This window comes from Streptomyces sp. NPDC006997 (assembly GCF_040635175.1).
GTDB lineage: Bacteria > Actinomycetota > Actinomycetes > Streptomycetales > Streptomycetaceae > Streptomyces.
In genome coordinates, this window is sequence record NZ_JBEYHH010000004.1 from 223,699 (window position 1) to 281,369 (window position 57,671).

At 71.1% G+C, this 57,671-nt stretch carries 51 protein-coding genes, 1 tRNA gene and 1 pseudogene (2 of these 53 only partly in view); 20 read left to right on the top strand and 33 right to left on the bottom strand.

From position 1 onward, the window contains the following. Together ABZ659_RS05700 and ABZ659_RS05705 are read right to left on the bottom strand one after the other, a co-directional pair. Window positions 1–152, bottom strand: partial view of an FUSC family protein gene (locus ABZ659_RS05700; protein ID WP_360213981.1) — the beginning only. The gene continues 1,729 nt to the left of window position 1, outside the view; the window shows 152 of its 1,881 coding nt (coding positions 1–152); it begins with the start codon at window positions 150–152; its stop codon lies beyond the left edge, outside the window. Window positions 153–319: 167 nt separating this feature from the next. After that, window positions 320–1,087, bottom strand: a complete 768-nt coding sequence (locus ABZ659_RS05705) for a nucleotidyltransferase domain-containing protein (protein ID WP_360213806.1) — start codon at window positions 1,085–1,087, stop codon at window positions 320–322. Window positions 1,088–1,170: 83 nt separating this feature from the next. Here ABZ659_RS05705 and ABZ659_RS05710 point away from each other — a divergent pair, with 83 nt between their 5' ends. Further along, a complete protein-coding gene (locus tag ABZ659_RS05710) occupies window positions 1,171–1,584 on the top strand; it encodes a RidA family protein (protein WP_360213808.1) in 414 nt (137 codons plus the stop codon). Continuing rightward, window positions 1,581–2,045 (top strand): GNAT family N-acetyltransferase, encoded by a 465-nt coding sequence (locus tag ABZ659_RS05715; RefSeq protein WP_360213810.1) that lies wholly within the window; start codon window positions 1,581–1,583, stop codon window positions 2,043–2,045. The genes ABZ659_RS05710 and ABZ659_RS05715 overlap by 4 nt, the downstream gene beginning before the upstream one ends. A 138-nt stretch (window positions 2,046–2,183) precedes the next feature. On the opposite strand, the gene pip is transcribed toward ABZ659_RS05715, so the two are convergent. Both pip and ABZ659_RS05725 read right to left on the bottom strand, forming a co-directional pair. Then, entirely contained in the window at window positions 2,184–3,149 is a 966-nt protein-coding gene (gene pip, locus ABZ659_RS05720) for a prolyl aminopeptidase (protein ID WP_360213812.1), read from the bottom strand. Window positions 3,150–3,158: 9 nt separating this feature from the next. After that, entirely contained in the window at window positions 3,159–3,932 is a 774-nt protein-coding gene (locus tag ABZ659_RS05725) for a uracil-DNA glycosylase (RefSeq protein ID WP_360213814.1), read from the bottom strand. 290 nt (window positions 3,933–4,222) lie between these two features. Here ABZ659_RS05725 and ABZ659_RS05730 point away from each other — a divergent pair, with 290 nt between their 5' ends. Continuing rightward, window positions 4,223–4,792 (top strand): RNA-binding S4 domain-containing protein, encoded by a 570-nt coding sequence (locus ABZ659_RS05730; protein WP_360213983.1) that lies wholly within the window; start codon window positions 4,223–4,225, stop codon window positions 4,790–4,792. 3 nt (window positions 4,793–4,795) lie between these two features. On the opposite strand, the gene ABZ659_RS05735 is transcribed toward ABZ659_RS05730, so the two are convergent. The 6 genes from ABZ659_RS05735 to rpsA all read right to left on the bottom strand — a co-directional run bounded on the left by ABZ659_RS05735 (window position 4,796) and on the right by rpsA (window position 9,890). After that, window positions 4,796–5,269, bottom strand: coding sequence for a DoxX family protein (locus tag ABZ659_RS05735; protein ID WP_360213816.1), 474 nt, complete (start codon window positions 5,267–5,269; stop codon window positions 4,796–4,798). 61 nt (window positions 5,270–5,330) lie between these two features. Beyond that, window positions 5,331–6,020, bottom strand: coding sequence for a class I SAM-dependent methyltransferase (locus ABZ659_RS05740; protein ID WP_360213818.1), 690 nt, complete (start codon window positions 6,018–6,020; stop codon window positions 5,331–5,333). A gap of 93 nt (window positions 6,021–6,113) precedes the next feature. Continuing rightward, window positions 6,114–6,494 (bottom strand): tetratricopeptide repeat protein, encoded by a 381-nt coding sequence (locus ABZ659_RS05745; RefSeq protein WP_360213820.1) that lies wholly within the window; start codon window positions 6,492–6,494, stop codon window positions 6,114–6,116. Between the two features lie 50 nt (window positions 6,495–6,544). Continuing rightward, entirely contained in the window at window positions 6,545–7,165 is a 621-nt protein-coding gene (gene coaE, locus ABZ659_RS05750) for a dephospho-CoA kinase (RefSeq protein ID WP_360213822.1), read from the bottom strand. A gap of 83 nt (window positions 7,166–7,248) precedes the next feature. Next, window positions 7,249–8,187 (bottom strand): PAC2 family protein, encoded by a 939-nt coding sequence (locus ABZ659_RS05755; RefSeq protein WP_360213824.1) that lies wholly within the window; start codon window positions 8,185–8,187, stop codon window positions 7,249–7,251. Between the two features lie 203 nt (window positions 8,188–8,390). Next, entirely contained in the window at window positions 8,391–9,890 is a 1,500-nt protein-coding gene (gene rpsA, locus ABZ659_RS05760; protein WP_360213826.1) for a 30S ribosomal protein S1, read from the bottom strand. Window positions 9,891–10,210: 320 nt separating this feature from the next. On the opposite strand from rpsA, the gene ABZ659_RS05765 reads away from it, so the two are divergent. Continuing rightward, a complete protein-coding gene (locus ABZ659_RS05765; RefSeq protein ID WP_360213828.1) occupies window positions 10,211–11,107 on the top strand; it encodes a class I SAM-dependent methyltransferase in 897 nt (298 codons plus the stop codon). A 4-nt stretch (window positions 11,108–11,111) separates the two neighbouring features. Then, window positions 11,112–13,658, top strand: a complete 2,547-nt coding sequence (gene hrpB, locus ABZ659_RS05770; RefSeq protein ID WP_360213830.1) for an ATP-dependent helicase HrpB — start codon at window positions 11,112–11,114, stop codon at window positions 13,656–13,658. A gap of 432 nt (window positions 13,659–14,090) precedes the next feature. Here the strand turns inward: hrpB and ABZ659_RS05775 are convergent, their stop codons facing one another. After that, window positions 14,091–15,911, bottom strand: a complete 1,821-nt coding sequence (locus ABZ659_RS05775) for a lytic murein transglycosylase (RefSeq protein WP_360213832.1) — start codon at window positions 15,909–15,911, stop codon at window positions 14,091–14,093. Window positions 15,912–16,173: 262 nt separating this feature from the next. Beyond that, complete coding sequence (polA, locus tag ABZ659_RS05780; RefSeq protein WP_360213834.1) at window positions 16,174–18,900, bottom strand: DNA polymerase I; 2,727 nt, start codon at window positions 18,898–18,900, stop codon at window positions 16,174–16,176. Window positions 18,901–19,114: 214 nt separating this feature from the next. Here polA and ABZ659_RS05785 point away from each other — a divergent pair, with 214 nt between their 5' ends. The 9 genes from ABZ659_RS05785 (at window position 19,115) to ABZ659_RS05825 (ending at window position 29,142) form a co-directional block, all read left to right on the top strand. Continuing rightward, window positions 19,115–21,394, top strand: coding sequence for an FdhF/YdeP family oxidoreductase (locus tag ABZ659_RS05785; RefSeq protein ID WP_360213836.1), 2,280 nt, complete (start codon window positions 19,115–19,117; stop codon window positions 21,392–21,394). 66 nt (window positions 21,395–21,460) lie between these two features. Then, window positions 21,461–21,958 carry a hotdog fold thioesterase gene (locus ABZ659_RS05790; protein ID WP_360213838.1) on the top strand — a complete coding sequence of 166 codons (498 nt, stop codon included), beginning with the start codon at window positions 21,461–21,463 and terminating at the stop codon, window positions 21,956–21,958. 140 nt (window positions 21,959–22,098) lie between these two features. Further along, window positions 22,099–22,491, top strand: a complete 393-nt coding sequence (locus ABZ659_RS05795) for a hypothetical protein (protein ID WP_360213840.1) — start codon at window positions 22,099–22,101, stop codon at window positions 22,489–22,491. Further along, window positions 22,488–23,120 carry a Tat pathway signal sequence domain protein gene (locus ABZ659_RS05800; protein ID WP_360213842.1) on the top strand — a complete coding sequence of 211 codons (633 nt, stop codon included), beginning with the start codon at window positions 22,488–22,490 and terminating at the stop codon, window positions 23,118–23,120. Before ABZ659_RS05795 ends, ABZ659_RS05800 begins: the two co-directional genes overlap by 4 nt. A gap of 286 nt (window positions 23,121–23,406) precedes the next feature. Further along, window positions 23,407–24,636 (top strand): branched-chain amino acid ABC transporter substrate-binding protein, encoded by a 1,230-nt coding sequence (locus ABZ659_RS05805; RefSeq protein ID WP_360213844.1) that lies wholly within the window; start codon window positions 23,407–23,409, stop codon window positions 24,634–24,636. Between the two features lie 114 nt (window positions 24,637–24,750). After that, window positions 24,751–25,683: a branched-chain amino acid ABC transporter permease gene (locus ABZ659_RS05810; protein WP_360213846.1), complete on the top strand. Its 933-nt coding sequence runs from the start codon at window positions 24,751–24,753 to the stop codon at window positions 25,681–25,683. Between the two features lie 5 nt (window positions 25,684–25,688). After that, window positions 25,689–27,515 carry a branched-chain amino acid ABC transporter permease gene (locus tag ABZ659_RS05815; protein WP_360213848.1) on the top strand — a complete coding sequence of 609 codons (1,827 nt, stop codon included), beginning with the start codon at window positions 25,689–25,691 and terminating at the stop codon, window positions 27,513–27,515. Between the two features lie 5 nt (window positions 27,516–27,520). Then, window positions 27,521–28,429, top strand: coding sequence for an ABC transporter ATP-binding protein (locus tag ABZ659_RS05820; RefSeq protein ID WP_360213850.1), 909 nt, complete (start codon window positions 27,521–27,523; stop codon window positions 28,427–28,429). Continuing rightward, window positions 28,426–29,142, top strand: a complete 717-nt coding sequence (locus ABZ659_RS05825; protein WP_360213852.1) for an ABC transporter ATP-binding protein — start codon at window positions 28,426–28,428, stop codon at window positions 29,140–29,142. Before ABZ659_RS05820 ends, ABZ659_RS05825 begins: the two co-directional genes overlap by 4 nt. A 72-nt stretch (window positions 29,143–29,214) precedes the next feature. Here ABZ659_RS05825 and ABZ659_RS05830 read toward each other — a convergent pair whose 3' ends face one another. Next, complete coding sequence (locus ABZ659_RS05830) at window positions 29,215–29,871, bottom strand: response regulator (protein WP_360213854.1); 657 nt, start codon at window positions 29,869–29,871, stop codon at window positions 29,215–29,217. 99 nt (window positions 29,872–29,970) lie between these two features. Here ABZ659_RS05830 and ABZ659_RS05835 point away from each other — a divergent pair. Continuing rightward, window positions 29,971–30,054, top strand: a tRNA-Leu gene (locus ABZ659_RS05835). An 82-nt stretch (window positions 30,055–30,136) separates the two neighbouring features. Further along, window positions 30,137–30,922 carry a helix-turn-helix domain-containing protein gene (locus tag ABZ659_RS05840; protein WP_360213856.1) on the top strand — a complete coding sequence of 262 codons (786 nt, stop codon included), beginning with the start codon at window positions 30,137–30,139 and terminating at the stop codon, window positions 30,920–30,922. Window positions 30,923–30,926: 4 nt separating this feature from the next. Here the strand turns inward: ABZ659_RS05840 and pyk are convergent, their stop codons facing one another. Together pyk and ABZ659_RS05850 are read right to left on the bottom strand one after the other, a co-directional pair. Then, the gene (pyk, locus tag ABZ659_RS05845) at window positions 30,927–32,357 is read right to left on the bottom strand and encodes a pyruvate kinase (RefSeq protein ID WP_360213858.1); all 1,431 of its coding nucleotides are present in this window, start codon (window positions 32,355–32,357) and stop codon (window positions 30,927–30,929) included. Between the two features lie 189 nt (window positions 32,358–32,546). Continuing rightward, window positions 32,547–33,251 carry an SIMPL domain-containing protein gene (locus ABZ659_RS05850; RefSeq protein WP_360213860.1) on the bottom strand — a complete coding sequence of 235 codons (705 nt, stop codon included), beginning with the start codon at window positions 33,249–33,251 and terminating at the stop codon, window positions 32,547–32,549. Between the two features lie 133 nt (window positions 33,252–33,384). Here ABZ659_RS05850 and ABZ659_RS05855 point away from each other — a divergent pair, with 133 nt between their 5' ends. Then, window positions 33,385–35,181 carry a 5'-nucleotidase C-terminal domain-containing protein gene (locus ABZ659_RS05855; protein ID WP_360213862.1) on the top strand — a complete coding sequence of 599 codons (1,797 nt, stop codon included), beginning with the start codon at window positions 33,385–33,387 and terminating at the stop codon, window positions 35,179–35,181. A 64-nt stretch (window positions 35,182–35,245) separates the two neighbouring features. On the opposite strand, the gene pepN is transcribed toward ABZ659_RS05855, so the two are convergent. The 3 genes from pepN to ABZ659_RS05870 all read right to left on the bottom strand — a co-directional run bounded on the left by pepN (window position 35,246) and on the right by ABZ659_RS05870 (window position 38,912). Further along, the gene (pepN, locus tag ABZ659_RS05860; RefSeq protein ID WP_360213864.1) at window positions 35,246–37,759 is read right to left on the bottom strand and encodes an aminopeptidase N; all 2,514 of its coding nucleotides are present in this window, start codon (window positions 37,757–37,759) and stop codon (window positions 35,246–35,248) included. Between the two features lie 66 nt (window positions 37,760–37,825). After that, window positions 37,826–38,425, bottom strand: coding sequence for a response regulator (locus ABZ659_RS05865; protein ID WP_360213866.1), 600 nt, complete (start codon window positions 38,423–38,425; stop codon window positions 37,826–37,828). Window positions 38,426–38,561: 136 nt separating this feature from the next. Beyond that, complete coding sequence (locus ABZ659_RS05870) at window positions 38,562–38,912, bottom strand: chorismate mutase (RefSeq protein ID WP_360213868.1); 351 nt, start codon at window positions 38,910–38,912, stop codon at window positions 38,562–38,564. A gap of 102 nt (window positions 38,913–39,014) precedes the next feature. On the opposite strand from ABZ659_RS05870, the gene ABZ659_RS05875 reads away from it, so the two are divergent. Next, entirely contained in the window at window positions 39,015–39,926 is a 912-nt protein-coding gene (locus tag ABZ659_RS05875) for a hypothetical protein (protein ID WP_360213870.1), read from the top strand. 182 nt (window positions 39,927–40,108) lie between these two features. Here the strand turns inward: ABZ659_RS05875 and ABZ659_RS05880 are convergent, their stop codons facing one another. Both ABZ659_RS05880 and ABZ659_RS05885 read right to left on the bottom strand, forming a co-directional pair. Next, entirely contained in the window at window positions 40,109–40,723 is a 615-nt protein-coding gene (locus ABZ659_RS05880) for a TetR/AcrR family transcriptional regulator (protein ID WP_360213872.1), read from the bottom strand. Between the two features lie 214 nt (window positions 40,724–40,937). Beyond that, window positions 40,938–41,657 (bottom strand): VWA domain-containing protein, encoded by a 720-nt coding sequence (locus ABZ659_RS05885; RefSeq protein ID WP_360213874.1) that lies wholly within the window; start codon window positions 41,655–41,657, stop codon window positions 40,938–40,940. A gap of 211 nt (window positions 41,658–41,868) precedes the next feature. Here ABZ659_RS05885 and ABZ659_RS05890 point away from each other — a divergent pair, with 211 nt between their 5' ends. Then, a complete protein-coding gene (locus ABZ659_RS05890; protein ID WP_360213876.1) occupies window positions 41,869–42,792 on the top strand; it encodes a rhomboid family intramembrane serine protease in 924 nt (307 codons plus the stop codon). A 211-nt stretch (window positions 42,793–43,003) separates the two neighbouring features. Continuing rightward, a pseudogene (locus ABZ659_RS05895) lies at window positions 43,004–43,120 on the top strand (chitosanase); the annotation flags it as partial. 126 nt (window positions 43,121–43,246) lie between these two features. Here ABZ659_RS05895 and ABZ659_RS05900 read toward each other — a convergent pair. From ABZ659_RS05900 to ABZ659_RS05960, 13 genes are all read right to left on the bottom strand, one after another. Continuing rightward, window positions 43,247–44,710, bottom strand: a complete 1,464-nt coding sequence (locus ABZ659_RS05900) for a glutamate synthase subunit beta (protein ID WP_360213878.1) — start codon at window positions 44,708–44,710, stop codon at window positions 43,247–43,249. Continuing rightward, window positions 44,703–49,298, bottom strand: a complete 4,596-nt coding sequence (gene gltB / locus ABZ659_RS05905) for a glutamate synthase large subunit (protein ID WP_360213880.1) — start codon at window positions 49,296–49,298, stop codon at window positions 44,703–44,705. The genes ABZ659_RS05900 and gltB overlap by 8 nt, the downstream gene beginning before the upstream one ends. A 399-nt stretch (window positions 49,299–49,697) precedes the next feature. After that, on the bottom strand, window positions 49,698–50,429 hold the full coding sequence (locus ABZ659_RS05910) for a VIT1/CCC1 transporter family protein (protein ID WP_360213882.1): 732 nt from the start codon (window positions 50,427–50,429) through the stop codon (window positions 49,698–49,700). A gap of 168 nt (window positions 50,430–50,597) precedes the next feature. After that, on the bottom strand, window positions 50,598–51,620 hold the full coding sequence (gene lgt / locus ABZ659_RS05915; protein WP_360213884.1) for a prolipoprotein diacylglyceryl transferase: 1,023 nt from the start codon (window positions 51,618–51,620) through the stop codon (window positions 50,598–50,600). Window positions 51,621–51,715: 95 nt separating this feature from the next. After that, on the bottom strand, window positions 51,716–52,495 hold the full coding sequence (locus tag ABZ659_RS05920) for a thioredoxin domain-containing protein (RefSeq protein ID WP_360213886.1): 780 nt from the start codon (window positions 52,493–52,495) through the stop codon (window positions 51,716–51,718). Between the two features lie 89 nt (window positions 52,496–52,584). After that, complete coding sequence (gene trpA / locus ABZ659_RS05925) at window positions 52,585–53,403, bottom strand: tryptophan synthase subunit alpha (protein WP_360213888.1); 819 nt, start codon at window positions 53,401–53,403, stop codon at window positions 52,585–52,587. Then, entirely contained in the window at window positions 53,400–54,683 is a 1,284-nt protein-coding gene (gene trpB, locus ABZ659_RS05930; RefSeq protein ID WP_360213890.1) for a tryptophan synthase subunit beta, read from the bottom strand. Before trpB ends, trpA begins: the two co-directional genes overlap by 4 nt. A 110-nt stretch (window positions 54,684–54,793) precedes the next feature. Further along, a complete protein-coding gene (locus ABZ659_RS05935) occupies window positions 54,794–54,964 on the bottom strand; it encodes a hypothetical protein (RefSeq protein ID WP_360213892.1) in 171 nt (56 codons plus the stop codon). 34 nt (window positions 54,965–54,998) lie between these two features. Beyond that, window positions 54,999–55,808 (bottom strand): indole-3-glycerol phosphate synthase TrpC, encoded by an 810-nt coding sequence (gene trpC / locus ABZ659_RS05940; RefSeq protein WP_360213894.1) that lies wholly within the window; start codon window positions 55,806–55,808, stop codon window positions 54,999–55,001. 131 nt (window positions 55,809–55,939) lie between these two features. Next, on the bottom strand, window positions 55,940–56,386 hold the full coding sequence (locus ABZ659_RS05945; RefSeq protein ID WP_360213896.1) for a DUF2752 domain-containing protein: 447 nt from the start codon (window positions 56,384–56,386) through the stop codon (window positions 55,940–55,942). A gap of 107 nt (window positions 56,387–56,493) precedes the next feature. Continuing rightward, window positions 56,494–56,742, bottom strand: coding sequence for an HGxxPAAW family protein (locus tag ABZ659_RS05950; protein ID WP_360213985.1), 249 nt, complete (start codon window positions 56,740–56,742; stop codon window positions 56,494–56,496). Window positions 56,743–56,842: 100 nt separating this feature from the next. Continuing rightward, window positions 56,843–57,496, bottom strand: a complete 654-nt coding sequence (locus tag ABZ659_RS05955) for a TIGR02234 family membrane protein (RefSeq protein ID WP_360213898.1) — start codon at window positions 57,494–57,496, stop codon at window positions 56,843–56,845. A 57-nt stretch (window positions 57,497–57,553) separates the two neighbouring features. After that, window positions 57,554–57,671, bottom strand: the 3' portion of a protein-coding gene (locus ABZ659_RS05960) for an anthranilate synthase component I (RefSeq protein WP_360213900.1). The gene runs 1,379 nt beyond the window's last position; 118 of the gene's 1,497 nt are visible here — the last part of the coding sequence; the start codon falls outside the window, past its right edge — the gene reads right to left on this strand; the stop codon is at window positions 57,554–57,556.

The window sequence follows — 57,671 nt, forward strand, 5'->3', positions numbered from 1 at the left end:
GAGGGCCGCCCGACGACCACGGCCACCAGCAACAACGGCCCGGCCGCCAGCGCCCCCCGGGTCACCGCGCTCCAGGGCACGGGCCCACGCTGGGCCCGCAGGGCATGGGCGAGCCACAGCGGAAGCGGCGGCAACGAGGGCAGAACGGACATCACACGGCGCGGCAAGCAACACTCCTGTCGTCGAGGCGGAACGCCCTCGGACGACGGTGGCCGGGCTGGGATCGTGGTGGTACCAGGGTAAACGGGGCCGGTGACAGCGGGAAACCGACGCGGTTACGCCCGCCGCCCCCGCGACCCCGTTCGCCGGTGGTCGCCGGTCAACCCGCCGCGCGGTACGCCCTGCCGAGCAGCCCCTCGGTCCGGGCGATCGCGTCAGCCAGGGACTCGGGGCCGGGCCCGAGTCCGGACAGGACGCCGTCCACCCCGTCGAGGCCCGCCCGCCTCAGCAGACCCTTCTCGTTCGTGACCCACTCCCCCCGCGCCGCCAGCACGGCGTGGGCGGTCTGGGTCGCGGCGAGGGCGATGGCTCCGCCGACCTGGGTGACGGAGCCCCGGGGCGCGTGGCCCGACCTGGCGTAGGCGAGGGTGGCGGTGGCGGTGCCGTACCAGCGTTCGGGGGCGGTGCGGCGCAGGGCGGCCGGATAGCCCGCCGGGCGGGGCGGTTCGCCGTGCAGGACCCGGTTGACCGCCAGTTCGGCCATCAGCAGGTACGTCGGGATCCCGGCCAGGTGGAACATCAGCGGCTCGACCCGGAACCGGCCCTCCTCCGCGTCGGCCATGACCTGCTCGACGACGTCGAGGTCCCGGTAGTGGACGTCGACCCGGCGCCCCTCGACGGTCAGCCACGCCCCGCCGTTGAAGACACCGCCGCCCCAGCCGCCGATCTCGGACACCTCACCGTCCCAGCCGAGGGCACGCAGGTCGGCGGGGTCGAACGCGCCACGGTAGTACACGGCCATGTCCCAGTCGCTGTCCGGCCGGTGCGCGCCCTGCGCCCGGGAGCCGCCGAGGGTGACGCCCCGGACGCCGGGGAGGGTGGCGAGGCGGTCGGTGACGGTGGAGAGGAAGCGGGTGTCGTCGTTCATGGGGCCATGGAAATACGGATGCGCGCGGCGGCGCCAGCACGGAGGATCAGTGAGTTCCTCCGCCCCCTTTCAGGAGCCGCCCCGTGATCCGCCGTGTCACCGTGCCCACCCTCTTCCCTCCGCCCGCCTACTCCCACGCCTCCGTGGTGGAAGCCGGTACCAGGCTGGCCTTCCTCGCCGGGGCGGTGCCGCTGGACACGGAGGGGAAGCTGATCGGTGCGGGGGACGCCGTGCGGCAGGCGGAGCAGGTGGTCGCCAATCTGGAGGAGCAGCTGCGGGCCGTCGGCAGTGACCTGGCGCATGTCGTGTCGACCGACGTGTACGTCGTGAGCGCCGAGCCCGCCGTGCTCTCCGCCGTCTGGGACGTCGTCGAGGCGTCCGGTCTGAGCACCGGGCCGCATTCGTCGACGCTGCTGGGGGTGGCCTGCCTGGGCTACACCGGGCAGTTGGTCGAGATCACGGCCACGGCCGTCGTACCGGAGGGCGCGGGAGCGTGAGCACCGGCACCGCGGCCGTCGAACTGCGACCCGCCACGCCCGACGACGCCGCCGCCGTGGCCGACGTGTGGCTGCGCTCCTTCGCCACCGCGCTGCCGACCGTCGTACGACCGCGTACCGACGGCGAGGTGCGCGCCTACTTCCGTGACGTCGTGGTGCCGCTGCGGGAGACCTGGGTGGCGGATGCGGGGGGTCCGGGGGTCGTGGGGGTGATGGTGCTCGACGGGGAGCTGCTCGCGCAGCTGTACCTCGACCCCGGCTGGCGCGGGCGCGGCATCGGGGACCGTTTCGTCGCCGTCGCCAAGGAGCGCAGCCCACGGGGCCTCACGCTGTGGACCTTCCAGGTCAACACGCCCGCCCACCGCTTCTACGAACGGCACGGCTTCGTCGCCGTGGAGCGCACCGACGGCAGCGGCAACGAGGAGCGGGAGCCGGACGTACGGTACGAGTGGCGGCCCTGAGGCGCGCCTCGGCCACGCGGGGCGCTCTGCGCGGCGCCGGGCGCGGGGCTTAAGGCTTGGGGCTTGGGGCTTGGGGCTTGGGGCGCTCTGCGGAGCGTGGGGCGCTCTGCTGGGGCGCGGGACTTGGTGCGCCCGCGCCTAACGCTCCACCGCGTACCGGTCCGTCGCCGCCACGAGCGCCTCGGCCATCTCCGGCGCACCGGCGTTGTGCCCCACCTGGTCCACCATCACCAGCTCGCTGCCCGGCCAGGCGTGGTGGAGCCGCCAGACGACGCCCAGCAGGTTGCCGAAGTCCAGGCCCCCCTGGACCAGCGTGCCGGGGATGCCCTTCAGCAGGTGCGCATCCCGCAGCACCACGCCCTCGTCGTTGCCCTCGCCCAGGAAGTGGTCGTTGCCCCAGTAGTGCGTGACCGTGCGGGCGAAACGCATCCGGAACTCCGGGTCCTCGTAACGCGGCACCGAACGCGGCGGCAGTGCGGCAGCCGCCGTCTCCCAGTCGGTCCACGCCCGCGCCGCCCGCTCCCGCACCCCGGCGTCCGGCGATTCGAGCAGCCGGTTGTAGGCGGCAGCGAGGTTCCCCTCCCGCTCCCCCTCCGGCAACCCGGCGAGGAACTTCTCGAAAGCCTCCGGGTAGAGCTTCCCCAACCCCCTGGTCAGCAGGGCCACCTCGGCGTTGGAACCGGTCACCACTGCGGTGAGCACCAGCTCCGACACGGCCCCCGGATGTGTCTGCGCGTACCGCAGCCCGAGCACCGACCCCCACGACACCCCCCACACCAGCCACCGCCCTATCCCCAGGTGCCGCCGCAACAGCTCCAGGTCGGCGATGAGATGAGCCGTCGTGTTGACAGTCATGTCCGTCTCATACACGCTCGCGGACGGCCTCGAACGCCCGCACCCACGCTGGTCGAGCAGCACGATCCGGTACGCCTCCGGGTCGAAGAGCCGCGGGAAGTACGCATTGGCGCCGGTCCCCGGCCCGCCGTGCAACACCACCGCCGGCTTGCCGCGCGGATTCCCGCAGACCTCCCAGTACACGCGGTTGCCGTCACCGACATCCAACATGCCGTGCTCATACGGTTCGATCTCCGGGTAAAGAGGCATCCGGCGACCCTAGCCCGCGTCCCACCCGCTCGCAGCCCTTCGAGTCGCTTCGCCGCCGAGCCCGGCCGCACCAGCCGCCGCGCGCAGCACCTCCCGCAGCATCTCCGGGGTGAGCCGCCCCGTGAAGGTGTTGCGCTGGCTGACGTGGAAGCACCCGAAGAGATCGAGCCCTTCTCCGTCCCCCTCCTCTCCTGCCGCGCTGTCGAGCCGCACCCTCGCACCGTGCCCGAACACCGGGCGCGGTCTCGGCACCGCCCACCCCGCCTCCGCGAACGCGGGCAGCGCGGCCTGCCAGCCGAAGGCCCCGAGGACCACCACCGCCCGCAACGTCGGCCGCAGCAGCCCCAGCTCCCGCACCAGCCAGGGACGGCAGGCGTCCCGCTCCCCGGGCGTCGGCTTGTTGGCGGGCGGCGCGCAGTGCACGGGCGAGGTGACCCGGACCCCGTACAGCTCCAGCCCGTCCCCCGCGCTCACGGACGTGGGCTGCGACGCCAACCCCACGTCGTACAGCGCCCGGTACAGCACGTCCCCCGACCGGTCACCGGTGAACATCCGTCCCGTCCGGTTGCCCCCGTGAGCCGCCGGTGCCAGACCGACGATCAGCAGCCGGGCGTCCGCCGGACCGAAGCCGGGAACCGGCCGGCCCCAGTACGTCCAGTCCGCGAAGGCCGCCCGCTTGGTACGGGCCACCTCCTCACGCCAGCCGACCAGCCGAGGGCAGGCCCGGCACCCGGCGATCCGCTCGTCCAGCCCCATGAGGGCGCCGCTGGTGCCGCTGTCCATACCCCCCACCGTAGAACCTCCCGCCAGGTGAAAACGGGACCGTCCCCCGCCCCAAGGGGAGCTAAGGTCAAGACATGGCTTCCGAAGCTGCGGACCACGAGGATCCGAAGGACACACAGAGCACGCGGGACGCGGGCGGGCAAGGCGCCGGCGCGCGAGGCACTGGCGGTGACGGTGGCGGCGGTGCGGCGGGTTCTCCGGAGGCGGATCGCTCCCCGGACCCGGGACGCTCCCCGGGCACGGACGGCACCCCGCCCGCCCCCGCCCCGGACCCCAAGGTCGCAGCCGCGGTGGCCGCCGCCGAGGCCGCCGGGCCGCAGAGCGGCGAGAGCGTGCGCATCGACAGCTGGATCTGGTCCGTACGCCTGGTGAAGACCCGCTCCATCGGCGCCACCGCCTGCAAGGGTGGCCATGTCCGGGTGAACGGCGAGCGGGTCAAGCCCGCCCACTCCGTACGCGTCGGCGATGAGGTGCGCCTGCGGCACGAGGGCCGGGAGCGGATCGTCGTCGTCAAGCGCCTGATCCGCAAGCGGGTCGGCGCCCCGGTGGCCGTCCAGTGCTACGTCGACAACAGCCCGCCGCCACCGCCCCGTGAGGCCGTCGCCCCTCCCGGTATCCGCGACCGCGGCACCGGCCGCCCGACCAAGCGCGACCGCCGCGAGCTGGAACGCCTCCGCGCCCTGGACAGCTTCGGCAGCCGACCTCCCGGCGCTGCATCGCCTGGCGGGCCGAGTGGGTCCGGTGCGACCGGCGTGACCGGTGGGTCTGATGTGCCCGGTGAGCCCGGTGGATCCGGCCGACCGGGTCGCCCCGGCCGGTCCGGCCGGTCCGGTGGCCGCAGGGGATCCGGCAGGCGCTGACCTTCAGGAGCGTCGGTGCAGCAGTCGCAGCAGCTCCGTGTTGTGAGCGCGTCGCACCCAGGCTATGAGGGCGAGCGGCACTATCAGGATCAGCGGTGTGGCCGCGTACTGCCCGTCGAAGACGGTGAGCTGGACCACGAACGCGCCCAGCATCAGCGCGCTCAGCGCCATCGCCGAAGCCGACTGGAGCACCGGTATCAACAGCGCCACCGCTCCCGCCAGTTCCAGCGCGCCGATGGTGTACATCCCCGCGGCGCCCCAGCCCATCTCGTCGAAGGACTCGGCGGCCGAGGAGTGCCCGATCAGCTTGGGCAGCGCGCTCGCGATGCCGAAGAACAGGGCGAGCACCACCTGAAGCGCGCGCAGCGCGATACGGGCGCGTCGGCCACGGGCGGTCGAGGACTCGCCGATGACGCTGCCGGTCGAGGACGCCGCGACGGGGGAAGCAGCGGAGGGGGTGGTGGCGATCTTGGCCATGGGGTCTCCCAGTGTGAGGTGGTGCTTCGTGGTGCGGTCACAGAGGAAGACCCCGCGGCGGTCACGAAGTCATCGCCCGGACCCAGATTCCGTCCTCCGTCAGGTACTTGTCGACGGTCAGCCCCGCCTCCGCCAACGCCTCCTCGAACTGCTCCCTGGTCAGCGGTCTCGACCGGAACGTCTGCGTCCATGTCGCGTCCGGGAACACGTACTCCGCGTGCACCGAGTTGACCCCGTCCGCGACCGGCTCGGCCGACAGGATCCGCACGGTGAAGCCGCTGGGATCGACCCGCTGGCGCGGCAGGTTGGTGTGGTAGTCCGCGCCCTCCCGCTGGATGAGGACACAGCCGCCCTCGGCGACATGCCGTACGCAGGTGCGCAGCAGCCCTCTGCGCACCTCGACGTCCCCGGCGTGCACGAGGAACGAGGCGAGCAGCACGACGTCGAACGTCTCGCCGAGGTCGAGGTCCTCGATGGGGCTGCATATCGTGCGCGCGCCGCGGACGCGGTCGAGCATCTCGGCGGATTCGTCCACCGCGGTGACCGTGAAACCCCGCTCCAGCAGGGGATGGGTCATGCGGCCCACCCCGCTGCCCAGTTCCAGGATGTGCGCCCCCGGCGGTACGGCCGCCGCGATGACGTCGGCCTCGGGCCCGCTGGGCAGCCGTGAGTACAGCTCCACCGCGCAGCCGTCCGGGGTGATGGCCCCGGGGCCCGTCCCCTGATGTCCTGTCCGCATCCTCAGCTCCATGCCCGTACAACGGCCCACCTCCGCACAGCCGTTCCCAGGCACCCCTGCTTCACCCGTTCGAGTGAAGCCAGCCGAGCGGGCACAACAGCGGGCTCAGGAGTCGAAGCGGGCCGCCTTCACGTACTGCGGCTTCGGGTCCAGCGCGGCGGCCAGCCGGAAGTGGCGTATGGCCTGGTCAGGGCGCCCCTGGCGCTCGTAGGTACGGGCTAGCGCGAAGTGCGCGTACGCGTTGTCCGGCTCTCGCTCCAGGACGACCTGGAACTCCAGCTCCGCGGGCCGCAGTTGCGCGGCGGCGAAGAAGGCGCGCGCACGCAGCAGGCGTGCGGCGGTGTTCTCCGGGTGCGCGGCGATGACCTCGTCGAGCAGCTTCACCGCGCCCCGCGGGTCCCGTGCGGCGAGCAGCTGCTCGGCGGCACGGAAGTCGATGACATGCGTCTCCGGGCTACGTCCGGTGGAACCGCTGGTGTCGGGCACGGCAAAGTCCTTCCCTCACTCGGCGCGTTCAACGCCCACGCCAGAGCGGGTTATTCCCTGAGCGGCTCCCGGGACGCCCGTGCGCGGTGTGCGAGATCCGCCCATACGCTCCGTACGCGCCGCTGGAGCTCGGGCAGCGGCACGTCGTTGTCGATGACGATGTCCGCGATCTCCAGGCGCTGTTCCCGCGTCGCCTGGGCGGCCATCCGGGCGCGGGCGTCCTCCTCCGTCATCCCGCGCAGCCGCACCAGCCGGTCGAGCTGGGTGCCGGGGCTGGCGTCGACGACCACGACGACGTCGTACAGCGGTGCGAGGCCGTTCTCCGTGAGGAGGGGCACGTCGTGGACGACGACGGCGTCCTCGGGGGCCGCGGACTCCAGTTCGCGGGAGCGGGCGCCGACCAGGGGGTGCACGATCGAGTTGAGCACGGCGAGCCGGTCGGGGTCGGAGAAGACGATGGAGCCCAGCTTGGGCCGGTCCAGGGCGCCGTCCTCGGTGAGCACCTCCTCGCCGAAGGTCCGTACGACCTCGGCGAGCCCGGGCGTGCCCGGCGCCACGACCTCACGCGCGATCCTGTCGGCGTCGATCAGTACGGCGCCGCACTCCACGAGCAGCCGCGACACCTCGCTCTTGCCCGCGCCGATCCCACCGGTCAAGCCCACTTTCACCATGAACGGCAGCTTAGGCCCTGCCCCGGACGGACCACCTCGCGGCCCGGACGCGCCCACCTCCGTGGGTCGTGCGGGCCGCCTGCCTAGTGGTCGCCCTCCCGCTCAGCCAGGAACTTCTCGAACTCCTGCCCGATCTCGTCGGCCGACGGGATCTCGACCGGCTCGGCCAGCATGTTGCCCCGGGTCTCTGCGCCCGCGACGGCGTCGTACTGGTGCTCAAGGCCCTGGACCAGGGCGGTCAGCTCGTCGTCGCCCTCGCGGATCTGGCGCTCGATCTCCGTCTGGGTGCGGTAGGCGTCCGTGCGCAGGGAGTGCGCGATGCTGGGCAGGACCAGTCCGGTGGCGGCCGTGATGGCCTCCAGGACGGTCAGGGCCGCGTCCGGGTAGGCGGAGCGGGCGATGTAGTGCGGGACGTGCGCGGCGACGCCCAGGACGTCGTGGCCCGCTTCCATGAGGCGGTACTCGACGAGCGCCTCGGCGCTGCCGGGGACCTGTGCCTCCTCGAAGGGGCTGCGGTGGCCCGGCACCAGTTCGGTGCGGTTGCCGTGCGGGGTGAGGCCCACCGGGCGGGTGTGCGGGACGCCCATGGGGATGCCGTGGAAGTTCACGGCGAGGCGGACGCCCAGCCGTTCCACGATCTGCTCGACGGCCGCGGCGAACCTCTCCCACTCCACGTCCGGCTCCGGGCCGGACAGCAGCAGGAAGGGCGCCCCGGTGGCGTCCTGGACGAGCCGCACCGCGAGGGTGGGCTCCTCGAAGGCCGTCCAGTGGTCGCGCCGGAAGGTCAGCAGCGGACGGCGGGCCCGGTAGTCCACGAGCCGGTCGTGGTCGAACCGGGCGACGACCTGGTGGGGCAGCGAGTCGAGGATCCCGTCGACGATCTGGTCGCCGGTCTCACCCGCGTCGATGTATCCGTCGAAGTGGTAGAGCATGACAAGACCGGCCGATTCCTGGGCCAGCGCCATGTCGACGACGGCCAGCCCCTTCGGCTCCCACGTGTACAAACCCTGCGGATCAAGCACTGTGACCGCTCCTCCTCATGTCCGTACTGCACAACGTGGCGTACGCCATGGGCATTCCCGAACGGACGCATCGAAGTCGACCACGGCGAACACCGGGCACCGCTCACACCGGACACGGAGACGCCGGACATGGAAACGCCGAGGGCCCGCACCCTGCACGGATGCGGACCCTCGGCGGTCAGCTACTCAGCGAGCCGTCGCGGTCAGCTCTGGCCGCCGGCCAGCTTCTCGCGCAGCGCGGCCAGCGCCTCGTCCGACGCCAGGGCGCCGGAGTTGTCGCCGCCCTCGGACGAGTACGACCCGCCGCCACCGCCGGAAGCGGCCGGAGCGGCGGCCTCGCCACCCTCGGCAGCGGCCTTCTCGTCCGCCTCGCGGGACTTGATGACCTGCGCCTGGTGCTGCTCGAAGCGCGACTGCGCCTCGGCGTACTGGCGCTCCCACTCCTCGCGCTGCTTCTCGTAGCCCTCGAGCCAGTCGTTGGTCTCGGGGTCGAAGCCCTCGGGGTAGATGTAGTTGCCCTGGTCGTCGTAGGACGCGGCCATGCCGTACAGGGTCGGGTCGAACTCGACCGCGGACGGGTCGGCACCGAAGGACTCGTTGGCCTGCTTCAGCGAGAGGCTGATGCGACGGCGCTCGAGGTCGATGTCGATGACCTTGACGAAGATCTCGTCGTTGACCTGGACGACCTGCTCCGGGATCTCCACGTGGCGCTCGGCCAGCTCGGAGATGTGGACCAGACCCTCGATGCCCTCGTCCACGCGGACGAACGCACCGAACGGAACCAGCTTCGTGACCTTGCCGGGCACGACCTGGCCGATCTGGTGGGTGCGGGCGAACTGCTGCCACGGGTCTTCCTGGGTCGCCTTCAGCGACAGGGAGACACGCTCGCGGTCCATGTCGACGTCGAGGACCTCGACCGTGACCTCCTGGCCGACCTCGACGACCTCGGAGGGGTGGTCGATGTGCTTCCAGGACAGCTCGGAGACGTGGACCAGACCGTCGACGCCACCCAGGTCCACGAAGGCACCGAAGTTGACGATCGAGGAGACCACACCGGAACGGACCTGACCCTTCTGGAGGGTCGTGAGGAACGTCTGGCGAACCTCGGACTGGGTCTGCTCCAGCCAGGCACGGCGGGACAGGACCACGTTGTTGCGGTTCTTGTCCAACTCGATGATCTTGGCCTCGAGCTCCTTGCCCACGTAGGGCTGGAGGTCGCGCACGCGGCGCATCTCGACCAGGGAGGCCGGGAGGAAGCCACGGAGGCCGATGTCGAGGATGAGACCACCCTTGACGACCTCGATGACGGTACCGGTGACGATCCCGTCCTCTTCCTTGATCTTCTCGATGGTGCCCCAGGCACGCTCGTACTGGGCGCGCTTCTTCGAGAGGATCAGGCGGCCTTCCTTGTCCTCCTTCTGGAGGACGAGGGCCTCGATCTCGTCACCGACGGCGACGACCTCGTTGGGGTCGACGTCGTGCTTGATCGAGAGCTCGCGGCTCGGGATAACGCCTTCGGTCTTGTAACCGATGTCGAGCAGGACCTCGTCCCGGTCGACCTTCACGATGACGCCGTCGACGATGTCGCCGTCGTTGAAGTACTTGATCGTCTCGTCGATCGCGGCGAGGAAAGCTTCCTCGTTACCGATGTCGTTGACCGCTACCTGCGGGGTGGTGGCGGTGGTCTCGGTGCTGCTCGTCATGTGGGAAAGGGCTCCGGTACGGACATTGAAGTCGTAGGTACTGCTTACGCCGGGAGCCCGTTTCGCTCTGCAGAAGCCGGACAGCCAAGGAAGCGCCTCACCAGCGAACCGGTGATGGCGCCTCGACAACCGAGGGGACATACAACAGATGCGAGCGCAGCCTGCTACGTCTGAGGTGCGCAGGCCCGCAGCGCAACTTGTAGCATACGGGGGCGGCCGGGCAGGGTCAATGCGCGAAGCCGCACACCCGGGGCGGATCGCCGCATAACCGGCACAGAAGCCGTCCACCGAGGCCACGCGTGCCGCATGGCGCCCCTTCGGTGACACCACCGGGACGGGCTGGACGGAAGAGTACGACGAGGGAGCCCATCATCCAAGAGCCCGTGACGCCCCAGACCATGGCCCACACCACGGCACCGGACCCCGCGGAACCGGAGGCCACCCGGCGCGCCGCCGGGGTCACGGAGAGTGCCCGCGCGAACCGGGGCTGGTGGGACCGGAACGCCGACGAGTACCAGTCCGAACACGGCACGTTCCTCGGCGACGACCGCTTCGTGTGGTGCCCCGAGGGCCTCGACGAGGTGGAGGCGGAGCTGCTCGGCCCGGCGGAGGGGCTGGCGGGCAAGTCGGTCCTGGAGATCGGCGCGGGCGCGGCGCAGTGCTCGCGCTGGCTCGCCGCGCAGGGGGCGAGCCCGGTCGCCCTCGACCTCTCGCACCGCCAGCTCCAGCACGCCCTGCGCATCGGCGGAACGTTCCCGCTGGTGTGCGCGGACGCCGCCGCGCTGCCCTTCGCGGACGCCTCCTTCGACCTGGCCTGCTCGGCGTACGGCGCGCTGCCGTTCGTCGCCGACCCGGTGCTGGTGCTGCGCGAGGTGCGGCGGGTGCTGCGGCCGGGCGGCCGGTTCGCGTTCTCGGTGACCCACCCGATCCGCTGGGCGTTCCCGGACGAGCCCGGTCCCGAGGGCCTGTCCGTCTCCGCGTCCTACTTCGACCGCACGCCGTACGTCGAGCAGGACGAGGCGGGCCACGCGGTGTACGTCGAGCACCACAGGACGGTCGGCGACCGCGTCCGGGACGTGGTGGCGGCGGGCCTGCGCCTGGTGGACCTGGTGGAGCCGGAGTGGCCCGCGTGGAACACCTCCGAATGGGGCGGCTGGTCCCCGCTGCGCGGCCAGCAGATCCCCGGCACGGCGATCTTCGTGTGCGTACGGGACTGAGTGCGTGATCCGCTACGACGCTCTGGACGCCCTTCCCGTACGGGCCGCCCTGCCCGGCCTGACCGACGCCCTGGACGGACCCGGCACCGCCGTGCTCGTCGCGCCGCCCGGCACCGGCAAGACGACGCTGGTGCCGCTGGCGCTGGCCGGGCTGCTGGACGGGGGCCGCGGGCGGCCGGCCGGGCGGGTCGTCGTGGCCGAGCCGCGGCGGATCGCGGCGCGGGCGGCGGCCCGGCGGATGGCGTGGCTGCTGGGCGAGAAGGTCGGCGAGAGCGTCGGCTACACGGTCCGCGGCGAGCGGGTCGTCGGGCGGCACGCGCGCGTGGAGGTCGTCACGACGGGTGTGCTGCTCCAGCGGATCCAGCGGGACCAGGAGCTGGCCGGGGTCGACGTGGTGGTGCTCGACGAGTGCCACGAACGGCATCTGGACGCGGACACGGCGGCGGCCTTCCTGTGGGACGTGCGGCAGACGCTGCGGCCCGAGCTGCGGCTGGTGGCGGCGTCGGCCACCACCGACGCGGAGGGCTGGGCGCGGCTGCTCGGCGGCGCTCCCGTGGTGGCGGCCGCGGGTGTCTCGTACCCGGTGGAGGTGGTGTGGGCGCCTCCCGCGCGTGCGGTACGGCCGCCGCACGGGATGCGGGTCGACCCGGTGCTGCTGACGCATGTGGCGTCGGTGGTGCGGCGGGCGCTGGCCGAGCGGCCGGGGGACGTGCTGTGCTTCCTGCCGGGCGTGGGCGAGATCGCGCGGGTGGCCGGGCAGCTCGGTGACCTGGGTGACGTGGAGGTGCTCCAGGTGCACGGGCGGGCACCGGCCGCCGTGCAGGACGCGGTGCTGGCGCCGGGGGCGCGGCGCCGGGTGGTGCTGGCGACGGCGGTGGCGGAGTCGTCGCTGACCGTTCCGGGGGTGCGGGTGGTCGTCGACTCGGGGCTGGCGCGGGAGCCGCGGGTGGACCACGCGCGCGGGCTGAGCGCGCTGACGACGGTACGGGCCTCGCAGGCGGCGGGTCGGCAGCGGGCCGGGCGTGCGGGGCGGGAGGCGCCGGGGGCGGTGTACCGCTGCTGGGCGGAGGCCGAGGACGGGCGTCTGCCGCGTTTTCCCGCGCCGGAGATCAAAGTGGCCGACCTGACGGCGTTCGCGCTCCAGGCGGCCTGTTGGGGTGATCCTGGGGCCGCCGGGCTGGCGCTGCTGGATCCGCCGCCGAGCGGTGCGATGGCGGCGGCGCGGGCGGCGCTGACGGCGGTGGGTGCCGTCGACGCCGCGGGGCGCGCGACGGAGCGGGGTGCGCGGCTGGCCCGGCTGGGGCTGCATCCCCGGCTGGGGCGGGCGCTGCTGGACGCGGCGCCGCTGGTGGGCGCCGGATTGGCCGCGGAGGTGGTGGCCCTGCTGAGCGAGGAGCCACCGCGCGCGTACGGCGACGATCTCGCCGCCGCGCTGCGGGCCGCCCGGCGCGGCGGTGACGCCTACGCGGGGCGGTGGCGGGCGGAGGTACGGCGGTTGCGGGCCGCCGCGACGGATGCGTCCCGGGGACCTGCCGGGTCGGCGGCGGAACGGCCACAGACGCGCACCGGCGCGGCGGGCGAGGACGCCGCCGTCGGGGTCGTCGTCGCCCTCGCCTTCCCGGAGCGGGTGGGCAAGGCGGACGGCGGGTCGTACGTCATGGTGTCCGGCACCCGGGCGGAGATCCGGGACGGGTCGGCGGTGCGGGGGGCGCCGTGGCTCGCGGTCGCCGTGGCCGACCGGCCGGTGGGCAAGGGCCACGCGCGCGTGCAGCTCGCCGCCGTGGTGGACGAGGAGGTCGCCCGGTACGCGGCCGGAGCCCTGCTGGACGAGCGGGAGGAGGTCCACTGGGCGGACGGCGATGTCGTCGCCCGGCGCGTGGAGCGGCTGGGGGCGGTGGAGCTGGCGGTACGGCCGCTGCGGAACGCCGACCCCCGCCTCGTACGCGAGGCGCTGCTCGAAGGGCTGCGGGCGGACGGGTTCGGGTTGTTGCGGTGGTCACCCGAGGCCCGGGTGCTGCGGCAGCGGCTCGCCTTCCTGCGGCTGCGGCTCGGGGAGCCGTGGCCCGACGTGTCCGACGACGCGTTGCACGCGCGCGTGGCGGAGTGGCTGGAGCCGGAGCTGGGCCGGGCCCGGCGGCGGGCCGACCTCGCGCGGATCGACGCCGGGCAAGGGCTGGCCCGGTTGCTGCCGTGGGCCACGGGGGAAGCGGCGCGGTTCGACGAACTCGCCCCCGAGCGGATCACCGTACCGAGTGGGTCCAGGATCCGGATCGACTACTCCGATCCGGAACGGCCGGTCCTCGCGGTGAAGTTGCAGGAGATGTTCGGGCTCCAGCGGTCGCCCGTGGTGGCCGGGGTGCCGGTGCTCGTGCACCTGCTGTCGCCCGCCGGGCGTCCGGCGGCGGTCACGGCGGACCTCGCGTCCTTCTGGCGGGACGGCTACCAGGGCGTACGGGCGGAGCTGCGCGGCCGGTACCCGAAGCACCCGTGGCCGGAGGACCCCGCCAGCGCGGAGCCGACCCGGCACACCAACGCGCGGCTCAGGCGGTGACGGTCTCCGGTTCCGTGGCCGGTCGCGGGGCCGGGGTGCCGGATGTGCGGCCGCGTCACCCCGGCCACAGCGGCAGGGACGGCAGCAGCACGCCAGGGGGAGGGCGGGACCAGGGCGGTCTTGCGGCGCGTCTCCGCCTCCCCCTCCCGGGGGTGAGGGGTGTGCGGGCACCGTCGTCAGCCCGGGTTCCGGGGACGTCTCGCCGGCGGGTGAGCCGCGGACGGTGAGGGAGAGGACAGGGCGAACGCGAGGAGGAGACCGCGGCGGCGATCAGGACACGCACACGGGCCTCCTCGCGGACGCCAGCTGACATCACGTCAGGTTGACGGCGCACGGTAGCGCCGGCCGGACGAGACGAGGACGGCTCGGGCGGACGCCGAAGGGCGCCCGTCCGCGGTGGCGGAGGGGCGCCCTGTGCGGGTGCTGGCGTTCCTACGCGGTCGGCGAGGCCGAGGGGCTGGCCGTCTCGCCGGTGGGCTCGCTCGGCGTCGGGGTCGGCGTCGGGGTCGGGGTCGGCGTCGGCGTCGGGGTCGGGGTCGGGGTCGGCGTCGGGGTCGGCGCCGGGGCCGTGACGATGAGCGTGTAGGTGAGCGTGGCGCCGCCGGTGGTGGTGACGCGCAGCGTGTAGGTGCCCTCGGTGTCGTCCGCGTACAGCTTCGGCAGCGTCAGCACTCCGTCGGCGTCGGTCTTCAGGCCGGTGAGGGTGCGTACGGCGGCGTCGTCGGCGTCCTTGAAGTAGGGGCCCCTGTCGTTGGGCGTGGGGTCGTCCGCCGACGTGACCAGGGTCGCCGTGGCCGCCACGCCGTCCGCGACGGCACCGTCGTACGCCGCCTTCAGCTGGATCTGCTCGGCGAACTCGCCGCCCGTGACGCAGCTCAGCTCCGTCTCACCGACGGGGGTGAGGGTGTCGGCGGCGCGGGCGATGACGGTGGCGGTGTAGTCGAGGCCGGGCAGGGTGCGGCCGACGACGGTGGCGCGGACCGTGAAGTCGCCAATCTGCTCGCCCGCTTGCAGGGCGGGGGCCACGGCGACACCGGCGCTGCTGGTGACGACCGTGGCGACGGTCTCGCCGGTGGAGAAGGTGGCGTCGGTGGAGCCGGTGATCGTGAAGCGGACCCGGACCTTGCCGACGGCGGTGCCGTCCTCGGTCTCCGTGCGGGTGCTGACGCGCTCGCCGAAGGCGTCGCCCGCCATGGCGGTGAGCGTGGCGGTGTCCGCGTCCTCCAGGTGGTGCACGGTGTCGGTGGGCGTCGGCGGGGTCGCCGGGGGTGTGGTTTCGGGCGGCGTCGGCTGCGGGCTGGGGCTGCTGCCGCCCGAGGCGGGCGGGGTGGGCTTCGGCGACGTGCTGCCCCGGTCCCGCGAGGACGGCTTCGGGGCGGGAGGCGTGCTGGGACGGGGGCTGGGGTTGGCCCCGGCCGTGTCGTCGCTGCGGTTCCCGGGGAGCGAGCCGGTGCCGTCGGGGACCTCGTGGGTGCCCTTGCGGTAGTACTCCAGCCACGACAGGACCGTGTTCAGGTAGTCCGTCGAGTTGTTGTAGCTGAGGATCGCGCTGTTGAGGTCGGACTGGTCGGAGAGGTCCCAGCCGAACCGGCACAGGTAGTGCCCGGCGGCGAGCGCGGCGTCGTAGACGTTGTTGGGGTCCTTGACCCCGTCGCCGTTGCCGTCGCGGCCCGCCCACGCCCAGGTGGACGGGATGAACTGCATGGGGCCGACCGCGCGGTCGAAGGAGCTGTCGCCGTCGTACAGGCCGCCGTCGGTGTCGCTGATGTTCGCGAAACCGTTGCCGTTGAGCTGCGGCCCGAGGATGGGGCTCAGGGTGGTGCCGCCCGCGGAGACGTTGCCGCCGCGGGCGTGGCCGGACTCCACCTTGCCGATGGCGGCGAGCAGCTCCCAGGGTATGTTGCAGCCCGGTTTGGCGCCGCGCAGCTTGGCGGCGGCCTTCTTGTAGGCGTCGAGGACGGTCGCCGGGATGCCCGCCTGCGTCTCGCCCGTGGCGGGTGGTGTGGTGCCGGTGCTCGGCGACGGGGTGGGGCTGTTCAGCGGCGGCAGGTCCGTGTAGTAGGGCGAGTTGCCGGTGGCGCTGTCCTCGGTGTACTCGTCCGGTGAGGGCTGCGCGCCGGTGGTGGACTGTCTGCCGTCCGCGTCGGTGGTCACTCCGGGAGCCTGGGACGCGGACAGCGCCGCGACCGCGGCGGCGGCGACAGCGGTGGTCGCCGCTCCCTTACGCAGCCTCCTGCCGAATTGCGGCCCCATAGAGTGAACCCCTCCCCTGGACGTCCGGCGTCCGTTCGTCGTCTGTGTGCTCGCCCAGTAGCTCTTCTCGGCCCAGGCGACCCTACGACAACTTCTCTTGCGCGGGGAGCCGTTCACGTCCGGTTTTCACCGGTTGGCCACATCCCGTTGGGACGAACCGGACGGGACGTTCCGGGGACGGGGCGGCGGGGTGGCCGGGACACCGGGCCCGGCCTCCGGCACGGGCCCCGCGCGCGGACGCGGAACCCGTACCGTCACCCGGTCAGTGCGCCGCCGACTCCCAGTCCGGGCCGACGCCCACCGAGACGTCCAGCGGGGCGCGGAGCCGGACCGCGGCGGCCATCTCGCGGCGGACGAGTTCCTCCGCCGCCTCCCGCTCGCCCGGGGCGATCTCCAGGACGACCTCGTCGTGCACCTGGAGGAGCATCCGCGACTTCAGCTCCGCCTCGCGCAGCGCCAGGTCGACGTTGAGCATGGCGATCTTGACGATGTCCGCGGCGGTGCCCTGGATGGGCGCGTTCAGCGCCATCCGCTCGGCGGCCTCACGGCGCTGGCGGTTGTCGCTGTTGAGGTCGGGCAGGTAGCGGCGGCGCCCGAACAGCGTCGCCGTGTAGCCCGTGGCCCGCGCCTCGTCGACCGCCCGGCGCAGGTAGTCCCGCACGCCGCCGAACCGCTCGAAGTAGGCGTCCATCAGGGCGCGGGCCTCCGCCGCCTCGATGTTCAGCTGCTGCGACAGACCGAACGCCGACAGGCCGTACGCCAGCCCGTACGACATCGCCTTGATCTTGCGGCGCATCTCCGCGTCGACCGCGGTGGGCGGCACGGAGAACACCTGCGCGGCGGCGGTGGTGTGCAGGTCCTCGCCGGAGGTGAACGCCTCGATGAGGCCCGCGTCCTCGGAGAGGTGGGCCATCACCCGCAACTCGATCTGGCTGTAGTCGGCGGTCATCAGCGACTCGAAGCCCTCGCCGACGACGAAGCCCCGGCGGATCGCGCGGCCCTCGTCCGTACGGACCGGGATGTTCTGGAGGTTCGGGTCGGTGGACGACAGGCGGCCGGTGGCGGCGACGGTCTGGTTGAACGTGGTGTGGATCCGGCCGTCCGCCGCGATCGTCTTGATCAGGCCCTCGACGGTGACGCGCAGCTTCGCCTGCTCGCGGTGGCGGAGCATGATCACCGGCAGTTCGTTGTCGGTCTGGGTGGCGAGCCAGGCCAGAGCGTCGGCGTCGGTGGTGTAGCCCGTCTTCGTCTTCTTGGTCTTCGGCAGCGCCAGCTCCCCGAAGAGGACCTCCTGGAGCTGCTTGGGCGAGCCGAGGTTGAACTCGTGCCCGGCCGCCGCGTGGGCCTCCTTCACCGCCTGCTGGACGGCGCCCGCGAACATCTGCTCCATGGCCTCCAGATGCGTGCGGTCCGCGGCGATGCCGTACCGCTCCATCCGGGCCAGCAGGGCGGACGTCGGCAGCTCCACCTCGCGCAGCAGGTCCGCGGCGCCGACCTCCTCAAGGCGGCCCTCGAAGACCCCGCCGAGGTCCAGGATCGCGCGGGCCTGCACCATCAGCGCCTCGGCCTCCGCGCCGTCGTCCGTGCCGAAGGCGAGCTGGCCGTCGGCCGCGGCGGCCGGTCCCAGCTCGCGGTGCAGGTACTCCAGGGACAGCGCGTCCAGGTCGAAGGAACGGCGGCCCGGCTTGACCAGGTAGGCGGCGAGCGCGGTGTCCATGGCGACGCCCTCGACCGACCAGCCGTGCTCGGCGAGGACCCGCATGGCGCCCTTGGCGTTGTGGAAGACCTTCGGACGCCCCGCGTCGGCCAGCCAGGCCGCCCACGCGCGCTCGTCGGCCTCGTCCAGCTGGGCCGGGTCGAACCAGACGGCAGCGCCGTCCGCGGTGGCCAGCGCCACCTCCGCCACCGAGCCACTGCCGAGCGCCCAGCTGTCGACAGTGGCGACCCCGAGGGCCTCGGCACCGCGCTCGGCCAGCCACGGGGCCAGCTCACCGGTCACGAGGACCTTGCCGTCCAGCTCGATCCCGTCCGCGGCGACCGGCGTCGTCTCCGCCTCCTCGGCGCCGGGGTCGACGGCGAACAGCCGCTCGCGCAGGGACGGGTTCCTGATCTCCAGGGTGTCCAGCACCATCGCGACCGCCTTGCGGTCGTACGGCGCGCGGGTCAGCTCGGTCACGCCCCGGTCCAGCTCCACCCGCCGCTCCAGCTCGGTGAGCCTGCGGTTGAGCTTGACCGACTCCAGGTGGTCGCGCAGGTTCTGCCCGGCCTTGCCCTTGACCTCCTCGGCCCGCTCCACCAGCTCCGCGAACGAACCGAACTGGTTGATCCACTTCGCGGCGGTCTTCTCCCCGACGCCGGGGATACCGGGCAGGTTGTCGGAGGGGTCGCCGCGCAGCGCGGCGAAGTCGGGGTACTGCGCGGGCGTCAGACCGTACTTCTCCTGGACCTTCTCCGGGGTGAACCGGGTCAGCTCGGAGACGCCCTTCGTCGGGTACAGCACGGTCGTGTGCTCACTGACCAGCTGGAACGAATCACGGTCGCCGGTGACGATCAGCACCTCGAAACCGGCGGCCTCGGCCTCGGTGGCGAGGGTGGCGATCACGTCGTCCGCCTCGAAGCCGTCCACCGCGAAGCGCTCGGCGTGCATCGCGTCGAGCAGCTCGCAGATCAGCTCGACCTGGCCCCTGAACTCGTCGGGCGTCTTGGAGCGGTTCGCCTTGTACTCCGTGAACTCCTCCGAGCGCCATGTCTTGCGGGAGACGTCGAAGGCCACCGCGAAGTGCGTGGGCGCCTCGTCACGCAGGGTGTTGGCGAGCATCGACGCGAAGCCGTAGATCGCGTTCGTCGGCTGGCCCGTCGCGGTCGTGAAGTTCTCCGCGGGCAGCGCGAAGAACGCGCGGTACGCCAGTGAGTGCCCGTCCATGAGCATCAGCCGCGGACGCTCACCGCCGGAGGTGTTGTCGGTCTTCTTCGATGCTGTCTCTGCCACGTCCCCGATCCTGCCACGGCCCACTGACAGTCAGGCCCACCCGCACACCGGCGCCCCCGTCGCGGCGGCACACGCCCGCTCCGCCCACGCCCGCTCCGCCCACGCCCGGTGCGCCGGTGTCCCGCTCGCCCGGTCCCGCTGTCGGCGCGCCGTGCGAGGATCGGAGACGTACCTCACAGACGCAGCGCCCACGCAGTCGAAGGAGAAGGGTGCGATGGCCAAGAAGCCGCCCCAGGGTGATCCGGTCCAGGACGCGCCCGAGGTCAGCGAACCCCAACGCACGGTGGCCGGACTCACCGCCATCGGGCAGACCCTGCGCGTCGCCCAGCAGCAGATGGGCGTCAGGCGCAGCGCGCTCACCCTGCTCCGGGTCAACCAGAAGGAGGGCTTCGACTGCCCCGGCTGCGCCTGGCCGGAAGGCGACCAACGCCATACGTTCGAGTTCTGTGAGAACGGCGCGAAGGCGGTCGCCGAGGAAGCCACCGTGCGCCGGGTCACCCCGGAGTTCCTCGCCGCGCACCCCGTCACCGACCTCGCCACCCGCAGCGGCTACTGGCTCGGCCAGCAAGGCAGGCTGACCCACCCCATGTACCTCCCCGAAGGCGCCGACCACTACGAACCGGTCTCCTGGGAGCGCGCCTTCGACATCGTCGCCGAGGAGATCACCGCCCTCGACTCCCCCGACGAGGCCGTCTTCTACACCTCCGGCCGCACCAGCAACGAGGCCGCGTTCCTCTACCAGCTCTTCGCCCGCGAACTGGGCACCAACAACCTGCCCGACTGCTCCAACATGTGCCACGAGTCGTCCGGCTCGGCACTGACCGAGACCATCGGCATCGGCAAGGGCAGCGTCCTCCTGGACGACCTCCACCAGGCGGACCTCATCATCGTCGCCGGGCAGAACCCGGGCACCAACCACCCCCGGATGCTCGCCGCGCTGGAGAAGGCCAAGGCGAACGGCGCGAAGATCATCAGCGTCAACCCGCTGCCCGAGGCGGGTTTGGAGCGGTTCAAGAACCCGCAGACCGCCAAGGGCCTCACCACCGGCGCTACCCTCAACGACCTGTTCCTCCAGATCCGCATCGGCGGCGACCAGGCCCTCTTCCGCCTCCTCAACAAGCTGATCCTGGACACCCCGGGCGCCGTCGACGAGGACTTCGTCCGCGACCACACCCACGGCTTCGAGGAGTTCACCGAGGCCGCCCGCGCCGCCGACTGGGCCGCCACCCGCACCGCGACCGGCCTCACCGAACAGGACATCCGCCGCGCCCTGGACCTCGTCCTCGCGTCGGAGCGGACCATCGTCTGCTGGGCCATGGGCCTGACCCAGCACAAGCACTCCGTGCCCACCATCCGCGAGGTCGTCAACTTCCTCCTGCTGCGCGGCAACATCGGCCGCCCGGGCGCGGGCGTCTGCCCCGTGCGCGGCCACTCCAACGTGCAGGGCGACCGCACCATGGGCATCTTCGAACGCCCCGCGCCCGCCTTCCTCGACGCCCTGGAGAAGGAGTTCGGCTTCGCGCCCCCGCGCGAGCACGGCTACGACGTCGTCCGCGCGATCCGCGCCCTGCGCGACGGCGAGGCCAAGGTCTTCTTCGCCATGGGCGGCAACTTCGTGGCCGCCTCCCCCGACACCGACGTCACCGAGGCCGCCATGCGGCGCGCCCGGCTGACCGTGCACGTCTCCACCAAGCTCAACCGCAGCCACGCCGTCACCGGCGCCCGCGCCCTGATCCTGCCCACCCTCGGCCGCACCGAGCGCGACGTCCAGGGCGGCGGCGAGCAGTTCGTCACCGTCGAGGACTCCATGGGCATGGTCCACGCCTCCCACGGCCGACTGGCCCCCGCCAGCCCCCACCTGCTGTCGGAACCGGCGATCGTGTGCCGGATGGCCCGCCGGGTCCTCGGCGCGGACAGCGTCGTCCCGTGGGAGGAGTTCGAGAAGGACTACGCGACCATCCGGGACCGCATCGCGCGCGTGGTCCCCGGCTTCGACGACTTCAACGCGCGCGTGGCCCGCCCCGGCGGCTTCGTCCTGCCGCACGCCCCCCGCGACGAACGCCGCTTCCCCACCGCCACCGGCAAGGCCAACTTCACCGCCGCGCCCGTGGAGTACCCCGAACTGCCCGAGGGGCGCCTGCTGTTGCAGACGCTGCGCTCGCACGACCAGTACAACACCACCATCTACGGCCTCGACGACCGCTACCGCGGCATCACCGGCGGACGCCGGGTGGTGCTGGTCAACCCGGAGGACGCCCGCGCGCTGAACGTCGCCGACGGGTCGTACGTCGACCTGGTGAGCGAGTGGCGGGACGGCGTCGAGCGGCGGGCGCCCGGCTTCCGGGTGGTGCACTATCCGACCGCGCGGGGCTGCGCCGCCGCCTACTACCCCGAGACGAACGTCCTGGTCCCGCTGGACTCCACCGCGGACACCAGCAACACCCCGGCCAGCAAGTCCGTCGTGGTCCGTCTGGAACAATCGGCCACCGACTGAGCGTTTGCTCAGCGCCGGCTGAACCACCCCGACCGGACAGCACAGCACACGAACGGAGCGCGGCCCATGGGCGAGCAGCAGCACGTGAAGTTCCCGCAGCAGGTCATCGACGAGTACGCCACCCTCGGTGTCGACCTCCCGGCCCTGTTCTCCGCCGGACACCTCGGCATCCGGATGGGCGTGCAGATCCTGGAGGCGTCGGCGGAGCGGGTCGTCGGCACCATGCCGGTCGAGGGCAACACCCAGCCGTACGGCCTGCTGCACGGCGGCGCCTCCGCGGTGCTCGCCGAGACCCTCGGCTCGGTCGGCTCCATGCTGCACGGCGGCCCCTCGAAGATCGCCGTCGGGGTCGACCTGAACTGCACCCACCACCGCGCCGCCCGCTCCGGCCTGGTCACCGGCGTCGCCACCCCGCTGCACCGGGGGCGCTCCACCACGACGTACGAGATCGTCATCACCGACGAGGAGGACCGCCGCGTGTGCAGCGCCCGGCTCACCTGCCTGCTGCGCGACGTCAACCGCGGCGACGCGGAGCGCTTCAGCGGGGGCACCACCCCGGCCTGACCCCCGGCCCGCAGCGGTCCACTCCCGGTCCACTCCCGACCCACACCAGCCCACTCCCGACCCGCACCGGCTCGCGCCTGAGGACGGCGACCGCCCCCTCCCCTGGCCCAACTCCCCCCGCACGACGTAGCGTCGGGGTCATGGCAAGGGGAGGGGTCATCCGGGCGGGGGCGGCGCTGTCGCTGACCCTGCTGGCCGCCGGATGCGCGGACCCAGCGACGCAGGGGGCACCAGCGGCACCGGCGACCGGCGCCGCCCACTCCCCCACCCCCACACCCCCCGAAGACCTGTGCGCCCGCCTCGTCACCCACTGGTCCCGCGAGGTCCTGGACACCGGCACCTACGGCGACTACCAGTCGATGGGCTTGTCGAACGGCCAGTACGACATCCTCCGCGAGGTCGTCGACGCCGCACGCGCGGAGCGCGACCGCCACGGCGACGCGGCCGCCGACGCGCTGATCGAACGCGGGGCACGCGCGGGCTGCGTGGACTGGTACCGCACCGGCGGCCCGAGCGGCGGTCCCTGGCAGTGAACGGCGTCGGACCGGTCGAACCGGGCGAGGACACCTACGTACGAAATCCAGCCCTTCCCACGGAGGGCCCGCCGCACGGGCGCCTGGCACGGCTGCGGCACCGGTACCACCGGCACCACCGCGCCGTGCTGGCCGCCGCGACGGCCACCGCCGTCCTCGCGGGCGGCGGCTACCTCTACGCCACCCGCCCGCACCCGGCCCCCGTACCGCCGTTTCCCAGCCCCGTACCGCGCGACACCGCCGCCCCGTACCCGTCGCAGGTCGTGGACGTCGTCTACCTGAACGACGTGCCCTCCCGGGGCGCCGACTTCCGCTTCGACGTGCTGCTGAGCGTGCTGTCCGGCCCGCCGGTCACCGTGACCCGCGTCGCCCAGCCCTACGCGGGCCTCACCGTGACCTCCGCGCCACGCGCACCTTTTCGGACAGCCGCGGGCTCCTCCCGCAAGATCATCGTCACCATGCGGGTCACAGAATGCGAAAAAGTACCGGGTAACGCAGGATTACCTTTCCTGGACGTAACTCTACGTAATACGCGTGCAATACAAACGCACAGTTTCATCCTGGGATCACGCTACGCACAGCATCTCTCGGAGGCCCTACAGGTAGCCTGCAGCAACAGTTCAAGGTAATCACCAAAACCCCTGAGACTCCTGAAATACCCCGGCCCGTCCTGGGAGTTCTCACTATGTGGACAGGGCGAATCGGCCCGAATTCCGCGGTTCCACCCACTCAGTACCGCTCTGCATTACGTCGTGTCATAACAAGAGCGTCACAGCCTTGGCCAGATACTCCTCCACGTTCCCCTCACCCGCTTAGAGTCACGGCCAGTCACCGCGCCGTCGGAATGTCACTTCGGCCCAGCGCTCGACTCGGCCGCTTCCAGGGGGAAGGGCCGCGCCAGGGAAAGGACTGATCGTGCGTCAACGTTCGCTCATCGCCATCACCGCCGCGCTGGCGGCGGGAGCTCTCACCCTCACCGCCTGCGGCTCGCGCGACGACGACGGCGGCTCGGACTCCGGCAGCGGCGGCACCAAGGTCATCATCGGCGTCGACGCCCCGCTGACCGGCGACCTCTCCGCACTGGGTCTCGGCATCAAGAACTCCGTGGACCTCGCGGCCAAGACGGCCAACAAGGAGAAGTACGTCGAAGGGGTCACCTTCGAGATACAGGCACTCGACGACCAGGCCCAGCCCGCCTCCGGCCAGCAGAACGCCACCAAGCTGGTCGCCAACGACGACGTCCTCGGCGTCGTCGGCCCGCTGAACTCCTCCGTCGCCGAGTCCATGCAGAAGGTCTTCGACGACGCCAAGCTCGTCCAGGTCTCGCCCGCCAACACCAACCCCGCCCTCACCCAGGGCCAGGACTGGCAGACCAACAAGGCCCGCCCCTACAAGTCGTACTTCCGCACCGCGACCACCGACGCCATCCAGGGCCCGTTCGCCGCGCAGTACGTCTTCAACGACGCCAAGAAGAAGAAGGTCTTCGTCATCGACGACAAGAAGACCTACGGCGCGGGCCTCGCCGCCACCTTCTCCGACGAGTTCGAGAAGCTCGGCGGCAAGATCGTCGGCACCGAGCACATCGACCCGGAGACCAAGGACTTCTCGACCGTCGCCACCAAGGTCAAGAGCTCCGGCGCCGACGTCGTCTACTACGGCGGCGAATACCCGCAGGCCGGCCCGCTCAGCAAGCAGATCAAGGCCGCCGGCGCCAAGATCCCGCTCGTCGGCGGCGACGGCATCTACAGCGGCGACTTCATCAAGCTCGCCGGCGCCAGCGGCACCGGCGACCTCGCCACCTCCGTCGGCGCCCCCGTCGAGGAACTCCCCTCCGCCAAGGAGTTCGTCGCCAACTACGAGGCCGCCGGTTACAAGGAGGCCTACGAGGCCTACGGCGGCTACTCCTACGACTCCGCGTGGGCCATCATCGAGGCCGTCAAGGCCGTCGTCGACGACAACGACGGCAAACTGCCCGACGACGCCCGCGAGAAGATCACCGCCGCCATGCAGAACGTGTCGTTCGACGGCGTGACCGGCAAGGTGTCCTTCGACGAGTTCGGTGACGCCACCAACAAGCAGCTCACCGTCTACTCCGTCGAGGGCGGCGAATGGAAGTCGGCCAAGTCCGGCACCTTCGAAGGCTGAGCCCAGCCGCACCCACCCCCTGAGCCGCGCGGGGCGCTGCACCACTGGCGCCCCGCGCGCACTCACATCCGGTCACCTTCCGTCGAATCATCGACACGTCTCGGAGGACATGCGGTGAACGAACTGCCGCAGCAGCTGGTCAACGGCCTGCTCCTGGGATCCATGTACGGGCTGGTCGCCATCGGCTACACGATGGTCTATGGCATCGTCCAGCTCATCAACTTCGCCCACGGCGAGATCTTCATGGTGGGCGGCTTCGGCGCGCTCACCGTCTACCTCTACGTACTGCCAGACGGCACGTCCATGTGGGTAGCACTCCCCCTCATGCTCATCGGAGGCATCATCGTCTCCGTCCTCATCGCCGTAGGAGCGGAACGGTTCGCCTACCGCCCCCTACGAGGCGCACCACGCCTCGCCCCCCTCATCACCGCCATCGGCCTCTCCCTCGCCCTCCAGCAGGCCGTATGGGCCTGGTACCCCGACGCCCGGTCCGCCATCACCTTCCCGCACATCGAAGGCGGCCCCTTCGAGATCGGCAGCGTCACCATCCAGACCGGCGACATCTTCCTGATCATCGCCGCCCCCGTCAGCATGGCGATCCTCGCCTACTTCGTCATGAAGACCCGCACCGGCCGCGGAATGCAGGCCACCGCGCAGGACCGCGACACCGCCAAACTGATGGGCATCAACACCGACCGCATCATCGTGGTCGCCTTCGCCCTCGGCGCCGTCTTCGCCGCCATCGGCTCCGTCGCCTACGGCCTCAAGTACGGCGAAGTCCAGTTCCGCATGGGCTTCATCCTCGGCCTCAAGGCCTTCACCGCCGCCGTCCTCGGCGGCATCGGCAACATCTACGGCGCCATGCTCGGCGGCCTCGTCCTCGGCGTCGCCGAATCCCTCTCCACCGCCTACATCTCCGACATCCCTGGCATGGAACAGTTCGGCAGCCAGTCCTGGGCCAACGTCTGGGCCTTCGTACTCCTCATCCTCGTGCTCCTCCTGCGGCCCCAGGGCCTGCTCGGAGAGCGCGTCGCGGACAGGGCGTGAGACCGATGACGACACAGACCACCGCACCACAGACCCCGCAGACGACCGCCACCGGCAAGCACGCCGGACTCATCGGCATCCCGGCCCACACCGGCCGCGCCCTCGCCACCGCGGGCGGCGCCCTCACCGTCGTCTCCACCTTCCTCGCCTGGACCTGGACCGACGAGTTCCCCGGCGACCTCACCGTCTACGGCTACCCCGGCGGCCTCCAGGTCCTCGTCCTCGTCGGCGGCCTCCTCACCACCCTCCTCGCCCTCGCCTCCTACGGCATCCGAGGACTGCGCTGGCTCACCCCCGCGGGCGCCGACAGCGCCATCAAACTCGCCGCACTCGGCACCCTCGGCACCGCCTGGTACACCGTCATCGCCATCAGCTCCGAACTCGGCGGCGTCGTCAACCTCGAACCCGGCGGCTACCTCGTCGCCCTCAGCACCCTCGCCGCCGTCCTCGGCGCCCTCTCCCTGCCGTTCACCTGGCCGGACCCCGACCCCATCGACCCCGAGGACACCCCCCAAGAACAACTGCGCCACCAACTGCGCACCACCGGCGAGATCATCAAGGCGTCCGTCGCCACCGGCACCCCGGCACCCGCCCGCAAACTGCCCGCCTACGCCGAGATCCTCATCATCGTCGCCGCCCTCACCATCGGCCTCACCGTCTTCACCTACGGCATCGGCACCGGGTACGACGAACTCTTCGTCGGCTTCCTCATCACCGCCGGCTTCGGCTTCGCCGCCGTCGCCAAGGCCGGACTCGTAAGCCGCGTCTCCGCCGCCACCGCCAAACACCGCAACGTGACCATGCTCGGCGCCTTCGTCGCAGCCGCCGCCTTCCCCTTCACCCAGTCCGACGACCAGTACGCCACCATCGGCGTCTACATCCTCATCTTCGCCACCGTCGCCCTGGGCCTGAACATCGTCGTCGGCCTCGCCGGACTCCTCGACCTCGGCTACGTCGCCTTCCTCGGCGTCGGCGCCTACACCGCCGCCATGGTCTCCGGCTCCCCCAGCTCCCCCTTCGACGTCCACCTGCCGTTCTGGGCCTCCGCCCTCCTCGGCGCCGCCGTCGCCATGGTCTTCGGCGTCGTCATCGGCGCACCCACCCTGCGCCTGCGCGGCGACTACCTCGCCATCGTCACCCTCGGCTTCGGAGAGATCTTCCGCATCACCGTCCTCAACATGGACGGCACCTCCGGACCCGACCTCACCAACGGCTCCAACGGCATCAGCTCCATCCCCAACCTCAACATCCTCGGCTTCGACTTCGGCGCCGAACACAGCTTCGCGGGCTTCACCATCGCCCGCTTCGCCAACTACTTCCTGCTGATGCTGCTCATCACCCTCGTCGTCGTGATCGTCTTCCGACGCAGCAGCGACTCCCGCATCGGCCGCGCCTGGGTCGCCATCCGCGAGGACGAGACCGCCGCCGAAGCCATGGGCATCAACGGCTTCCGCGTCAAACTCATCGCCTTCGCCCTCGGCGCCGCCCTCGCCGGACTCGCCGGAACCGTCCAGGCCCACGTCACCTACACCGTGACCCCCGAGCAGTACCAGTTCGCCCACGTCGTCCCGCCCAACTCGGCGTTCCTCCTCGCCGCCGTCGTCCTCGGCGGCATGGGCACCATCAGCGGCCCCCTCGTCGGCGCCGCCCTGCTCTACCTCATCCCCGCCAAGCTCCAGTTCCTCGGCGACTACCAGCTCTTCGCCTTCGGCCTCGCACTCGTCCTGCTGATGCGCTTCCGGCCCGAGGGCCTCATCCCCAACCGGCGCCGCCAGCTCGAATTCCACGAAGAGGCAGAGCCACCCACAGTCCTCAGCAAGGCAGGGGCCTGACCACCATGACCACCGACACCACCACCCAGAACACCCCCGGCGCCACCACCCCCGGCACCCCCGTCCTCGACGCACGCGGCGTCACCATGCGCTTCGGCGGCCTCACCGCCGTACGCGACGTCAACCTCACCGTCAACAGCGGCGAGATCGTCGGACTCATCGGACCCAACGGCGCCGGCAAGACAACGTTCTTCAACTGCCTCACCGGGCTCTACATCCCCACCGAAGGCGAAGTCCGCTACAAAGGCGCCATCCTGCCACCCAAGTCCTTCAAGGTCACCGCCGCCGGCATCGCCCGCACCTTCCAGAACATCCGGCTCTTCGCCAACATGACCGTCCTGGAAAACGTCCTCGTCGGCCGCCACACCCGCACCAAGGAAGGCCTCTGGTCCGCCCTCCTCCGCGGCCCCGGCTTCCACAAGGCCGAAGCCGCCTCCCGCGAACGCGCCATGGAACTCCTGGAATTCGTCGGCCTCGCCGGCAAGTCCGAACACCTCGCCCGCAACCTGCCCTACGGCGAACAGCGCAAGCTGGAAATCGCCCGCGCACTCGCCAGCGAACCCGGCCTCCTCCTCCTCGACGAACCCACCGCGGGCATGAACCCCCAGGAAACCCGCGCCACCGAGGAACTCGTCTTCGCCATCCGGGACAAGGGCATCGCCGTCCTCGTCATCGAGCACGACATGCGGTTCATCTTCAACCTCTGCGACCGCGTCGCCGTCCTCGTCCAAGGCGAGAAACTCGTCGAAGGCGACCCCGCCACCGTCCAGGGCGACGAACGCGTCATCGCCGCCTACCTCGGCGAACCCTTCGAAAACGCCCCCGGAGAGGAAGAAGCCGCCGAGGTCGCGGCCGCCGAAGCACACGCCGAGGCCAAGACGGACGCCGCGCCCGGCAAGGAGAACGACCGATGACCGCACTCCTCGAAGTCGAAGACCTCCGGGTCGCCTACGGCAAGATCGAAGCCGTCAAAGGCATCTCCTTCAGCGTCGAACAAGGCCAGGTCGTCACCCTCATCGGCACCAACGGCGCCGGCAAGACCACCACCCTGCGCACCCTCTCCGGACTCCTCAAGCCCGTCGGCGGCCAGATCAAGTTCGACGGCAAGTCACTCAAGAAGACCCCCGCCCACCAGATCGTCTCCCTGGGACTCGCCCACTCCCCCGAGGGGCGGCACATCTTCCCCCGCATGACCATCGAGGACAACCTCCGCCTCGGCGCCTTCCTCCGCAACGACCGACCCGGCGTCGAACGGGACATCCACCGCGCCTACGACCTCTTCCCCATCCTCGGAGAACGCAGGAGACAGGCCGCGGGCACCCTCTCCGGCGGCGAACAGCAAATGCTCGCCATGGGCCGCGCCCTCATGTCCCAACCCAAGCTGCTCATGCTCGACGAACCCTCCATGGGCCTCTCCCCGATCATGATGCAGAAGATCATGGCGACCATCGCCGAACTCAAGTCCCAGGGCACGACGATCCTCCTCGTCGAACAGAACGCCCAGGCCGCCCTCTCCCTCGCGGACCAGGGCCACGTCATGGAGATCGGCAAGATCGTCCTCTCCGGCACCGGCAGCAACCTCCTCCACGACGAGTCGGTCCGCAAGGCCTACCTCGGCGAGGACTAGCCAGCTCCCCTACGACGCGGAGGCCCGCGTTCCCTGATCAGGGAACGCGGGCCTCCGTGCCGCTCGACGAGGTCAGTCCTTGGCGGCCTTCTTCTCCGCCGCGTCCTGGATGACCGCCTCCGCCACCTGCTGCATCGACATCCGCCGGTCCATCGACGTCTTCTGGATCCACCGGAACGCCGCGGGCTCCGTCAGCCCGTACTCCGTCTGCAGGATCGACTTCGCCCGGTCCACCAGCTTCCGCGTCTCCAGCCGCTGACTCAGATCAGCGACCTCCTTCTCCAGCTCCTTCAGCTGCGTGTACCGCGAGACGGCCATCTCGATCGCCGGTACGACATCACTCTTGCTGAACGGCTTCACCAGGTACGCCATCGCACCCGCGTCCCGCGCCCGCTCCACGAGGTCGCGCTGCGAGAACGCCGTCAGCATCAGCACCGGGGCGATCGACTCCTCGGTGATCTTCTCCGCCGCGGAGATACCGTCCAGCTTCGGCATCTTCACATCCAGGATCACCAGGTCGGGCCGGTGCTCACGGGCCAGCTCGATGGCCTCCTCACCGTCACCGGCCTCACCGACGACGGAATACCCCTCTTCCTCAAGCATCTCTTTCAGATCGAGCCGAATCAGCGCCTCGTCCTCAGCGATGACGACACGGGTCGTCAGCGGAGGCACGTGCGACTTGTCGTCATCGGGCACGTCTACGGGCTGGGGCGACTCGGGGGCGGTCACGGGGGCGCTCCTTGTTCCGGGGCAGGCAGGTACTGCTGACAAGAGCCTACCTAGCTGAAGTCCTCAACGGTTACCGGGTACACTCCCAGCAGCGCTGTTGCCGGGTTGGCGGAACAGGCAGACGCTGATGTCTCAAACACATCTGTCCGAGAGGACGTGCGGGTTCGAGTCCCGCACCCGGCACCTCTGAAGCGGAGGATCACGTTCGCGTGGTTCTCCGCTTTCTGCTGCACGGAGTCACCATGAGTGACGCACAGTGGCCCATATGAACTACCACGGCACTACCGTTCGAGAGCAGGCGCTCACGCTCATGCGTGGCGGTACAAAGAACGCGGACGTAGCCCGCAGCCTCAACGTCCCCGTGGGTACGGTCGGCTACTGGAAGCACCGGGACCGCGCGAAGCGCGGCGAGTGTCCGGGAGCGCATCAGTCGCACTGCCCACGGTGCGAGGGCGAATTGGACGACCGCGCCTACGCCTACCTCCTGGGCCTGTACCTCGGTGATGGACACGTCATCCAGAACCGGGCCATGCGAGCCCCCAGCCTGTCCATCACCTGCGCCGACGCGCATCCGGGACTCATGGCGGAGTGTGAGACGGCCATGCGCAGCGTGTTCCCGCACAACTCGGTGTGCAGGGTCCGCCGGAAGGGGTGCCATGACGTGAAGGTCTACTCGAAGCACATGTGGTGCCTCTTCCCCCAGCACGGGCCCGGCAAGAAGCACGAACGACCCATCGCGCTGGAACCCTGGCAACAGGCAGTCGTCGACACCCACCCCTGGGGATTCGTCCGAGGCCTCATCCACTCCGACGGATGCCGCGTCACCAACTGGACGACCCGCGTCGTCGCCGGTGAGAAGAAGCGCTACGAATATCCGCGCTACTTCTTCAGCAACAAGTCGGACGACGTCCGCCGCCTCTGTACCGACGCCCTCGACAAGCTCGGCATCGAGTGGACGCACTGCGCCCGCGACGGGTCACCCTTCAACGTGTCCGTCGCCCGCAAAGCCTCCGTCGCCCTCATGGACGCGCACGTCGGCCCCAAGTACTGAGCCGCTACTGCGTCTCCTCGCCCATGTGGTGCACCCGGACCATGTTCGTCGTGCCCGGCATACCGGGGGGTGAGCCCGCGGTGATGACCACCGTGTCGCCCTCGCCGCAGCGGCCGTACCTGGTGAGCAGGTCGTCGACCTGGTTGACCATCGCGTCGGTGGAGTCGACGTGCGGTCCGATGAACGTCTCCACGCCCCAGGTGAGGCTCAGTTGGGAGCGGGTCGCCTGGTCCGGGGTGAAGGCGAGGAGCGGGATCGGGGAGCGGTAGCGGGAGAGGCGGCGGGCCGTGTCGCCGGACTGGGTGAAGGCGACCAGGAAGCGGGCGCCGAGGAAGTCGCCCATCTCCGCCGCCGCGCGGGCGACCGCGCCGCCCTGGGTACGGGGTTTGTTGCTCTCGGTGAGGGGCGGCAGGCCCTTCGCGAGGAGGTCCTCCTCCGCCGCTTCGACGATGCGGGCCATCGTGCGGACCGTCTCGACGGGGTACTTGCCGACGCTGGTCTCGCCGGAGAGCATCACCGCGTCGGTGCCGTCGATGACGGCGTTGGCGACGTCGCTGGCCTCGGCGCGGGTGGGGCGCGAGTTGTCGATCATGGAGTCGAGCATCTGGGTGGCGACGATGACCGGTTTGGCGTTGCGCCGGGCCAGTTTGATGGCGCGTTTCTGGACGATCGGGACCTGTTCGAGGGGCATTTCGACGCCGAGGTCGCCGCGGGCGACCATGATGCCGTCGAAGGCGGCGACGATGTCGTCGAGGTGTTCGACGGCCTGGGGTTTCTCCACTTTCGCGATGACGGGGAGGCGGCGGCCTTCCTCGGCCATGATGCGGTGGACGTCGTCGGCGTCGCGTCCGGTGCGGACGAAGGACAGGGCGATGATGTCGAAGCCGGTGCGCAGGACCCAGCGGAGGTCTGCTTCGTCCTTCTCGGAGAGGGCGGGGACGGAGACGGAGACGCCGGGTAGGTTGAGGCCCTTGTTGTCGGAGACCATGCCGCCTTCGAGGACGGTGGTGTGGACGCGGGGGCCGTCCACGGAGGTGACTTCGAGGCAGACTTTGCCGTCGTCGACGAGGATGTGTTCGCCGGGGGTGACGTCGGTGTGGAGGCCCTTGTAGGTGGTTCCGCAGGTGGTGCGGTCGCCCTGGGTGTGGTCTTCGACGGTGATGGTGAAGTGGTCGCCGCGTTCAAGGAGTACGGGGCCCTCGGAGAAGCGGCCGAGGCGGATCTTCGGGCCCTGAAGGTCGGCGAGGACGCCGACGCTGCGGCCGGTCTCGTCGGCGGCCTTGCGCACGCGCTGGTAGCGCTCCTCGTGGTCGGCGTGGCTGCCGTGGCTGAGGTTGAAGCGGGCGACGTCCATTCCGGCTTCGACCAGGGCTTTGATCTGGTCGTATGAGTCGGTGGCGGGCCCCAGGGTGCAGACGATCTTTGCTCGGCGCATGTGTCGACCCTAGGGCTTACCGGTGGGTAGGGAATTGGTCCGGCATGACGACTCAACGTCCTTTCGGTGAAGGGGTGTTGACAAGTGTTGAACTGTGCACCGGGTTGCTCTGATGAGCAATTGGGTGGCTGCGTTGAGAAAGCGTGGCAGGGGGTGAGCGAATTCGGCTTCCTTTTCGGTGCAGTGCGGCTAGAGGGTGGGCGGCGCCATGGTGAAGCGGGCGGTGACGGTGGCGTGGACGTGCTGGCGTCGGGGTTCGAGGTCGAGGGGTGGGGCGGGGATGTCGTCGGGGTCGCCGGAGTAGGCGATGGCGCGCGTCTCGGCGCCGCCGGAGCGGGGTCGGTGGCGGTCGGGTTGTTCGGCGCCGGTGTCGGCGAGTTCGACGAGGGCGGTGAGGGTGGTGCCGAGGGCGTCGGCGTATTCGCGGGCGCGTTGGACGGCCGCGGTGACGGCTTGCTGGCGGGCTTGCCGGTGGGCGGGTGAGTCGGGGCGCAGGGCCCAGCGGAGGTCCATGACGCGGGTGAGTTCGAGGTCGGCGAGGCGGGTGGTGAGTTCGCCGAGGGCGGTGTGGTCGGTGAGTTCGGCGGTGATGTGGACGGTGCCGTAGTGGGTGCGGACGCGTTCTTCGCGACCTTTCCGGGTGAGTTCGGGGGTGATGGTGAAGGTGCCGGTTTGGAGGCGTTCGATGGCGTCGCCGTAGCTTCTGATGAGGTCGAGGGCGGCGGTGTTGCGGCGGGTGAGGTCGGCGAGGGTGCTGCGGCGGTCCCGGCCGCGGGCGTGGACGGTGACGGCGATGCGGGCGAGTTCGGGGTCGACTTCGAGGTGGGCTTCGCCGTGGACGGCGATGCGGGGGGTGTCGGGGGTGCCGTAGGGGAGGGGGGTCGGGGTGGTCATGCGTTCCACTGTGTCAGGGGTGGGGTCACCAGATCGCAACGTTGTGGGCCTGTTGCGGTTGGTTGTGGGCGGGTCAGAATCTACGCGCGTATCTACACGCGTCACTGGATCCAGGCTCCAAGGAGTACGAGACATGCCGTTGAACCGCCGGAAGTTTCTGAAGAAGTCCGCTGCCACGGGGGCGGGGGTGGCGGTCGCGGGCGCGGCGGCGGCTCCGGCGGCGCAGGCGTCCCCGGCGCGGAAGCCCGCGAAGCGGTACTCGCTGACGGTGCTGGGCACGACTGACCTGCATGGCCGGGTCTTCAACTGGGACTACTTCAAGGATGCCGACTACGTCGACGCGGCGGGCAATTCCCAGGGTCTGGCGCGGATCTCGACGCTGGTGAAGCAGCTCCGTGGGGAGCGGGGCCGTCGTCACACGTTGCTGGTGGACGCGGGTGACACGATTCAGGGCACGCCGCTGACGTACTACTACGCGAAGGTGGATCCGATCACCGCGGAGGGTGGTCCGGTGCATCCGATGGCGCAGGCGATGAACGCGATCGGCTATGACGCGGTGGCGCTGGGGAACCACGAGTTCAACTACGGCATCGAGACGCTGCGCAAGTTCGAGGAGCAGTGTGACTTCCCGTTGCTGGGTGCGAACGCGGTGGACGCGAAGACGCTGAAGCCCGCTTTCCCGCCGTACTTCATGAAGACGTTCCGGGTGCCGGGGGCGCGGCCGGTGAAGGTGGCGGTGCTGGGGTTGACGAACCCGGGGATCGCGATCTGGGACAAGGCGTACGTGCAGGGCAAGCTGGCGTTCCCGGGTCTGGAGGAGCAGGCGGCGAAGTGGGTGCCGAAGCTGAAGTCGATGGGCGCGGACGTGGTCGTGGTGTCGGCGCACTCGGGTTCGTCGGGGACGTCGTCGTACGGTGATCAGCTGCCGTATGTGGAGAACGCCGCGGCGAACGTGGCGCGGCTGGTGCCGGACATCGACGCGATCCTGGTGGGGCACGCGCATGTGGAGATTCCGGAGCTGAGGGTCACCAACGAGAAGACGGGCCGGACGGTGGTGCTGTCGGAGCCGTTGGCGTATGCGCAGCGGTTGTCGGTGTTCGACATCGAGCTGGTGTTCAGCAGGGGCCGGTGGAGTGTGGAGTCGGTCGCGGCGGAGGTGTTGAACTCGAACACGGTCGCGGATGACCCGGAGATCACCAGGCTGTTGGCGGACGAGCACGCGAAGGTCGTGGAGTACGTCAACCAGGTGGTCGGTACGGCGACGGAGACCCTGACGACGGTGGACGCCCGGTACAAGGACGCTCCGATCATCGATCTGATCACCCGGGTTCAGGAGGATGTGGTCCGGGAGGCGTTGGCGGGGACGGAGTACGCGGCGTTGCCGGTGATCGCGCAGGCGTCGCCGTTCTCGCGGACGTCGGAGATCCCGGCGGGTGAGGTGACGATCCGGGATCTGTCGAGTCTGTACGTGTACGACAACACGCTGGTCGCGAAGGTGATGACGGGTGCGCAGCTGCGGGCGTACCTGGAGTACTCGGCGGAGTATTTCGTGCGGACGGCGGCGGATGCCGCGGTGGACGTGGGCAAGCTGACGAACGCGAACGGCCGTCCGGACTACAACTACGACTACGTGTCGGGGTTGTCGTACGAGATCGACATCGCGCAGGTGCCGGGGTCGCGGATCAGGAACCTCACCTTCGACGGTGCGGCGTTGGCTGATGAGGAGCGGTTCGTGCTGGCGGTGAACAACTATCGGGCGAACGGTGGTGGCGCGTTCCCGTTCGTGGCTTCGGCGCCGGAGGTGTGGTCGGAGTCGACGGAGATCCGGACGCGGATCGCGGAGTGGGTGACGGCGAGGGGTGTGCTGGACCCGAAGGACTTCGCGTCGGTGGACTGGAAGCTGACGCGGGACGGTACGCCGGTGTTCTAGGCCGGCGTGGCGGGTGTGGCTCGTACCGGCGGGGAGTTGTTGGTCTCCCCGCCGGTACGTCGTGTCATGCCTCCGTGAGGGTCGGGGTCCGCCGGACGCGCAGGGCGCGGGCGAGGTCGTCGAGTTGGTCGGTGAGTTTGCGGCGGAGGGCGGGGATGGGGTCGGCGTCGCGCAGGCATTCCTCGCCGAGCCGGTGGGTTTCGGGGTCGACGGTGTGGGTGGGGAACGCCCAGCGTCCGGCGGCGTCGGCGATGGCGGGGCCGCGGCGGGCGGCGAGGGCGACGGCGTCCTGGTAGTAGCGGGTGACGTAGGGCTGGAGCAGGTCGGCTTGTTCGGGTTGCCAGAAGCCGCGGGCGGTGGCGGTGAAGAGGTAGTTGGAGAGGTCGTCGTGGGTGAACATCGCTTGCCACGCGGTGTGCTTGGCGTCGGGGTCGGGGAGGGCGGCCCGGCAGCGGGCGGCGCCTTCCTGGCCGGTGGCGCTGGGGTCGTTGGCGAGTTCGGCGGCGATGGCGGTGTCGTCGGTGGCGCCGAGGACGGCGAGGCGGCCGAGGATGCGCCAGCGGAGTTCGGGGTCGAGTTCGGGTCCGCCGGGGACGGTGCCGTCGGTGAGCCAGGCGGCGAGGGTGTCGGGCTGGGCGGCGACGTCGATGGCGTGGCGGACGGCGATGAGGCGGAGGCCGGGGTGGTCGCCGTCCTCGGTGCGGCGGATGAGGTCGCGGCAGAGTGAGGAGAGGGTGGCGAGGGCGGCGGGGCGGTCCTCGGGGGTGGTGTAGCGGTCGGCGACCTGGGTGGCGGCGAAGGTGAGGACGCCGCCGGTGATGGCGAGGTCGGTTTCGCGGGGCAGGTGGGTGCGGGCGGTGTTCAGGTAGTCGGCGGGTGGGAGTTCGCCGTCGCGTACGGCGTCCCTGAGGGCGTTCCAGACGACGGCGCGGGTGAGGGGGTCGGGGAGGCCGGAGAGGTGGTCGCGGAGGGTGTGGAAGGAGTGGGGGTCGAAGCGGATCTTGGCGTAGGTGAGGTCGCCGTCGTTGGGGACGAGGAGGGCGGGGCGTTTGCCGATGGGGTGGCCGCCGTCGGGGTGGGGGATGTCGATGTCGACGCGGTCGCGGAGGGTGAGGCGGCCTTCGTCGGTGAGGTCCTGGTCGTAGAGGCCGACGGCGATGCGGTGGGGGCGGCTGCCGGTGTGGTCGACGGTGAGGGTGCACACGCCGTTGTCGCCGGGGGTGATGTGGGGGGTGAGGGTGTCGACGCCGGTGGTGCGGAGCCAGGTGTCGGCCCAGGTGTGGACGTCGCGTTCGGTGGCGTCGGCGAGGGAGTCGATGAAGTCGGCGAGGCTGGCGTTGCCGAACTTGTGGCGGGTGAAGTGGTTGTTGATGCCGGTGAGGAAGTCCTTCTCGCCGAGCCAGGTGACGAGCTGGCGGAGGGCTGAGGCGCCTTTGGCGTAGGAGATGCCGTCGAAGTTGAGGAGGGCGGAGGCGGTGTCCTCGACGGCTTCGGGGGCGACGGGGTGGGTGGAGGGGCGTTGGTCGGCGTCGTAGCCCCAGGCTTTGCGGGTGATGCCGAAGTCGGTCCAGGTGTCGGTGAAGCGGGTGGCTTCGGCGGTGGTCTGGTAGCCCATGTACTCGGCGAAGGACTCGTTGAGCCAGATGTCGTCCCACCAGCGGAGGGTGACGAGGTCACCGAACCACATGTGGGCCATTTCGTGGGCGATGACCATGGCGCGGGTCTGTCGCTCGGTGTCGGTGACGGCGGAGCGGTAGACGAACTCGTCGCGGAAGGTGACGAGGCCGGGGTTCTCCATGGCGCCGGCGTTGAATTCGGGGACGAACGCCTGGTCGTAGGAGTCGAAGGGGTAGGGCTCGTCGAACTTCTCGTGGTAGCGGTCGAAGCAGGCGCGGGTGACGTCGAGGATCTCGTCGGCGTCGGTGTCGAGGTGGGGGGCGAGGGAGCGGCGGCAGTGCAGGCCGAAGGGGAGGCCGCGGTGTTCGGTGCGGACGGAGTGCCAGGGTCCGGCGGCGACGGCGACGAGGTAGGTGGAGATGGGTGGGGTGGTGGCGGCCTGCCAGCGGCCGTCTCCGAGGTGTTCGGTGATGCCGTTGGCGAGGACGGTCCAGCCTTCGGGGGCGGTGACGGTGAGGTCGAAGACGGCTTTGAGGTCGGGCTGGTCGAAGGCGGCGAAGACGCGTTGGACGTCGTCCATGAACAGTTGGGTGTAGACGTACGTCTCGTGGTCGCTGGGGTCGGTGAAGCGGTGCATTCCCTCGCCGGTGCGGGAGTAGCGCATCCGGGCGGCGATGTGGAGTTCGTGTGGGCCGGGGGTGAGGTTTTTCAGGGGGAGGCGGTTGTCGATGAGGCTTTCGGGGTCGAGGGGGTGTCCGTCGAGGGTGGCGGAGCGCAGTTCGGCGGGCTTGACCTCGACGAAGGTGTCCGTGGCGTCCTGGTCGGCGCGGACGGTGAACCGGATGGCGGTCCGGGAGTCGAAGGTGTCGTCGCCGCTGGTGAGATCGAGGTCGATCGTGTAGCGGTGGACGTCGAGGAGCCTGGCACGGGTCTGCGCTTCGTCGCGCGTGAGGACGGACATGCAGACATGCTGCCTGATGGCACTGACAGCGCACAGGGGCGGACGGATTCGCGCTCGGTTCGGGCGTTATGTCCGTTCCCCGGCTGGTGTGGGGGGTGGGGGCGGGCAGGGTGGGGGCGCGTTGTGGGGGTGGGGCTCGCGTTGGAGGGGCACGTGCGCCCCTGGTCGGCCGGGTGTGGGGCCCTTCGGGGTGGGTGTGTCGTGGTGACCCTGGGGCGGGGCGGCGAGGTCGTTCTTGATCAGGGCGCGCAGTTCGCGGATCTCGTGTTCGAGTGCCAGTCGGTGCTGGTGGGCGTCGTAGAGGTAGCGGACCTTGGTGCGCAGGGTCCAGGGGTCGACGGGCTTGGTGACGAGGTCGGCGACGCCGAGTCCGAAGGCGGCTGCGGCCAGTTCCTGGTCCTGGGCGAAGCCGGTGAGCAGGACGACGGGGATGTGCTGGGTCTGTTCGAGGCGCCGTACGTAGCGCACGACGTCGAGGCCGCTGATGCCGGGCAGGCGCACGTCGAGGAGCAGGAGGCCGACCCGGCCGCGCAGCACCTGTTTGAGGGCTTCGTCGCCGCTGGTGGCGCTGGCGAGCAGGTGGCCCAGGGGGGCGAGGGCGCTCTCCAGCGCGTACAGCGTGTCTTCGTGGTCGTCGACGATGAGGATCCTGGCGTCCGGTGACATGCCCGCCCTCCCTCCCGTACGGCGTCCGGAACAGGCTCGGGCGCTGACGGGGTGTGCTCCTCGGCTGACAAGGAGTGCACCCCGAAGAATGCCCCCTGCGCGGCCCGCTGTCACTCCCCCGGGGCATCTGCCGAGGTCAATCGGCCACCGGCGGGGAGCCGTTCACGTTCTCCCCGGCGATGCCCTCGTGGTGGCGGATGACCTCGGCGATGATGAAGGTGAGGAACTTCTCGGCGAAGGCCGGGTCCAGCTTGGCGTTCTCGGCGAGGGCGCGCAGCCGGGCGATCTGGCGGGCCTCCCGCGCGGGGTCGGCGGGCGGCAGCTGGTGGGCGGCCTTGAGGTGGCCGACCTGCTGGGTGCACTTGAACCGCTCGGCGAGCATGTGCACGACGGCCGCGTCGATGTTGTCGATGCTGTCGCGCAGCCTGGCGAGTTCCGCGCGGACGGCGGGGTCGACGTCACCGGTACCGGTGTTGCTGGTGGTCATGGGTGCTTACCCTACGGGGGGTTGTGCGGGGGTCCACGCGCGCGTGGCTGCTGGTCCCGGCCTTACAGTGGAATGGGTTCACGGCGTCTTGGGGGTACGGGCGTGGCGAGCGACGGACCGGTCGAGCACGGCTACCCGCATCTGGAGACGGTGCGGGCCGCGATCACCGCGCTGTACAAGCGGCTGTCGTACGACACGATCCAGACGTTCGCGACCAGCGTGCCGCCGGTCGACGTGGCGTTCTGCGATACGGACGACCTGTATCTGGGCTCCCAGCGGGTGGCCCGTGAGCTGGTGCGGCACTACCGGCTGCCGGACGCCCGGCTGGTCGTCGGCTTCCGTGCGATGACGCAGGCGGCGAACGTCGAACTGGCGGCGGGTCCGGAGTACTTCGTGGAGCTGAACGACCGGTTCCGCACCCATCGGCGGGATATCGGCGCGGCGCTGGCCCACGAGATCACGCATGTGTATCTGCACCGGCTGGACCTGTCGTTTCCCGGCACCCGCGCCAACGAGATCCTCACGGACACGGTGACGACGTACCTGGGCGCGGGGTGGCTGCTGCTGGACGCGTACCGGGAGGACGCGGCGTCGTCGCAGAAGTTGGGGTATCTCACGCCGGAGGAGTTCGGGTACGTGCTGGCCAAGCGGGCGCTGCTGTTCGGTGAGGACCCGTCGACGTGGTTCACGAGTGCGCAGGCGTACACGGCGTATGTGAAGGGCAGGGCGCGGGCCCGTCAGGACGGGCGGCAGCCGCCGCTCACGGCCGCGGGGTGGGCGGGCCGTCGCCGTTACGCGCGCGACCGCCGTCACGCCCAGGACCACCGCCCCGGCGGGTCGCTCCCGCAGTCGGGCGGTTCGGACGTGCCGTACGCCTTCAGCCCGGACAGCCACGGTCCGCTGCGGGTGTCGTTCCCCTGTCCGACGTGCCACCAGCGCATCCGGGTGCCGGTGCGGGGGCGGGTCCGGGCGCGGTGCGGGTTGTGCCGGACGGTGCTGGAGTGTGACACGTAGGCGGCTTGAGTGGGACACGCGTCCGGTCACGTCGGAGCGGGTGGCGGAGCCGAGCCACACCACGAGGGGGGAGACGTTCTCCGGTGCCATGGCGTGTTGCCCGGCACCCGGGGCGCCCGCTCCACGGCCATGGAACGGGCGAGGCTCAGCCGGCTTCACGGACTTCCGGGACTTCCCGGGGGTCATGTGCGTACGGCGATCCCGTCCAGCACCGTCGACAGGTACTGCCGGGCGATCTCCTCCGGGCTGTGCTGTCCGCCGGGCCGGTACCAGGACGCGGCGACCCAGACGGTGTCGCGGACGAAGCGGTAGGTGAGCCGGATGTCGAGGTCGGCCCGGAAGGCGTCTTCGCCGACCCCGCGTTCCAGCGTGGCCAGCCACGCCTTCTCGAACCTGCGCTGTGACTCGGCGAGGAAGCGGAACCTGTTCTGCGCGGCGAGTTGTCTGGACTCCTTCTGGTAGATCGCGACGGCGGCGCGGTGCCGGTCGATCTCCCGGAACGACTCGGTGACGAGGGCTTCGAGGGTCTCCCGCGGCCCGAGTCCGGCGGCCAGGACGGTGTCGTAGCGGTCCCACAGCTCGTCGAGGAAGGTGCGCAGGATCTCCTCCAGCATCGACTCCTTGGAGTCGAAGTGGTAGTAGAGGCTGCCCGCGAGCATTCCCGCGTGGTCGGCGATGGTGCGCACGGTGGTGGCGTCGTAGCCCTGTTCGGCGAAGACCTCGGCGGCGGTGCGCAGCAGTTCGCGGCGGCGCGCCGGTGCGGCGGGGGTCACCTGGGGCTTCTTCTTGGTCGGCACGGGGTCCATTGTCGTGGCCGTCCGCGCACTGGGGGGGCTGGCCGCTGACGGAGACGACCTCTCCGGTGAGGTACGGGGAGCAGCCGGAGGCCAGGAAGACGATCCTCTGGCTCTGCCCCGCCGACGAGGTCTTCCGCGCCGAGGCCAGTGCCTGCCTGACGACGCGGGCGCCGCGCGTCACCCCCCACGGCGCCCTCTTACCTCCCGGGGCCCCTCAGTCCACGATCCCCAACCCCCGCGCCGCCGCCAGCCACTGCGGGAACTCGCCCACCAACCGGTCGTACAACTCCGCGTCGGACACCTTCCGCGGCTCCCGCCCGGCGTGGAAGAACCCGGCGTTGTCGACGACGCGCTTACCGGGCACCGCCAGTTCGTCGAGCCTGCGCAGATAGTCGAACTGCTTGCTGCGCGGGTCCCCGAAGCCGATGAACTGCCAGAACAGCGGCAGCTTGGCGGCCTTGCAGAGGTACCGTTCCGCGGCGAGCCTGCTGCTCGGCCCGCCGTCGGTCTGGAAGACGACCAAGGCGGGGTCCCGGGCGCCGCTGTCGAGGTAGTGGTCGATGACGGCGTCCATGGCCAGGTGGTAGTTGGTCCGGCCCATGTGGCCGAGCCCGGCGGCGATCCGCTCGACGCGCCCCTGGTGGCCGTCGAGGGTGATGTCGGTGACCGCGTCGATGTCGGTGGAGAAGAACATCACCGGCACGCTCCCGTCGTCGTCCAGGTGGGCGGCCAGTCCCAGCACCCGGTCGGCCAGTGCCTGCACACTGCCGTCCCCGAAGTACGGCTTCATGGACCCGGAGTAGTCGACCACGAGGTAGACGGCGGCCCGCTGCCCGCCCAGCCCGTGCTTCTCCAGCGACAGCCCGGCCTTCTTGTAGAGGTCGACGAGCGCGGGCGCGCGCTCCGCCACCTTGCTCAGACTGATCGCGGCCATAGGCGTTCCCCCTAGAACGACGGGACAAGGAAAGGACAGGGAAAGGACGAGACGAGGAAAGACGAGGACAGGACAAGATCGGTGCGGACGGCCAGCCGACCGTACGACAGCCGCCCCCGTGATCCCACCCCTACAGCTGTTCGATAGTTTTGCGCCGCCGTCCCCACCGGCTCACCCACCCGTCCCATCCCCCCTGTTCGAGGAGCCGGTCGTGGAACCCGAGTCCACCGTCACCACCTGCTACCGCCATCCCGCCGTGGAGTGCCACGTCCGCTGTATCCGCTGCGACCGGTACATCTGCCCGGACTGTATGCGGGAGGCGTCGGTCGGTCACCAGTGCGTCGAGTGCGTGCGGGAGGGCGCGAAGTCCGTCCGGCAGGCGCGGACCGCCTTCGGTGGCCGGATCTCGGCGGTGCCCCTGGTGACGTACGCGCTGATCGCGCTGAACGTCCTGGTCTATCTGGCGGAGCTGGCGCGGCCGGAGATCGTGGGCCGGTTCGAGCTGGTCACGGCGCGGCTGGTCGGCCCGGACGGGCAGTACTACGTCGGCGACGGTGTGCTGCTCGGCGACTTCGACGCCGAGGGGGTCGCCAACGGGGAGTGGGAGCGGCTGCTCACCAGCGGGTTCCTGCACCTCCCGCCGATCGAGAACACCTTCGGCATCCTGCACATCGTGATGAACATGCTCGTGCTGTGGCAGCTCGGCCGGGACGTGGAGCCGCAGCTCGGCCGGGTCCGCTATCTGGCCCTCTACCTGCTGTCGGTGCTCGGCGGCTCGGTCCTGGCGCTGCTCCTCGCCGACCCGGGCACGGCCTCGCTCGGCGCGTCCGGCGGGATCTTCGGCCTGGGCGCCGCCTCCTACGTGATGGCCCGCCGCCTCGGCGGCGACCTGGCCGAGGTCAACCGGTTCATGGGGTTCCTGCTGCTCTGGCTGCTGATATCCGCCGGGTTCACGTCCTGGCAGGGGCACCTCGGCGGTCTGCTGACCGGCGCCGCGGTGACGGCGGCGTACGCCTACGCGCCCCGCGGCCCGCACCGGACGCTGATCCAGGCGGGCGCCTGCGCCGCGTTGCTGGCGGTGCTCCTGCTGCTGACCGAGATGAGAGTCACGGATCTCACGGGAGGGCTGGGCTAGGCCCCGCCGCACGGTTGGCGCCACGTAGAGAGCCGGTTGCCTGTTCCCCGCCCGCCGTCGTGCCCGTCCTGGTGACGGCGGGGGCGTACTTCCTCGCCGTGGAGGACCTCGACGACGGCCAGGGCTACCCGGCCCCGGTATCGCGGGCTTCCGCACCGGCACCACGACCTGCTCACGCCGTGCGGCCACGCTGTCCAGCGAGCACCGTCCGCACACCGACACCAGCCGCGTCGACACCGCCCAGCGCCGCTTCCCCGGCGCCGGGAACCTGGACCTGGACACGCCCCTGGAGTGGCGGGTGTACGGGGAGACGTACCGCCTGCCCTGATCCCCGCACAGACGACAACGCCTGCCCTTACGGTCCGGTCGGGGACTGTGGGCAGGCGCTGTCTGTGTCCCGTACGCCGTTGTACGGAAACGTTTGTTGGTACCGGTCAGACCATGTCAGACCGGTTCAGACCGCCAGAGCGCGGTCCGTCGGGCGGATCGGCGCGGGCAGGTCGCTCGCGCCGGTCAGGAACCGGTCGACACCGCGGGCGGCCGAGCGGCCCTCGGCGATCGCCCACACGATGAGCGACTGGCCGCGGCCCGCGTCACCGGCGACGAACACCCCGGGGACGTTGGTCTGGAAGTCGGCGTCGCGGGCGATGTTGCCGCGCTCGTCGAGGCCCAGGGCGAACTGGTCCACGAGGCCGTTCTCCCGGTCGGTGCCGGTGAAGCCCATGGCGAGGGTGACCAGCTGGGCGGGGATCTTGCGCTCGGTGCCCGGCTTCCGGGTCAGCTTGCCGTCCACGAACTCGACCTCGGCCAGGTGCAGCCACTGCACGTTGCCGTCCTCGTCGCCCTCGAAGTGGGTGGTGGAGACGGAGTAGACCCGCTCACCGCCCTCCTCGTGCGCGGAGGTGACCTTGTAGAGCAGCGGGAAGGTCGGCCACGGCTGGGAGACGGCGTTCCGCTCGTCGTTCGGGCGGGGCATGATCTCCAGCTGCGTCACCGAGGCCGCGCCCTGCCGGTGGGCGGTGCCCACGCAGTCGGCGCCGGTGTCGCCGCCGCCGATGACGACGACGTGCTTGCCCTCGGCCGAGACGGGCGGGCTGACGTAGTCGCCCTCCTGGACCTTGTTGGCCAGCGGCAGGTACTCCATGGCCTGGTAGACGCCCTTGAGTTCGCGGCCGGGCACGGGCAGGTCACGGGCGGTGGTGGCGCCGACGGCGAGCACCACGGCGTCGTACCGCTTCTTCAGGTCGGTCGCCTTCAGGTCGACGCCGATCTCGACCCCGGTGCGGAACCGGGTGCCCTCCGCGCGCATCTGCTCGATACGGCGGTTGATGTGCCGCTTCTCCATCTTGAACTCGGGGATGCCGTACCGCAGCAGCCCGCCGACGCGGTCGGCGCGCTCGTAGACGGCGACGGTGTGCCCGGCCCGGGTCAGCTGCTGCGCGGCGGCGAGACCGGCGGGGCCGGAGCCGACCACCGCGACGGTCTTGCCGGAGAGCCGCTCCGGGATGCGCGGGGCGACGTCACCGGTCTCCCACGCCTTGTCGATGATCGAGACCTCGACGTTCTTGATGGTGACCGGCGGCTGGTTGATGCCGAGCACACACGCCGACTCGCACGGAGCCGGGCACAGGCGGCCGGTGAACTCCGGGAAGTTGTTGGTGGCGTGCAGCCGCTCGGACGCGGCCTGCCAGTCCTCGCGGTAGGCGTAGTCGTTCCACTCGGGGATCAGGTTCCCCAGCGGGCAGCCGTTGTGGCAGAACGGGATGCCGCAGTCCATGCACCGGCTGGCCTGCTTGCTGATGATCGGCAGCAGCGAGCCGGGGACGTACACCTCGTTCCAGTCCCTGACGCGCTCCTCGACGGGGCGGGACGCGGCGACCTCGCGGCCGTGGTTCAGAAAGCCCTTCGGGTCAGCCATTGATCGCCGCCTCCATCATCTTCTCGTGGGTCTCGGACTCGGAGAGACCGGCTCGCTCGGCGGCGTCCTTGGCGGCGAGCACTGCCTGGTACGTGCTGGGGATGATCTTGCTGAACCGCTCCACGGCGGCGGGCCACTCGGCGAGCAGCTTCTCGGCGACCGTCGAACCGGTCTCCTCGGCGTGGCGGCGCACCACGTCGTGCAGCCACTCCTTGTCCGCGTCGTCCAGCGTCCGTACGGCGTCCAGGTTGCCGACGTTGACGTTGTCCGGGTCGAGGTCGATGACGTAGGCGACACCGCCGGACATACCGGCCGCGAAGTTGCGCCCCGTCTCGCCGAGGACGACCGCGTGGCCTCCGGTCATGTACTCGCAGCCGTGGTCGCCCACGCCCTCGGAGACGACCAGCGCGCCGGAGTTGCGCACGCAGAACCGCTCGCCGACCTTGCCGCGCAGGAACATCTCGCCGCCGGTGGCGCCGTAGGCGAGGGTGTTGCCCGCGATCGTGGAGTACTCGGCGAGGTGGTCGGCGCCCCGGTCGGGGCGGACCACGATCCGGCCGCCGGACAGGCCCTTGCCGACGTAGTCGTTGGCGTCGCCCTCCAGGCGCAGGGTGACACCGCGCGGCACGAAGGCGCCGAACGACTGGCCCGCGCTGCCGGTGAAGGTGATGTCGACGGTGTCGTCGGGCAGGCCCGCGCCACCGAACTTCTTGGTCACCTCGTGGCCGAGCATGGTGCCGACCGTGCGGTTGATGTTGCGGATGGCGACCCGGGCGCGCACCGGCTGCGCCTCGGTGGCGGAGTCCGCGGACAGCGCGTCGGCGGCGAGCTTGATCAGCTCGTTGTCGAGCGCCTTCTCCAGGCCGTGGTCCTGGACGACGACCTGGTGCCGCGCCGCGCCCTCGGGCAGGGCGGGCACGTGGAACAGCGGGGCCAGGTCCAGGCCCTGCGCCTTCCAGTGGTCGACCGCGCGGGTCACGTCGAGCAGCTCGGCGTGGCCGACGGCCTCCTCGATGGAGCGGAAGCCCAGCTCGGCGAGGAGTTCGCGGACCTCTTCGGCGATGAACCGGAAGAAGTTCACGACGTACTCGGCCTTGCCGGAGAACCGGTCGCGCAGCACCGGGTTCTGGGTGGCGATGCCGACCGGGCAGGTGTCCAGGTGGCAGACGCGCATCATGACGCAGCCGGAGACGACGAGCGGCGCGGTCGCGAAGCCGAACTCCTCGGCGCCGAGCAGCGCGGCGATGACGACGTCCCGGCCGGTCTTGAGCTGGCCGTCGGTCTGTACGACGATCCGGTCCCGCAGGCCGTTGAGCAGCAGGGTCTGCTGGGTCTCGGCGAGGCCCAGCTCCCAGGGGCCGCCCGCGTGCTTCAGCGAGGTCAGCGGGGAGGCGCCGGTGCCGCCGTCGTGACCGGAGATCAGGACGACGTCCGCGTGCGCCTTGGAGACGCCCGCGGCGACGGTGCCGACGCCGACCTCGGAGACCAGCTTGACGTGGATGCGCGCCTTCGGGTTGGCGTTCTTCAGGTCGTGGATCAGCTGGGCGAGGTCCTCGATGGAGTAGATGTCGTGGTGCGGCGGCGGCGAGATGAGGCCGACACCCGGCGTCGAGTGCCGGGTCCTCGCCACCCACGGGTAGACCTTGTGGCCGGGCAGCTGGCCGCCCTCGCCGGGCTTGGCGCCCTGGGCCATCTTGATCTGGATGTCGTCCGAGTTGACCAGGTACTCGCTGGTCACACCGAAGCGGCCGGACGCGACCTGCTTGATCGAGGACCGGCGGGCCGGGTCGTACAGGCGCTCCGGGTCCTCGCCGCCCTCGCCGGTGTTGGACTTGCCGCCCAGCTCGTTCATCGCGATGGCGAGCGTCTCGTGGGCTTCCTTGGAGATGGAGCCGTACGACATGGCGCCGGTGGAGAACCGCTTGACGATCTCCGAGACCGGCTCGACCTCCTCGACGGGGATCGGCGCGCGACCGGACCTGAAGCCGAACAGGCCGCGCAGCGTCATCAGGCGCTCGGACTGCTCGTTCACCCGGTCGGTGTACTTCTTGAAGATGTCGTACCGGTTGGCGCGGGTGGCGTGCTGGAGGCGGAAGACCGTCTCCGGGTCGAACAGGTGCGGCTCGCCCTCGCGGCGCCACTGGTACTCGCCGCCGATCTCCAGCGTGCGGTGCGCGGGCGCGATGCCGGAGGCGGGGTACGCCCTGGCGTGCCGGGCGGCGACCTCCTTGGCGATGACGTCGATGCCGACGCCGCCGATCTTGGTGGCGGTGCCGTTGAAGTACTTCGCCACGAAGCCCTGGTCGAGACCGACGGCCTCGAAGACCTGGGCGCCGCGGTAGGAGGCGACGGTGGAGATGCCCATCTTCGACATGACCTTGAGGACGCCCTTGCCGAGGGCGTAGATCAGGTTGCGGATGGCCTGCTCGGGCTCGATGCCGGGCAGGAAGGTGCCCGCGCGGACCAGGTCCTCGACGGATTCCATCGCCAGGTACGGGTTGACGGCGGCGGCGCCGTAGCCGATGAGCAGGGCGACGTGGTGGACCTCGCGGACGTCACCGGCCTCGACCAGCAGACCCACCTGGGTGCGCTGCTTGGTGCGGATGAGGTGGTGGTGGACGGCCGCGGTGAGCAGCAGCGACGGGATCGGCGCGTGCTCGGCGTCGGAGTGCCGGTCGGAGAGCACGATCAGCCGGGCGCCGTTGTCGATGGCGGCGTCCGCCTCGGCGCAGATCTCCTCGATGCGCGCGGCGAGCGCGTCACCGCCGCCGTGCACCCGGTACAGGCCGGAGAGGGTCGCGGCCTTGAAGCCGGGCATGTCGCCGTCGGCGTTGATGTGGATGAGCTTGGCCAGCTCGTCGTTGTCGATCACCGGGAAGGGCAGCAGGACGGTGCGGCAGGACGCGGCGGTCGGCTCCAGCAGGTTGCCCTGCGGGCCCAGCGACGAGCGCAGGGAGGTGACCAGCTCCTCCCGGATGGCGTCCAGCGGCGGGTTGGTGACCTGCGCGAACAGCTGGGTGAAGTAGTCGAACAGCAGCCGGGGGCGCTCGCTGAGCGCGGCGATCGGCGAGTCCGTGCCCATGGAGCCGATCGGCTCGGCGGCGGCCTTGGCCATCGGCGCCAGGATGACCCGCAGCTCCTCCTCGGTGTAGCCGAAGGTCTGCTGGCGGCGGGTGACGGAGGCGTGGGTGTGCACGATGTGCTCGCGCTCGGGCAGGTCGCCCAGCTCGATCTCACCGGCCTCCAGCCACTCGGCGTAGGGCTTCTCGGCGGCGAGCTGCGCCTTGATCTCGTCGTCCTCGATGATGCGGTGCTCGGCGGTGTCGACGAGGAACATCCGGCCCGGCTGGAGGCGGCCCTTGCGGACGACCTTCGCGGGGTCGATGTCGAGGACGCCGACCTCGGAGCCGAGGACGACGAGGCCGTCGTCGGTGACCCAGTAGCGGCCGGGGCGCAGACCGTTGCGGTCGAGTACGGCGCCGACCTGGGTGCCGTCGGTGAAGGTGACGCAGGCGGGGCCGTCCCAGGGCTCCATCATCGTGGCGTGGAACTGGTAGAAGGCGCGCCGGGCCGGGTCCATGGAGTCGTGGTTCTCCCACGCCTCCGGGATCATCATCAGCACGGAGTGCGGCAGCGACCGGCCACCGAGGTGGAGCAGTTCCAGGACCTCGTCGAAGGAGGCGGAGTCGGAGGCGTCGGGGGTGCAGATCGGGAAGACGCGGTCGATCTTCTCCTGGTCGCCGAAGAGGTCGGAGACGATCTGCGACTCACGGGCCGCCATCCAGTTGCGGTTGCCCTTGACGGTGTTGATCTCGCCGTTGTGCGCCACGAAGCGGTACGGGTGGGCGAGCGGCCAGGACGGGAAGGTGTTGGTGGAGAACCGGGAGTGCACGAGCGCGATCGCGGAGGCGAAGCGGCGGTCGGACAGGTCCGGGAAGAAGGGCTCCAGCTGGCCGGTGGTCAGCATTCCCTTGTAGACGATCGTGCGGGCCGACAGCGACGGGAAGTACACCCCGGCCTCGCGCTCGGCGCGCTTGCGCAGCGCGAAGGCCCTGCGGTCGAGGTCGATGCCCTTGCTGGCGCCGTCCGTGACGAAGATCTGGCGGAAGACCGGCATCGTCGAGCGGGCGGTGGCGCCGAGGAGTTCGGGGGCGACCGGGACGTCACGCCAGCCGAGGACGGTGAGGTTCTCCTCCGCGGCGATCTTCTCGATCCGTGAGACGGTCTCGTCGGTGCCGTCGCCCGGCAGGAAGGCGATGCCCACGGCGTAGCCACCGGCCTCGGGCAGGTCGAATCCGGCCACCTCGCGGAAGAAGGCGTCGGGGACCTGGGAGAGGATGCCCGCACCGTCGCCGGAATCGGGCTCGGAGCCCGTGGCACCGCGGTGCTCCAGGTTGCGCAGGACGGTCAGGGCCTGGTCAACAAGGGTGTGGGACGCCTCGCCGGTGAGGGTGGCGACGAAGCCGACGCCACAGGCGTCGTGCTCGTTGCGGGGGTCGTACATACCCTGCGCAGCAGGGCGAGCATCCATGAACGTCCAGTTCTGGCCGTTCGCGGAGTGCTGGGACGGCTGGCGCGGCGTACGCATCGGCTCTCCCGTCGTCGTCAAGTGGCTGAAGGTCTCTCCGGGGCCGAACGGCCTGGAGAGGCAAGGCGCAAGGGACGACGTTGGCCCTCTGCGTAGATGCAAAATTTCGTGCAGGTTACATGATGGAGCGGTTCTCGGGAACCGGATACTCCGTTCCAACATGCGGACGCCGCTGGTCGCGGCGGGGGTACCGCGCACGGGCGGCGGGAGCAAGGGGGACCGATGCGGACAGATCGATGCCCGTCGGCCCGAGGGCGAGGGGGCGCGTCGTCGCTGACCCCTCGGGTGCGCGGCAGGCGTCATTGCCCACAGCGCTTACGGCTCATGCCCCGCGGTTAAGCCTTCGAAACCACCGAGTAACGGTTATTTATGCGGCCCAACGCATAAGTGCGGGTCTCCCTATCCTAGGGCGATGCCGAACAGGCTGCCCAGGGCGTACGTCACACCGGCCGCCGCGCCGCCCAGCGCGAGCTGCCGCAGCCCGCTGTACCACCAGCTCCGCGCGGTCACCTTGGCCACCACGGCACCGCAGGCGAACAGCCCGGCCAGGGCCAGCAGCACCGCGGGCCACAGGGCGCTGGCGCCCAGCAGGTACGGCAGTACGGGCAGCATCGCGCCCAGCGCGAAGGCGCCGAAGCTGGACACCGCGGCGACCAGCGGCGAGGGCAGGTCGCCGGGGTCGATCCCCAGCTCCTCGCGGGCGTGTATCTCCAGCGCCTGCTCGGGGTCGCGGGACAGCTGCCGGGCCACCTCGCCCGCCAGCTCGGGCTCGACGCCCCGGGAGACGTACAGCGCGGCCAGCTCGGCCTCCTCGTCCTGGGGGTGCTTGCGCAGCTCACGGCGCTCGACGGCCAGCTCCGCCTCGACCAGCTCACGCTGGGAGGCGACCGAGGTGTACTCGCCGGCGGCCATGGAGAAGGCGCCGGCGGCGAGGCCCGCGAGCCCGGTCAGGATGATGGTCTGCTGGCCGACCGAGCCACCGGCGACACCGGTCATCAGCGCGAGGTTGGAGACCAGACCGTCCATGGCGCCGAAGACGGCGGGGCGCAGCCAGCCGCCGTTGACGTCCCGGTGCGTGTGGTTGTCGCGGTGCGCCACATGCAGCGCCGCCTCGGTCTCGATGATGGCCACGGGGTCCCCCCAGAGAGCGTTCTTAGACTTAATCCACTTCTCGACAACATTGAGATTACGCCCCTGATTCCGTGCCCGCCAGCAAGGAGAGCCTGCGCTAACCTGCGGTTTTGCACGACGAAGGCGCCCGGGGGACCCCGGGCGCCTTCGTGTGTTCATGGCCAGCCGTCAGCCTTTCTTGGCCGAACCGGCGCCGTCCTTGGCGCCTTCGCCGTCCTTGGCGTCCTCGCCGTCCTTGGCGTCAGCCTCGGCCTCGGGCTCGGCGTCGGGCTCGGCGTCGGGCTCGGCGTCGGGCTCGGCGTCGGCCTCGGGCTCGGCACCGGTGTCCTTCTCCAGGTCCACCTTGGCCTCCGCTCCGTCCCCGTCCCCGTCGGCGGCGCCCGGCTCCACCACCGGCTCCCGGCCCGGACGCTTCCGCGCCGAGATCACGATGTAGGTCACGGCGAGCAGCAGGACCAGCAGCGCGGTCCAGTTGTTGAGCCGCAGACCGAGGATGTGGTGCGCCTCGTCGACGCGCATGTACTCGATCCAGAACCGGCCCGCGCAGTACGAGGCGACGTACAGCGCGAACGCCCGGCCGTGGCCGAGCTTGAAGCGCCGGTCGGCCCAGATGACGAGCAGGGCGACGCCGACGCACCACAGGGACTCGTACAGGAACGTCGGGTGGTAGTACCCCGGCACCCGGCCGTCCGTGGAGGAGGTGATGTGCAGGGCCCACGGCAGGTCCGTCTCCTTGCCGTACAGCTCCTGGTTGAACCAGTTGCCCCAGCGGCCGATGGCCTGCGCGAAGGCGATGCCGGGGGCCACGGCGTCGGCGTACGCGGGCAGCGGGATGCCGCGGCGGCGGCAGCCGATCCACGCGCCGAGCGCGCCGAAGGCGATCGCGCCCCAGATGCCGAGGCCGCCCTCCCAGATCTTGAAGGCGTCCACCCAGTCACGGCCCTCGCTGAAGTACAGCTCGTAGTCCGTGATCACGTGGTAGAGACGGCCGCCGATCAGGCCGAAGGGCACCGCCCAGACCGCGATGTCGGCGACGGTGCCGACCCGGCCGCCCCGGGCGATCCAGCGCCGGTTGCCGAGCCAGACGGCCACGAAGACGCCGATGATGATGCAGAACGCGTAGCCGCGCAGCGGAACGGGGCCGAGGTGCAGCACTCCGCGCGACGGGCTGGGGATGTAGGCAAGTTCCATGGCAAGGCTGACGCTACCCTGCCGGACCCGCCGCACGGCGGGCAGCCCGGCTACGGGTCCATAACAGGCGCCCCCCACTCACCCCCGCGCCCCGCTCAGCCCCGCGCGGCCTGCTCCTCCACCAGCTGCTTCAGCTTCGCCGGGGTCATGGTGCGGTCCTGGACGATGTTCTTCCCGCCGAACAGCACGGTCGGGGTGCCGGTGAAGCCCCCCGCGCGGAACGCCTCGTTGGACTTGTCGACCCAGCTGTGGTGCTTGCCGTTCTCCACACAGGCGCGGAACGCCGGGGTGTCGAGGCCCTTGACCTTGCCCGCCAGCTCGATGAGCCTGCCGGTGTCGGCGAAGGCGTCGTCGGTCTCCGGGGGCTGCTGGTCGTAGAGCACGTCGTGGTAGGCGCTGAAGTGCCCGGCGTCCTGGGCGCAGGCCGCCGCGTTGGCGGCCTCACGGGAGCCGCTGCCGCGCATGTTGCCGTCGATGATGGTGGCCAGGTGGTAGTCGACCTTCAGCTTCCCGGCGTCGGTCAGCTCGTGGAGCACCGGGCGGTAGGTCACCTCGAAGGACTTGCAGGCCGGGCAGCGGAAGTCCTCCCAGACGGTGAGCGTCGACTTCGCGCTCTCCTCGCCGACCGGGATGGCCAGCCCGTCCTTGCCCCGGGCGCCCGAGGGCGCCACGACCGGGCCCGCCTTCCCACCCCCGTCGTCCTTGCCCGCGTTGGCCGCGACCACGCCGACCACCGCCGCCAGCCCGAGGACGCCGACCACGGTGACGCCCACGATCAGGCCGCGCCGCCGCTTCTCCGCGCGCTTCTGCTTCTCACGCTCGACCGCCAGCCGCTCCCGGGCGGTCCGCTTTCCCTCACGGTTCTTCTCGCTCACACCCCGCAGAACGAACCGGGGAGGCGCAGCGCGCCTCCCCGGCCCCAGGTCCACCCGTTCGAGCGACCCCCAGCACAAGCGGGCCCGTCCTACGCCTGTCCGCGCACGCCCTTCGCCAGCTCCCCGGCGAGGTCCCGCACGGCCCGCACGCCGGCGGCGTCGTCGGGCGCGTCCAGCATCCGCTTGACGAAGGCCGAGCCGACGATCACGCCGTCCGCGAAGCCCGCGACCTCGGCCGCCTGGGCGGCGTCGGAGACGCCGAGGCCGACGCAGACGGCCAGGTCGGTGCCGGTGGCGCGGGTGCGCTCGACCAGGTCCTGGGCCTGCGCGCCGACCGACTCCCGGGTGCCGGTGACGCCCATCAGGGAGGCGGCGTAGACGAAGCCGCTGCCCGCCTCGGTGATCTCGGCGAGCCGTGCGTCCCTGCTGCTGGGCGCGACCACGAACACCGTGGCGAGCTGGTGCTTCGCGGCGTGCTCGCGCCACAGCGCCGACTCCTGCACCGGCAGGTCGGGCAGGATGCACCCGGCCCCGCCCGCCTCGGCAAGCTCCGCGGTGAACCGCTCGACGCCGTAGCGGTCGATGGGGTTCCAGTACGTCATGACGAGCACCGGCTTCCCGGTGGCCTGGTGCGCCTCGCGCACCGTCCGCATCACGTCGGCGATCTTCACGCCGCCGCGCAGGGCGATGTCGTCGGCGGTCTGGATGACGGGACCGTCGAGGACCGGGTCGCTGTGCGGCAGCCCGACCTCGACGACGTCGGCGCCGCCGTCGAACGCGGCCCTGACCGCCTCGATGCCGCCGTCCACGGTCGGGAACCCGGCCGGGAGGTAGGCGATCAGCGCGGCGCGCCCCTCGGCCTTCGCACCGGCGAGGGTGTCCGTCAACAGCTGGATGTTGCCGCTCACTTGGCGTCCCCCTCGATCTCGGCGGTGCCCGAGGCGTCCTCGGCGACCTCGGCGTCCGTGTCGTACAGCCCGAAGTACCGGGCGGCGGTGTCCATGTCCTTGTCGCCGCGCCCGGACAGGTTGACGACGATCAGACCGTCCTCGCCCAGTTCCCTGCCGACCTCCAGGGCCCCGGCGAGGGCGTGGGCGCTCTCGATGGCCGGGATGATGCCCTCGGTGCGCGACAGCAGGCGCAGCGCCTGCATGGCGGCGTCGTCGGTGACCGCGCGGTACTCGCCGCGGCCGGTGTCCTTGAGGTAGGAGTGCTCGGGGCCGATGCCCGGGTAGTCCAGGCCCGCGGAGATCGAGTACGGCTCGGTGATCTGGCCCTCGTCGTCCTGGAGGACGTAGGACCGGGAGCCGTGCAGGATGCCGGGCTCGCCCGCGGTGAGGGTGGCCGCGTGCTCGCCGGTCTCGACGCCGTGCCCGGCGGGCTCGCAGCCGATCAGGCGGACGGACGCGTCCGGGATGAAGGCGTGGAAGAGGCCGATGGCGTTGGAGCCGCCGCCGACGCAGGCGATCGCGGCGTCGGGCAGCCGCCCGGCCGCCTCCAGCAGCTGGCGGCGGGCCTCGACGCCGATGACGCGGTGGAAGTCGCGGACCATCGCCGGGAAGGGGTGCGGACCGGCGACCGTGCCGAACAGGTAGTGGGTGTGGTCGACGTTGGCGACCCAGTCGCGGAACGCCTCGTTGATGGCGTCCTTGAGGGTGCGGCTGCCGGACTTCACGGCGATGACCTCGGCGCCGAGCATCCGCATCCGGGCCACGTTCAGGGCCTGGCGGCGGGTGTCGATCTCACCCATGTAGATCGTGCAGTCCAGGCCGAACAGCGCGCAGGCGGTCGCGGTGGCGACGCCGTGCTGTCCGGCGCCGGTCTCGGCGATGACCCGGGTCTTGCCCATCCGCTGGGTGAGCAGGGCCTGCCCGAGGACGTTGTTGATCTTGTGGGAGCCGGTGTGGTTGAGGTCCTCGCGCTTGAGGAAGACCCGGGCGCCCCCCGCTTCCGCGGCGAACCGGGGGACCTCGGTCAGCGCCGAGGGGCGGCCCGTGTAGTGGACGAGCAGGTCGTCCAGCTCGCGGGCGAACTCGGGGTCGTGCTTGGCCTTGTCGTACTCGACGGCGACCTCGTCGACGGCGGCGACGAGGGCCTCCGGGATGAACTTGCCGCCGAACGCGCCGAAGTAGCCTTCGGCACTCGGGACCTGGCCCTCCGGGTCGGGGACGAAGAACTCGCTGGGCATGGTGGTACCTCACGGTGAGTGTTCTGCGTGAAAACGAATCGCCGTGGGGGCGGAGGCGTCAGCCGACCAACCGTCGTGGTGGGCTGGTCGCGCAGTTCCCCGCGCCCCTTTCAGGGGCGCTGCCATCGACGGCCGTTGACCTGCCCGGGTTCGTCGCCGATCACGTACCGCACCCGGCGCCCGTGGACGCGCCGCGCGGGCGCGCGGCAGCCGCGGGGACGGCAGCCCCGGGCCAGCCGGGCGTACGGGTCCCTGGTCGCCAGGGTGATCGGGAGAGTCATCGAGAGAAAGAGTAGCGGCGTACGGCCGTCCGGGTCAGTCGCGGCCGTGCCGCAGCGCCGGGTGGGTGCCCGCGGCGACCAGGTCGGCGACGGCGGCCTTGGGGTCGCGGCCGGTGACGAGGGACTCGCCGACGAGGACGGCGTCGGCGCCCGCGTTGGCGTAGGCGATGAGGTCGTGCGGGCCGCGGACGCCGGACTCGGCGATCTTCACGATGGTGTCCGGGATCTCGGGGGCGACGCGGTCGAAGGTCGTGCGGTCGACCTCCAGCGTCTTGAGGTTGCGCGCGTTGACGCCGATGACCTTGGCGCCCGCGTCGACCGCGCGGTCCACCTCGTCCTCGTCGTGCACCTCGACGAGCGGGGTGAGCCCGATGGACACGGCGCGCTCGATCAGCGACTCCAGGGCCGCCTGGTCGAGCGCCGCGACGATCAGCAGCGCGAGGTCGGCGCCGTACGCGCGGGCCTCCCACAGCTGGTACGACGTGACGATGAAGTCCTTGCGCAGGACGGGGATGTCCACGCGCGCGCGGACGGCCTCCAGGTCGGCGAGCGAGCCGCCGAAGCGGCGCTGTTCGGTGAGGACGGAGATGACGGACGCGCCGCCCGCCTCGTAGTCCGCGGCGAGTCCGGCCGGGTCGGCGATGGCGGCCAGCGCGCCCTTGGACGGGCTGGAGCGCTTGACCTCGCAGATCACCTTGACGCCGTCGCCGCGCAGGGCGGCGGCGCCGTCCCGGGCCGCGGGGGCCTTCGCCGCGCGCTCCTTCAGCTCGTCGAGGCTGACGCGCGCCTGCCGCTCCGCGAGGTCGGCACGGACTCCGTCGATGATCTCGTCGAGCACACTCACGCGAGCGGCCCCCTTCCAAGCGGCACTGATTTCGGCGGAAAACCTATGGTCACTGCGATGGTAGCCGCAGGACGGCTGAGGCCCCGCATCCGGTTGACGCCGGTCCCACTACCTGGACCTTCCCCACATGATCAAGGATGAAGCCAGCCACCGAACGGCAGGTTCCGGACAACGGTGAACACCAGCAGCAACGCCCCTGCGGTCCACAGCTGCGCGTTCCGCAACTCGATCCGCAGCGGCCGTCCGCGGACCGCGCGGACGACCCAGACGGCCCAGACGACGGCGAAGAGGGCGTAGCCCGCGACGGCCACCGCGTTCGCCTGGAGGGCCGCCGCGAAGTCGCCGTGCACCACGGCGTGGGCGCTGCGCAGCCCGCCGCAGCCGGGGCAGAACACGCCGGTGGAGTACAGCAGCGGGCAGGCGGGGTAGTGACCGGGCTCGTTGGGGTCGATGGCGCCGACGTACGCGAAGGCGGCGGCGACGGCGGCGAGCATTCCGGCCGGGACGGCCAGTCGCCCGGCCAGGCTCCCCGCGACGGGCGGGGTCACGCTCGGGTGGTCGGCATTCACGCTTGGCATTGTGCCCCGCGCGGGCCCGGAACGCGCCAGCGGGGACCGCCAGCCGGGGGGACACGCCTGAGGGGCGGCACCGGTGTCCGTGCCGGCCGCCCCCCGGGGAGGTCGGGTCAGCTGCTGGCGCCGGCCGTCGTGGACTCGGTCATCTTGAGGGGCTGCGCCTTGGGGGCGCCCATGCCCATCGCCCGCATGATGCCGCCGACGACACCGCCGAGGGCGATGACGGCCATCCCGGCCCAGAAGCCCACCGGGCTGTCCGCCACCATGAAGAGGCCCGCCACGCAGAACCCGATGAAGACGATGATGACACCCGCCCAGGCGGCCGGGGTGTGACCGTGACCGTGGCTGCTGCCCGCCATTGCTTGCTCCTCGTTGCCGTGTACTTGGGTGAGCCTGCCGCTCACAGGGCCCATTGTCCCGTACCGGTGCGCGCGGTGTGAGCGGGGGGCACCAGTACGCTCACGCCGGGTCCGCGCCCGCCGTCGGGTCCTCGCCGCGGTCGAGGGCCTTCCACAGGTCCTCGGGGCGGTCCGGGTCGGCCGCGGTGGCGGCGCGGCGCGCGCGGGGGGCGCCGGAGCGTTCGTAGCGGCCGGACATGGCGGGCCACAGGCGGCCGTAGCGCAGCGCGAGGAGACCGGCGACCAGGAGCAGCGCGCCGCCCGCCGCGGCGACGTACGGCCAGGCGGTGTGGCTGAGGGCGTCCACGGTGGCGGAGGTGTCGCCGGAGACCCGCGCGGCCTGCTCGTCGAGGGCGGCGCTGTCGGAGGCGCCGAGCAGCGCGGTGACGAGCGTGCCGACGCCGGAGAGGGCGAGCAGCGCGGCGACCGCGTACCGGCCACTGCGGCGGACGGCGAAGACGGCGACGAGCGCGGCGAGGCCCACTATGGCGAGGGCGGCGGGGACGCCGGTGACGTCACTGCCCTTGGCGGTCAGCGGGAAGGCGCCACCGGCGACGGTCGCGGTGCCCTCCGACCACCGCTGGCGGGTGGCCAGCAGCGCCACGGCCGCGCCGAGGGCGCCGCACAGCAGCGCCGCGGCGAGACTCCGGCGGCTGGCCCGCGCGGGTTCCGCGGCTTCGGAAGGGGGGTGAGGTACGGCAGTCACGTACTCCACTATGGCGTGCGCCGTGCGTGAACCCGTACCCGGGTTCACGTGAGAAGCGCCCCATTTTCACGCGCGGTTGGCCTCCGGCCGTCCCAGTCGGCCCGCCGTGTGGACCGCGCGCAGCACCGCCGCGGCCTTGTTGCGGCACTCGTCGTCCTCGGCGACGGGGTCGGAGTCGGCGACG

Coding starts and splice junctions, on each gene's coding strand:
- ABZ659_RS05705 (WP_360213806.1), bottom strand. CDS start 1,087: ATGAACGACGACACCCGCTTCCTCTCCACCGTCACCGACCGCCTCGCC.
- pip (WP_360213812.1), bottom strand. CDS start 3,149: ATGCCTCTTTACCCGGAGATCGAACCGTATGAGCACGGCATGTTGGAT.
- ABZ659_RS05725 (WP_360213814.1), bottom strand. CDS start 3,932: ATGGACAGCGGCACCAGCGGCGCCCTCATGGGGCTGGACGAGCGGATC.
- ABZ659_RS05735 (WP_360213816.1), bottom strand. CDS start 5,269: ATGGCCAAGATCGCCACCACCCCCTCCGCTGCTTCCCCCGTCGCGGCG.
- ABZ659_RS05740 (WP_360213818.1), bottom strand. CDS start 6,020: ATGGAGCTGAGGATGCGGACAGGACATCAGGGGACGGGCCCCGGGGCC.
- coaE (WP_360213822.1), bottom strand. CDS start 7,165: ATGGTGAAAGTGGGCTTGACCGGTGGGATCGGCGCGGGCAAGAGCGAG.
- rpsA (WP_360213826.1), bottom strand. CDS start 9,890: ATGACGAGCAGCACCGAGACCACCGCCACCACCCCGCAGGTAGCGGTC.
- ABZ659_RS05775 (WP_360213832.1), bottom strand. CDS start 15,911: ATGGGGCCGCAATTCGGCAGGAGGCTGCGTAAGGGAGCGGCGACCACC.
- ABZ659_RS05785 (WP_360213836.1), top strand. CDS start 19,115: ATGGCCAAGAAGCCGCCCCAGGGTGATCCGGTCCAGGACGCGCCCGAG.
- ABZ659_RS05790 (WP_360213838.1), top strand. CDS start 21,461: ATGGGCGAGCAGCAGCACGTGAAGTTCCCGCAGCAGGTCATCGACGAG.
- ABZ659_RS05795 (WP_360213840.1), top strand. CDS start 22,099: ATGGCAAGGGGAGGGGTCATCCGGGCGGGGGCGGCGCTGTCGCTGACC.
- ABZ659_RS05815 (WP_360213848.1), top strand. CDS start 25,689: ATGACGACACAGACCACCGCACCACAGACCCCGCAGACGACCGCCACC.
- ABZ659_RS05820 (WP_360213850.1), top strand. CDS start 27,521: ATGACCACCGACACCACCACCCAGAACACCCCCGGCGCCACCACCCCC.
- ABZ659_RS05825 (WP_360213852.1), top strand. CDS start 28,426: ATGACCGCACTCCTCGAAGTCGAAGACCTCCGGGTCGCCTACGGCAAG.
- ABZ659_RS05840 (WP_360213856.1), top strand. CDS start 30,137: ATGAACTACCACGGCACTACCGTTCGAGAGCAGGCGCTCACGCTCATG.
- pyk (WP_360213858.1), bottom strand. CDS start 32,357: ATGCGCCGAGCAAAGATCGTCTGCACCCTGGGGCCCGCCACCGACTCA.
- ABZ659_RS05850 (WP_360213860.1), bottom strand. CDS start 33,251: ATGACCACCCCGACCCCCCTCCCCTACGGCACCCCCGACACCCCCCGC.
- ABZ659_RS05855 (WP_360213862.1), top strand. CDS start 33,385: ATGCCGTTGAACCGCCGGAAGTTTCTGAAGAAGTCCGCTGCCACGGGG.
- pepN (WP_360213864.1), bottom strand. CDS start 37,759: ATGTCCGTCCTCACGCGCGACGAAGCGCAGACCCGTGCCAGGCTCCTC.
- ABZ659_RS05865 (WP_360213866.1), bottom strand. CDS start 38,425: ATGTCACCGGACGCCAGGATCCTCATCGTCGACGACCACGAAGACACG.
- ABZ659_RS05870 (WP_360213868.1), bottom strand. CDS start 38,912: ATGACCACCAGCAACACCGGTACCGGTGACGTCGACCCCGCCGTCCGC.
- ABZ659_RS05885 (WP_360213874.1), bottom strand. CDS start 41,657: ATGGCCGCGATCAGTCTGAGCAAGGTGGCGGAGCGCGCGCCCGCGCTC.
- ABZ659_RS05900 (WP_360213878.1), bottom strand. CDS start 44,710: ATGGCTGACCCGAAGGGCTTTCTGAACCACGGCCGCGAGGTCGCCGCG.
- gltB (WP_360213880.1), bottom strand. CDS start 49,298: ATGCGTACGCCGCGCCAGCCGTCCCAGCACTCCGCGAACGGCCAGAAC.
- lgt (WP_360213884.1), bottom strand. CDS start 51,620: ATGGAACTTGCCTACATCCCCAGCCCGTCGCGCGGAGTGCTGCACCTC.
- trpB (WP_360213890.1), bottom strand. CDS start 54,683: ATGCCCAGCGAGTTCTTCGTCCCCGACCCGGAGGGCCAGGTCCCGAGT.
- ABZ659_RS05935 (WP_360213892.1), bottom strand. CDS start 54,964: ATGACTCTCCCGATCACCCTGGCGACCAGGGACCCGTACGCCCGGCTG.
- ABZ659_RS05945 (WP_360213896.1), bottom strand. CDS start 56,386: ATGCCAAGCGTGAATGCCGACCACCCGAGCGTGACCCCGCCCGTCGCG.
- ABZ659_RS05950 (WP_360213985.1), bottom strand. CDS start 56,742: ATGGCGGGCAGCAGCCACGGTCACGGTCACACCCCGGCCGCCTGGGCG.